Source organism: Microbacterium resistens (genome assembly GCF_031456305.1).
GTDB classification, from domain to species: Bacteria; Actinomycetota; Actinomycetes; order Actinomycetales; family Microbacteriaceae; genus Microbacterium; species Microbacterium resistens_A.
Genome location: NZ_JAVDUM010000004.1, coordinates 223,956 through 271,325, shown reverse-complemented (window position 1 = coordinate 271,325; position 47,370 = coordinate 223,956). Strand labels below are relative to the sequence as shown.

The 47,370-nt window shown below is 68.8% G+C and carries 60 protein-coding genes (1 of these 60 cut by a window edge); 6 read left to right on the top strand and 54 right to left on the bottom strand.

Translation table 11 applies throughout. The features are described 5' to 3' along the window. A partial coding sequence (locus J2Y69_RS06715) for a helix-turn-helix domain-containing protein (protein ID WP_310018836.1) occupies positions 1-642 on the bottom strand: 642 nt, incomplete at its 3' end. Between the two features lie 324 nt (positions 643-966). Between J2Y69_RS06715 and J2Y69_RS06710 the strand changes: the two genes are divergently transcribed. Continuing rightward, positions 967-1,329 carry an HNH endonuclease gene (locus tag J2Y69_RS06710; protein WP_310018834.1) on the top strand — a complete coding sequence of 121 codons (363 nt, stop codon included), beginning with the start codon at positions 967-969 and terminating at the stop codon, positions 1,327-1,329. 149 nt (positions 1,330-1,478) lie between these two features. Here the strand turns inward: J2Y69_RS06710 and J2Y69_RS06705 are convergent, their stop codons facing one another. The 6 genes from J2Y69_RS06705 to J2Y69_RS06680 form a co-directional block, all read right to left on the bottom strand. Beyond that, complete coding sequence (locus J2Y69_RS06705; RefSeq protein WP_310018833.1) at positions 1,479-2,087, bottom strand: GNAT family N-acetyltransferase; 609 nt, start codon at positions 2,085-2,087, stop codon at positions 1,479-1,481. Between the two features lie 67 nt (positions 2,088-2,154). Next, positions 2,155-2,793, bottom strand: a complete 639-nt coding sequence (locus J2Y69_RS06700) for a phosphatase PAP2 family protein (RefSeq protein WP_310018831.1) — start codon at positions 2,791-2,793, stop codon at positions 2,155-2,157. A gap of 111 nt (positions 2,794-2,904) precedes the next feature. Then, positions 2,905-4,134: a multidrug effflux MFS transporter gene (locus tag J2Y69_RS06695; RefSeq protein ID WP_310018852.1), complete on the bottom strand. Its 1,230-nt coding sequence runs from the start codon at positions 4,132-4,134 to the stop codon at positions 2,905-2,907. A 525-nt stretch (positions 4,135-4,659) separates the two neighbouring features. Beyond that, positions 4,660-5,628: a carbohydrate ABC transporter permease gene (locus J2Y69_RS06690; RefSeq protein WP_310018829.1), complete on the bottom strand. Its 969-nt coding sequence runs from the start codon at positions 5,626-5,628 to the stop codon at positions 4,660-4,662. After that, a complete protein-coding gene (locus tag J2Y69_RS06685) occupies positions 5,628-6,965 on the bottom strand; it encodes a carbohydrate ABC transporter permease (protein WP_310018826.1) in 1,338 nt (445 codons plus the stop codon). The genes J2Y69_RS06690 and J2Y69_RS06685 overlap by 1 nt, the downstream gene beginning before the upstream one ends. Positions 6,966-7,088: 123 nt before the next feature. Further along, entirely contained in the window at positions 7,089-8,432 is a 1,344-nt protein-coding gene (locus tag J2Y69_RS06680) for an ABC transporter substrate-binding protein (RefSeq protein ID WP_310018824.1), read from the bottom strand. Positions 8,433-8,735: 303 nt separating this feature from the next. Between J2Y69_RS06680 and J2Y69_RS06675 the strand changes: the two genes are divergently transcribed. Further along, positions 8,736-9,746, top strand: a complete 1,011-nt coding sequence (locus J2Y69_RS06675) for a LacI family DNA-binding transcriptional regulator (RefSeq protein ID WP_310018822.1) — start codon at positions 8,736-8,738, stop codon at positions 9,744-9,746. 93 nt (positions 9,747-9,839) lie between these two features. Here the strand turns inward: J2Y69_RS06675 and rplL are convergent, their stop codons facing one another. The 38 genes from rplL to J2Y69_RS06485 form a co-directional block, all read right to left on the bottom strand. Beyond that, on the bottom strand, positions 9,840-10,229 hold the full coding sequence (gene rplL / locus J2Y69_RS06670) for a 50S ribosomal protein L7/L12 (protein WP_310018820.1): 390 nt from the start codon (positions 10,227-10,229) through the stop codon (positions 9,840-9,842). Positions 10,230-10,270: 41 nt separating this feature from the next. Continuing rightward, the gene (gene rplJ / locus J2Y69_RS06665) at positions 10,271-10,786 is read right to left on the bottom strand and encodes a 50S ribosomal protein L10 (protein ID WP_310018818.1); all 516 of its coding nucleotides are present in this window, start codon (positions 10,784-10,786) and stop codon (positions 10,271-10,273) included. A 327-nt stretch (positions 10,787-11,113) separates the two neighbouring features. Next, the gene (gene rplQ / locus J2Y69_RS06660) at positions 11,114-11,674 is read right to left on the bottom strand and encodes a 50S ribosomal protein L17 (RefSeq protein WP_310018815.1); all 561 of its coding nucleotides are present in this window, start codon (positions 11,672-11,674) and stop codon (positions 11,114-11,116) included. Positions 11,675-11,709: 35 nt separating this feature from the next. Next, complete coding sequence (locus tag J2Y69_RS06655; protein ID WP_310018813.1) at positions 11,710-12,699, bottom strand: DNA-directed RNA polymerase subunit alpha; 990 nt, start codon at positions 12,697-12,699, stop codon at positions 11,710-11,712. Positions 12,700-12,821: 122 nt separating this feature from the next. Continuing rightward, positions 12,822-13,220: a 30S ribosomal protein S11 gene (rpsK, locus tag J2Y69_RS06650; RefSeq protein WP_310018811.1), complete on the bottom strand. Its 399-nt coding sequence runs from the start codon at positions 13,218-13,220 to the stop codon at positions 12,822-12,824. Positions 13,221-13,248: 28 nt separating this feature from the next. Next, positions 13,249-13,623 (bottom strand): 30S ribosomal protein S13, encoded by a 375-nt coding sequence (gene rpsM, locus J2Y69_RS06645; protein ID WP_310018809.1) that lies wholly within the window; start codon positions 13,621-13,623, stop codon positions 13,249-13,251. Between the two features lie 173 nt (positions 13,624-13,796). Further along, positions 13,797-13,913: a 50S ribosomal protein L36 gene (rpmJ, locus tag J2Y69_RS06640; RefSeq protein WP_005050492.1), complete on the bottom strand. Its 117-nt coding sequence runs from the start codon at positions 13,911-13,913 to the stop codon at positions 13,797-13,799. A gap of 67 nt (positions 13,914-13,980) precedes the next feature. Beyond that, positions 13,981-14,202 (bottom strand): translation initiation factor IF-1, encoded by a 222-nt coding sequence (gene infA / locus J2Y69_RS06635; protein ID WP_018171468.1) that lies wholly within the window; start codon positions 14,200-14,202, stop codon positions 13,981-13,983. Between the two features lie 172 nt (positions 14,203-14,374). Beyond that, positions 14,375-15,037, bottom strand: coding sequence for a DsbA family protein (locus J2Y69_RS06630; RefSeq protein WP_310018807.1), 663 nt, complete (start codon positions 15,035-15,037; stop codon positions 14,375-14,377). Positions 15,038-15,039: 2 nt separating this feature from the next. Next, positions 15,040-15,888, bottom strand: a complete 849-nt coding sequence (map, locus tag J2Y69_RS06625; RefSeq protein ID WP_310018805.1) for a type I methionyl aminopeptidase — start codon at positions 15,886-15,888, stop codon at positions 15,040-15,042. Between the two features lies 1 nt (position 15,889). After that, positions 15,890-16,504, bottom strand: a complete 615-nt coding sequence (locus tag J2Y69_RS06620) for an adenylate kinase (protein ID WP_310018804.1) — start codon at positions 16,502-16,504, stop codon at positions 15,890-15,892. Then, positions 16,501-17,823, bottom strand: a complete 1,323-nt coding sequence (gene secY, locus J2Y69_RS06615) for a preprotein translocase subunit SecY (protein WP_310018802.1) — start codon at positions 17,821-17,823, stop codon at positions 16,501-16,503. Before secY ends, J2Y69_RS06620 begins: the two co-directional genes overlap by 4 nt. Positions 17,824-17,925: 102 nt before the next feature. After that, entirely contained in the window at positions 17,926-18,477 is a 552-nt protein-coding gene (gene rplO / locus J2Y69_RS06610) for a 50S ribosomal protein L15 (protein ID WP_310018800.1), read from the bottom strand. Next, entirely contained in the window at positions 18,477-18,662 is a 186-nt protein-coding gene (rpmD, locus tag J2Y69_RS06605; RefSeq protein ID WP_023954062.1) for a 50S ribosomal protein L30, read from the bottom strand. The genes rplO and rpmD overlap by 1 nt, the downstream gene beginning before the upstream one ends. Beyond that, on the bottom strand, positions 18,662-19,357 hold the full coding sequence (gene rpsE / locus J2Y69_RS06600; RefSeq protein ID WP_396653050.1) for a 30S ribosomal protein S5: 696 nt from the start codon (positions 19,355-19,357) through the stop codon (positions 18,662-18,664). The genes rpmD and rpsE overlap by 1 nt, the downstream gene beginning before the upstream one ends. Continuing rightward, on the bottom strand, positions 19,354-19,713 hold the full coding sequence (gene rplR, locus J2Y69_RS06595) for a 50S ribosomal protein L18 (RefSeq protein WP_310018795.1): 360 nt from the start codon (positions 19,711-19,713) through the stop codon (positions 19,354-19,356). The genes rpsE and rplR overlap by 4 nt, the downstream gene beginning before the upstream one ends. Before the next feature lie 2 nt (positions 19,714-19,715). Next, positions 19,716-20,252, bottom strand: coding sequence for a 50S ribosomal protein L6 (gene rplF / locus J2Y69_RS06590; protein WP_310018793.1), 537 nt, complete (start codon positions 20,250-20,252; stop codon positions 19,716-19,718). A gap of 6 nt (positions 20,253-20,258) precedes the next feature. Beyond that, positions 20,259-20,657, bottom strand: a complete 399-nt coding sequence (rpsH, locus tag J2Y69_RS06585) for a 30S ribosomal protein S8 (RefSeq protein ID WP_310018791.1) — start codon at positions 20,655-20,657, stop codon at positions 20,259-20,261. A 131-nt stretch (positions 20,658-20,788) separates the two neighbouring features. Continuing rightward, positions 20,789-21,379, bottom strand: coding sequence for a 50S ribosomal protein L5 (gene rplE, locus J2Y69_RS06580; RefSeq protein WP_310018788.1), 591 nt, complete (start codon positions 21,377-21,379; stop codon positions 20,789-20,791). After that, positions 21,379-21,738 (bottom strand): 50S ribosomal protein L24, encoded by a 360-nt coding sequence (gene rplX / locus J2Y69_RS06575; RefSeq protein ID WP_310018786.1) that lies wholly within the window; start codon positions 21,736-21,738, stop codon positions 21,379-21,381. The genes rplE and rplX overlap by 1 nt, the downstream gene beginning before the upstream one ends. 2 nt (positions 21,739-21,740) lie before the next feature. Next, a complete protein-coding gene (gene rplN / locus J2Y69_RS06570; RefSeq protein ID WP_025102399.1) occupies positions 21,741-22,109 on the bottom strand; it encodes a 50S ribosomal protein L14 in 369 nt (122 codons plus the stop codon). After that, entirely contained in the window at positions 22,106-22,405 is a 300-nt protein-coding gene (gene rpsQ, locus J2Y69_RS06565; protein WP_310018783.1) for a 30S ribosomal protein S17, read from the bottom strand. Before rpsQ ends, rplN begins: the two co-directional genes overlap by 4 nt. Beyond that, positions 22,405-22,719 (bottom strand): 50S ribosomal protein L29, encoded by a 315-nt coding sequence (gene rpmC / locus J2Y69_RS06560; protein ID WP_310018782.1) that lies wholly within the window; start codon positions 22,717-22,719, stop codon positions 22,405-22,407. The genes rpsQ and rpmC overlap by 1 nt, the downstream gene beginning before the upstream one ends. Beyond that, positions 22,719-23,138 (bottom strand): 50S ribosomal protein L16, encoded by a 420-nt coding sequence (gene rplP, locus J2Y69_RS06555; RefSeq protein ID WP_310018780.1) that lies wholly within the window; start codon positions 23,136-23,138, stop codon positions 22,719-22,721. Before rplP ends, rpmC begins: the two co-directional genes overlap by 1 nt. After that, on the bottom strand, positions 23,138-23,887 hold the full coding sequence (rpsC, locus tag J2Y69_RS06550; protein WP_310018778.1) for a 30S ribosomal protein S3: 750 nt from the start codon (positions 23,885-23,887) through the stop codon (positions 23,138-23,140). Before rpsC ends, rplP begins: the two co-directional genes overlap by 1 nt. Continuing rightward, entirely contained in the window at positions 23,887-24,267 is a 381-nt protein-coding gene (gene rplV / locus J2Y69_RS06545) for a 50S ribosomal protein L22 (RefSeq protein ID WP_310018776.1), read from the bottom strand. Before rplV ends, rpsC begins: the two co-directional genes overlap by 1 nt. A 25-nt stretch (positions 24,268-24,292) precedes the next feature. Next, positions 24,293-24,574 (bottom strand): 30S ribosomal protein S19, encoded by a 282-nt coding sequence (gene rpsS / locus J2Y69_RS06540; protein ID WP_033106056.1) that lies wholly within the window; start codon positions 24,572-24,574, stop codon positions 24,293-24,295. A gap of 12 nt (positions 24,575-24,586) precedes the next feature. Next, positions 24,587-25,426, bottom strand: a complete 840-nt coding sequence (rplB, locus tag J2Y69_RS06535; protein ID WP_310018773.1) for a 50S ribosomal protein L2 — start codon at positions 25,424-25,426, stop codon at positions 24,587-24,589. Positions 25,427-25,445: 19 nt separating this feature from the next. Then, positions 25,446-25,769 (bottom strand): 50S ribosomal protein L23, encoded by a 324-nt coding sequence (gene rplW, locus J2Y69_RS06530; protein ID WP_310018771.1) that lies wholly within the window; start codon positions 25,767-25,769, stop codon positions 25,446-25,448. Then, on the bottom strand, positions 25,766-26,422 hold the full coding sequence (gene rplD, locus J2Y69_RS06525; protein ID WP_310018769.1) for a 50S ribosomal protein L4: 657 nt from the start codon (positions 26,420-26,422) through the stop codon (positions 25,766-25,768). Before rplD ends, rplW begins: the two co-directional genes overlap by 4 nt. Positions 26,423-26,427: 5 nt before the next feature. After that, a complete protein-coding gene (gene rplC, locus J2Y69_RS06520; RefSeq protein WP_310018767.1) occupies positions 26,428-27,087 on the bottom strand; it encodes a 50S ribosomal protein L3 in 660 nt (219 codons plus the stop codon). A gap of 8 nt (positions 27,088-27,095) precedes the next feature. After that, positions 27,096-27,404 (bottom strand): 30S ribosomal protein S10, encoded by a 309-nt coding sequence (gene rpsJ, locus J2Y69_RS06515; protein WP_017201594.1) that lies wholly within the window; start codon positions 27,402-27,404, stop codon positions 27,096-27,098. Positions 27,405-27,892: 488 nt separating this feature from the next. Beyond that, the gene (locus J2Y69_RS06510; protein WP_310018765.1) at positions 27,893-28,117 is read right to left on the bottom strand and encodes a hypothetical protein; all 225 of its coding nucleotides are present in this window, start codon (positions 28,115-28,117) and stop codon (positions 27,893-27,895) included. A gap of 198 nt (positions 28,118-28,315) precedes the next feature. Then, positions 28,316-29,509, bottom strand: coding sequence for an elongation factor Tu (gene tuf, locus J2Y69_RS06505; RefSeq protein ID WP_310018763.1), 1,194 nt, complete (start codon positions 29,507-29,509; stop codon positions 28,316-28,318). 171 nt (positions 29,510-29,680) lie between these two features. After that, positions 29,681-31,795 carry an elongation factor G gene (fusA, locus tag J2Y69_RS06500; protein WP_310018760.1) on the bottom strand — a complete coding sequence of 705 codons (2,115 nt, stop codon included), beginning with the start codon at positions 31,793-31,795 and terminating at the stop codon, positions 29,681-29,683. A gap of 94 nt (positions 31,796-31,889) precedes the next feature. Beyond that, on the bottom strand, positions 31,890-32,360 hold the full coding sequence (gene rpsG, locus J2Y69_RS06495; protein ID WP_045271034.1) for a 30S ribosomal protein S7: 471 nt from the start codon (positions 32,358-32,360) through the stop codon (positions 31,890-31,892). Between the two features lie 5 nt (positions 32,361-32,365). Further along, positions 32,366-32,734, bottom strand: a complete 369-nt coding sequence (gene rpsL / locus J2Y69_RS06490; RefSeq protein WP_013584051.1) for a 30S ribosomal protein S12 — start codon at positions 32,732-32,734, stop codon at positions 32,366-32,368. Positions 32,735-33,030: 296 nt separating this feature from the next. Beyond that, a complete protein-coding gene (locus J2Y69_RS06485) occupies positions 33,031-35,040 on the bottom strand; it encodes a S1 family peptidase (RefSeq protein WP_310018755.1) in 2,010 nt (669 codons plus the stop codon). A gap of 232 nt (positions 35,041-35,272) precedes the next feature. On the opposite strand from J2Y69_RS06485, the gene J2Y69_RS06480 reads away from it, so the two are divergent. Beyond that, a complete protein-coding gene (locus tag J2Y69_RS06480) occupies positions 35,273-35,731 on the top strand; it encodes an META domain-containing protein (protein ID WP_310018753.1) in 459 nt (152 codons plus the stop codon). 38 nt (positions 35,732-35,769) lie between these two features. Here J2Y69_RS06480 and J2Y69_RS06475 read toward each other — a convergent pair whose 3' ends face one another. The 4 genes from J2Y69_RS06475 to J2Y69_RS06460 form a co-directional block, all read right to left on the bottom strand. Further along, a complete protein-coding gene (locus J2Y69_RS06475) occupies positions 35,770-36,417 on the bottom strand; it encodes a spermidine/putrescine ABC transporter substrate-binding protein (RefSeq protein ID WP_310018751.1) in 648 nt (215 codons plus the stop codon). A gap of 52 nt (positions 36,418-36,469) precedes the next feature. Continuing rightward, the gene (locus J2Y69_RS06470) at positions 36,470-36,865 is read right to left on the bottom strand and encodes a hypothetical protein (protein WP_310018749.1); all 396 of its coding nucleotides are present in this window, start codon (positions 36,863-36,865) and stop codon (positions 36,470-36,472) included. Between the two features lie 128 nt (positions 36,866-36,993). After that, complete coding sequence (locus tag J2Y69_RS06465) at positions 36,994-38,151, bottom strand: ABC transporter (RefSeq protein ID WP_310018747.1); 1,158 nt, start codon at positions 38,149-38,151, stop codon at positions 36,994-36,996. 144 nt (positions 38,152-38,295) lie between these two features. Beyond that, a complete protein-coding gene (locus J2Y69_RS06460; protein WP_310018745.1) occupies positions 38,296-38,448 on the bottom strand; it encodes a hypothetical protein in 153 nt (50 codons plus the stop codon). A 122-nt stretch (positions 38,449-38,570) separates the two neighbouring features. Here J2Y69_RS06460 and J2Y69_RS06455 point away from each other — a divergent pair, with 122 nt between their 5' ends. The 3 genes from J2Y69_RS06455 (at position 38,571) to J2Y69_RS06445 (ending at position 42,725) form a co-directional block, all read left to right on the top strand. After that, positions 38,571-39,878, top strand: a complete 1,308-nt coding sequence (locus tag J2Y69_RS06455) for a sensor histidine kinase (RefSeq protein WP_310018743.1) — start codon at positions 38,571-38,573, stop codon at positions 39,876-39,878. After that, positions 39,875-40,567 (top strand): response regulator transcription factor, encoded by a 693-nt coding sequence (locus J2Y69_RS06450; protein WP_310018741.1) that lies wholly within the window; start codon positions 39,875-39,877, stop codon positions 40,565-40,567. Before J2Y69_RS06455 ends, J2Y69_RS06450 begins: the two co-directional genes overlap by 4 nt. Positions 40,568-41,000: 433 nt before the next feature. Next, entirely contained in the window at positions 41,001-42,725 is a 1,725-nt protein-coding gene (locus J2Y69_RS06445) for an acyltransferase family protein (RefSeq protein WP_310018739.1), read from the top strand. 98 nt (positions 42,726-42,823) lie between these two features. Here J2Y69_RS06445 and J2Y69_RS06440 read toward each other — a convergent pair whose 3' ends face one another. From J2Y69_RS06440 to J2Y69_RS06420, 5 genes are all read right to left on the bottom strand, one after another. Then, a complete protein-coding gene (locus J2Y69_RS06440) occupies positions 42,824-43,312 on the bottom strand; it encodes a YajQ family cyclic di-GMP-binding protein (RefSeq protein ID WP_310018737.1) in 489 nt (162 codons plus the stop codon). A 63-nt stretch (positions 43,313-43,375) separates the two neighbouring features. Continuing rightward, entirely contained in the window at positions 43,376-44,488 is a 1,113-nt protein-coding gene (locus J2Y69_RS06435) for an alpha/beta hydrolase (RefSeq protein ID WP_310018736.1), read from the bottom strand. Positions 44,489-44,594: 106 nt separating this feature from the next. Next, the gene (locus J2Y69_RS06430; protein WP_310018733.1) at positions 44,595-45,809 is read right to left on the bottom strand and encodes a Dyp-type peroxidase; all 1,215 of its coding nucleotides are present in this window, start codon (positions 45,807-45,809) and stop codon (positions 44,595-44,597) included. Continuing rightward, positions 45,806-46,459, bottom strand: a complete 654-nt coding sequence (locus J2Y69_RS06425) for a copper chaperone PCu(A)C (protein WP_310018731.1) — start codon at positions 46,457-46,459, stop codon at positions 45,806-45,808. Before J2Y69_RS06425 ends, J2Y69_RS06430 begins: the two co-directional genes overlap by 4 nt. Before the next feature lie 138 nt (positions 46,460-46,597). Further along, positions 46,598-47,370: the 3' portion of a copper resistance CopC family protein gene (locus J2Y69_RS06420; protein ID WP_310018729.1), read on the bottom strand. Its footprint extends 1 nt past the window's final position; 773 of the gene's 774 nt are visible here — the last part of the coding sequence; its start codon straddles the right edge of the window (only 2 of its three bases are visible, at positions 47,369-47,370); the stop codon is at positions 46,598-46,600.

The following is a 47,370-nucleotide window of genomic DNA, read 5'->3' as shown; positions in this document are numbered from 1 at the left end:
GCGGCCGCCGCCGTGGCGGGCGGTGTAGACGCGTCCGTTGTCGGTGAGCGTGGATGCGGGTGTGCCGTGCTTGTCGATGCAGGCGAGGAACGTGGTGACGACGTCGTCTCCGGTGACCGGGGTGTGGACGGTGCAGGACAGCAGTGCGCGGGAGTGGTCGTCGAGCCAGTTCAGGATCTCGACGTCGGTGCCGTCGGCGAGGCGCCAGTGGGTGAAGTCGGATTGCCAGGTCTCGTTCGGCTGGGCCGCCTCGAAGCGAGCGTAGGACGAGCGGGGGCGTTTGCGGGGCTCGGGGGTGACCAGCCCGGCCTGGTGCAGGATCCGGCGGATCGTAGACGTGGACGGGGGCTTTAGGCCTTCCTCGCGCAGGTGCCAGGAGATCGTGACGGGCCCGGCGTCGAGGCCGTCCGCGGTCAGCTGCTGTCGGAGGGCGATGATCCGTTCCCGGACCCGTTCCGTGGTCGTCTGCGGGCTCGACAGCGGGGCGCGTGAGTGTGGTTCAAGGCCGTCGAGTCCCTCGGCTCGGTAGCGGGCGAGGAGGACATGGAGGTATTGGCGGGAGAGTCCGTACTCGGCCGCGGCGGCGGTCACAGTGAGTTGCCCGGCGATGATCTTCAACACGACGACCCGATGCTTCGACATGCCCGAGTCTGTCGCCTATGACCCGACTCACGTGTCGCCGATCACCTGTCGCCTATGTCCCGAACCCAGACACCCCATCCTCCGCCAGACAGCCTGGAGAGTATCGCGAATGCGGCACTCTCCAGGCGTTCTCGTTTCATCCTCAGGCATGCTCGCGTTCAGCGCCCCGCGGACGAACAACCCCATGGACGAACACCCCATGGACAAACGCCCCGTGGCCGGACGCCCCAGAGCGGACAACGGGAGCGGACAACGGCCCGGAGCGGACGGACGACGCGGGCGCGGCGTGGCCGTCGATCGGAGTCCGGACGATAGCGTCGTCCCGTGGCTCTCCGTCAGACCCGGCGCGCACGCGCGTCCCGCCGCCGCGCCCGTCGCGTCGCAGCCTCCGGGAGCGACCTCACCGACGTCCAGTGGCACCGGATCCTCGACGCCTGGGCGCGATGCGCCTACTGCGGCGCGGACGGCGCCGCCCTTCAGAAGGACTGCGTCCTGCCCATCTCCCGCGGCGGGCGGTACACGCTCGAGAACGTCGTCCCCGCCTGCCGGTCCTGCAACGCCAGCAAGAGCAACGACGAGGTGACCTCGTGGATGCGCCGTCGCCGATTCGATGAGCCGCGGTTCCTGCGGCGATGGACGGAGATCCTCACCGACTTCCGCGCGGCGGATCAGGCCGACCCCGCCTGAGCAGAATCGGCCTGAGCAGTTTCCGCCTGAGCGGTCCCCGTCTGAGCAGTTCCGCCTGAGCTGTTCGACCCGAGCAATTTCGACCCGAGCAATTTCGGCCCGAGTCACTTCGGCCCGAGCAGGATCGGCTGAGCAGAGTCGGCGAGATGTCAGCCCTCGCGGACGGAGATGCCGAGGATCGCCGTCCCCTCCGGCGACGGGAGCGGCGTGAACCCGAGCCGGTCGTAGAACGCGGCGGCACCGGTGTTCTCGGGGCTCATGCCGAGATGGAGTCGACGGACGCCGCGACGGCCGAGCTCGGCGAACAGGTGCTGCACGAGCTGGCGCCCCAGCCCCTGGCCCTGCGTCTCCGGAAGGAGGTCGATGTGGAGGTGTGCCGGATACTCGGCGGTGTTCGGCTCCTTGCCGGGGCCGCGGCCGTCGGCGTAGTCGAGGAGGGCGTCCTGACGGGTCGGCTCCGCCTCCCCCGAGCGCGCATAGCGACCGGCTCGCGTCGGCCACCACTCGTCACGGAACCACTGCTCGAACGCATCGGTGTCGTCGGTCGAGACGATGTATCCGATCGTCCGGCCGTCCTCGGACTCCACCACCCACGACAGCCCGGGATCGCGCTCCACGTACGGCACGGCGAACAGATCGCCCCACAGCAGGTCGTCGGCGAGCACCCCTGTCGCGTCCCCACCGGAGGCCGCCGTCTTCAGGCACACCTCGTACAGGGCATCACGGTCTGCGGGACGGTACGGACGGATGTGCGACACAGCGATCTCCTCGGACGACGGACGGCTCCGATCAGCCTATCGATCGGTCGACGCGGCCCCGTCGCGCCTATCGGGACACGCGGGCGAGGAGGCCTCGCCCGTTCCGTCCTCGGACGATCCACGGCCAGACCACGGCGGCGACGAGCAGGGCAGCCCCCGCCCCGGCGAGCGCGCCGCCGACCGTGTCGCTGAACCAGTGCACGCTGAGCACGGTCCGCGAGAACGCCATGGCGATCACCCAGAGCGCGCCGCCGATCAGGGTGAGCGCGTGCGGGAAGAGCAGGCTCAGGACGATCGCGATCGTCGCCGCGTTGGACGTGTGCCCGGACGGGAAGGAGCCGAAGTCGGAGGCGATCAGCAGATCCTGCGGTCGTGGTCGCCCGAGCGCGTGCTTGATCGCCTGCACCACGAGCGCGCTGCCGAGGAAGGCGACGAGCGCGAACGCTGCGGACCGCCATCCGCGGACGAGGAGGAGCAGGACGGCGAGTCCGAGCGGGATCACGAGGGTCGCGATCCATCCGCCCCCGATGCTGTTCATCACGAGCGCGAAGCCGATCAGCGCCGGCGAGCGCCACTCGCCCATCTCGATGTTCCATGCGTCATCGAGCCCCTGGATGATCCCGGGGCGCACGATCACGAGAACACCGAGCACGACGGCCACCCCCAGGCATACGGCTCCGACGATGAGGGCGCTGCGGCGGGTCATCCGCCCATTCTGTCCGGACGCCCTGTGAACGCCCTGCGCCGCGCACGCCCCCACAGCGCAGGATCAAGGGTCAGGGGCTGGGTTCAGGGGCTGAGAGCCAGGAGCTGAGTCTCAGGGGCTGAGCATCGCCACGGTCCGCGGCCGCACGATGAGCCAGAGCGACAGGACGCCGACCACCGCGCAGCCGACCATGACCGAGGCCATCGTGGTCGCGGTGATCCCCGCGTCCCGGGCGATCCATCCGACGACGGGCGAGATGAGGGCCGCGATGCCGTTGTTGCTGGCGCCGAGGATCGACGCCGCGGTGCCGGCGGCCTTACCGTGACGGTCGAGCGCGAGCACCTGCACGCAGGGGAAGCTGAACCCGCAGGCGGTCATGAAGACCCAGAGCGGCACCACGGTGCCCCACAGCCCGAGGCCCAGCTGATCGGTCACGATGATCGCCGCCCCGGAGACCAGGAGCACCGCGGTGGACACCGCGAGCACCCACTGCGGCCCGAACCGCGCCGCCAGGCGGGAGGAGACCTGCACGCCCACGACCACGCCCACCGAGTTCATCGCGAACAGCAGGCCGTACTGCTGCGCGTCCAGCCCGTGGGTCTGCTGGAAGAGGAACGGCGAGGCGGAGAGGTAGGAGAACAGCCCGGAGAAGGTCATCCCGCCGATGATGAGGACGCCCACGAACACCCGGTCCGAGAGCACGCTGCGATACCGCTGCCACACGGTCGTGGATCCCCGCTCTTGACGCCGCTCCTTCGGCAGCGTCTCCGGGATGAGCACGATCGCCGAGACCAGCATCACCGCGCCGTATCCGGCGAGCACGATGAAGATGCCCTGCCAGGGCATCACGCCCAGCAGCCAGGACCCGATCAGCGGCGCCACCACAGGCGCGACGCCGGACACCAGCGCCAGCCGGGACAGCATCACGACCAGCCTCCGCCCGCCGAAGAGGTCGCGCACGATCGCCATCGCCACGACCCCGCCGGCCGCGGCGCCGACGCCCATCAGCACCCTCGCCGCGCCGAGGAGCAGCAGGTCCGCGGAGAGCGCGGCCGCGACGCTCGCCACCACGTGCAGCGCGGTGACGGTGATCAGGGGGACGCGCCGCCCCACCTTGTCGCTCAACGGACCGACGACGAGCTGCCCGAGGGCGAACCCGATCATCGTGCCCGTGAGGGTGAGCTGGATCGCGGCGGCCGTGGTGTGGAAGTCGGCCTCCAGCACCGGGAACGCCGGGAGGTACAGGTCGATCGTGAAAGGCCCGAGGGCCGTGAGCGCCCCGAGCAGGATGATGTAGACCACCCGGCGGGCGGACGGGATCGCATCGCCCGGGTGGAGCATGACCGGCGCCGTCGCCGGATTCGCGCCCAGCGTGCGGATCGCGCCGGTCGCGGTCGAGGTGCGGATGGACCCGGTGACCGTTCTGATGCTGCCGGTCGCCGTGCGCTCCGGAGCACCGGGGGCGGCCTTCCCGAGGCCGTCGGGAGCGGGCGTCGCGTCGTCGGCGCGGTCGGCGGGAGGAGTGGGTTCGGTCACGAGGCTTCCGGAGGAGAGGGGCGGGGATGGAGCGGTCCAGGAATGGAACAGCGCGGGATAGAACAGTGCGGGGATAGGACAGTGCGGGGATAGGACAGTGCGGAGAACGAGTCGGATGGGGCGCGGCGGAGGGAATGGCGCGCCCTGAGACGGGAACAGCGGAGTCGAACCGATTCGACTCCGCGAGAATCCTCCCAGCCTACTCCCGTGCCCCACGCCACGCCGACCCCGGAACGCAGATCGGCGGGAGTGCGATGACCGCACTCCCGCCGACCCTGCACCTCCGGTGCGAATGTCGCCCTGCGCGCCTGGCGCAGATGTCTCCGAGGGCTACCCCTTGGTGGCTCCCGCCAGGAGTCCCCGCACGAAGAACCTCTGCAGCGCGAAGAACACGATCAACGGAACGATGATCGAGATGAAGGTTCCCGCGGACTGCAGGAACCACTTGTTGCCCCACGTCCCGGACAGGGAGTTCAACGCCTGGGTGATCGGCAAGGCGCCGGGCGAGGCGAAGATCGTCGCGACGAGCAGATCGTTCCAGACCCAGAGGAACTGGAAGATGCCGAACGAGGCGATCGCCGGCATCGCCAGCGGGAGGATGATCCGGAAGAACACCTGCCCGTGCCCCGCACCGTCCACGCGTGCCGCCTCCACGATCTCCCCCGGGATCTCCGAGATGAAGTTGTGGAGCATGAACGTGGCCAGCGGCAGCGCGAAGATCGCATGGGCGATCCACACGCGGGCGAAGCTGTAGCTGACGTCGTTGAGGCCGAACCCGGGGAAGATCGGCACGCCGTTGACGACGAGCCCCTCCGAGAACAGGCTCAGCAGCGGGACGAGCGCCATCTGCAGCGGCACGATCTGGAGCGCGAAGACGAAGATGAAGAGCAGGCTCCGCCCCTTGAAGTCGATCCACGCGAACGCGTACGCAGCGAGCGCCGCGATCACGATCGGGAAGACCGTCGCCGGGATCGTGATCGCCAGGGAGTTCACGAACGCCGAGGCGAGGGTCGTGGACGTCCCGCCCGCAGTGAACGCCTCGACGTAGTTGTCGAACGTGAAATCGGGGTTGGTGAACACCGTCCACCATCCGGTCGACTGCGTGTCGGAGCCGGGGCGGAAGGAGGTGACGAACAGCCCGAACGTCGGGATCGTCCAGAAGATGGCGATGATCACGGCCGCGATGGTCGCGCCCTTGGACGTCAGCTTCTTGTGGGCGATCGCCTCGTTGCGACGGGTGTCTCGTTCCACCTGGCGCTTCGTGCGGTTGTCGACGGTGACCGCTTCGGTGGTGGTCATCAGCGGATCTCCCTCTGCTTGCGCATCGAACGGGCGTTGTAGATGATCAGCGGCAGCACGAAGACGAACAGCACCACGGCGAGAGCCGAGGAGTGGCCGTAGCTCTGGAAGCGCTGCTGCTGGTTGACCATCTCGAAGCCGAGGACGGTGGTGTCGTCTCGACCTCCGGTCATCACCGCGACGATGTCATAGACCTTCAGCGAGGCGATCGTGATCGTCGTCAGCACGACGATCAGCGACGACCGGATGCCGGGGACGGTGACGTTGGTGAAGCGCTGCCAGGCGTTGGTGCCGTCCAGGGACGCCGCCTCCAGCTGCTCGGCCGGGACCGCTTTGATCGCGGCCGACAGGATCACCATCGCGAAACCGGTCTGCGTCCAGATGAACACGACCAGCAGCATCACGGTGTTGATGATCGGCTTGACCGCGAGCCAGTTCACGGGGTCGCCGCCGAACAGCGTCACGATCGCGTTCAGGAGGCCGAGCTGGTCTCCCTGCCGGTAGTCGTACATGAACTTCCAGATGATGCCCGCGCCGACGAACGAGATCGCCACCGGCATGAACACCAGGACCTTCAGGATCTTCTCACCGCGCGCCCGGTCGATGAAGACGGCGTAGGCGAGCCCGACCACGACCGAGATGATCGGGGCGAAGACCGCCCAGATCAACGTGTTCACGACCGAGGCGGTGCCGGTGGGGTTGGTGAACACCCAGACGTAGTTCTCGAGCCCGACGAAGTTCGCCCCCGTCTTGTCGAAGAACGACTTGAAGAAGGTCGAGATCGCGGGATAGATGAGCCCCAGCAGCAGCATGATCGCGGCCGGAGCCATGAACAGGATGAGCTGGAACAGGTAGCCGGCACCCTGCCGCGACCGGTAGTCCGCGAAGAACAGCAGCGCACCGACGAGCAGCGCGATCGCGACGACGTACAGGACGGCGTTCGAGTACGGGCGCAGCAGCATGAAGGCCAGCACCGGGATGACCAGGCAGGCCACCAGGCGCATGATGAAGTAGCCCCGGCCCGGGCGCGGTGCGTACTCGATGAGCACCAGGACGATGCCCACCACCGCGGCGAACGCGACGAGGACGACCGGGATCTGGAGCAGCGGGTTCATCCCGCCCAGCCAGAGGAAGAAGCTGTTCAGCGAGAAGCCGATGGTGACCCGCGCGGACTCCTCGGCGGGTGTGGTGAAGACGAGCAGGAACAGCAGTGCGGCGACGAGCACGAAGCCGATGACCACGACGGTGCGCGTGATCCTGCGCCCCTTCGCGTCCACTCCGTGCGTCGTCACGGGCGTGTCTGTCTGAACGACGTTGTCGACGGACACTTGTGACATGGAAACCCCCTTCTGAAGAACGACCGAACGCGCCCCGCCACGGATGATGGTGCGGGGCCGGACGTTGTCGCCCGGCCCCGCACCGCTCAGCGGAATGCGTTCAGTACGCCTCTGCTGCGCCTGTTAGTTGGCGTAGCCGGCCTGGATGTCGGACAGCACGGTCGGCGTCTCCTTGCCGTCGATCCAGTCGACCATTCCCTTCCAGAACGATCCGGAGCCGACGGTGGACGGCATGAGGTCCGAGGCGTCGAAACGGAAGGTCGTCTTCTCATCCTGGAGGGTCTTCATGGCCTCCTGGAGGAACTCGCTCGACGCGAGGGTCGGGTCGGCCTTCTTGTTGGCCGAGATGACGCCGCCCAGCTTGACACGGGCATCGGCGAACTCCGGCGAGGCCATGAACTCGAGCACCTTGACGGTGGCCGCGCTGTCGGAGAAGCCGGTGACGAACTCGCCGCCGCCCTCGACCTGGAGCTCGCCCGCCTTCATGCCGGGAAGGAGGAAGGCGTAGACGTCACCGTCGGGGGCGACCGTCGGGGTCGCGCCCGCGGCGTTCTTCACGTCGAGGAAGTTCGCCGAGAGGAACGACGCCTGGTGGGTGAGCGCGCAGCTGCCGTCGGCCACCTTCGCGGCGACATCGCCGAACGCGGTCGAGTTGATGCTCTTCACGTCGCCGAAGCCCGCGTTGGTGTAGGCCGGGTCCTTCAGGATGGAGCCCACGGCGTCGAACGCCTTGGCGATCTCCGGGTCCGTGAACTTCACGTCGCCGGCGGCCCACTTGTCGTAGACCTCGGGACCGGCCTGGCGCAGGACGAGGTCCTCGACCCAGTCGGTTCCGGGCCAGCCCGATGCCTCGCCCGAGGCGAACCCGGCACACCAGGGCGTCGTGCTCGTCTTCTCCTGGATCGTCTTGGTGAGGGTGAGCAGCTCGTCCCAGGTCTTGGGGACTTCCACACCCCACTCCTTGAACTTCGCGGGCTGGTACCAGATGTAGCCCTTGAGGTTCGCGAGCATCGGCGCCGCGTAGAACTTGCCGTCGAACGTGCCGTAGGTCTTCCAGTCCTTGGACCAGTTCTCGTCGACCGCCTTCGAGACGGCCTCCGGCGCGGTCTTGACCTTGCCGGTCTCGACCAGCGTCTTCAGCAGACCCGGCTGCGGGACGATCGCGATGTCCGGGGCGTCGCCGCCGTTCACCTTCGTGACGATGTTGCCCTCGAAGCTCTTGTCACCGGTGTACTCGACCTTGATGCCGGTGTCCTTCGTGAACTTCTCGAACGACGCGTTGAGGTCTTCGGCCTCGGTGCCGGTGATGCCACCGGAGATCCTGACGGTCTCGCCCTTGCCGGCATCGCTGCCCGAGCCGCTGCCGCCCGATCCGCTGCCGCCTTCGGCGCAGCCCGCGAGCGCGAGGCCCATCACGCCGAGGACGGCGAGGGGGGCGACGAGACGGCGTCGCTGAGACATTCCCATACGTTTCTCCTTTGAACCGCGAAGAGAGCTTTTCTCCACGCTGAGGCTCCTCCCAGGAACCGCTTCCAGGTGACCCTATGGGACGCCGCCACCGGAGCACAACTCCTTGCGGATCACAACCTGGCAACCATTCAGGCGGATGGAGAGAGCGGGACCTCGCACAACCCCCGCGAGAGATGGGAGCGCTCCCATTCGCCGCGGTGTGGAACCGGTTCCCTTATCCCTGTCCACCCAGTACGATGAACAGGCGCCGCAACGATGCCGGGCTGGGGATCCCGCACCGAACGAGAGGATCTCGGATCGATGACCACGATCGCCGACGTCGCCGCACGAGCCGGCGTCTCGAAGGCCACGGCCAGTCGCGCCCTGAGCGGCAGCGGCTACGTCTCCGCCGAGACCCGCGCCCGTGTGGAACGCGCGGCTCAGGACCTCGCCTACGTGGCGCACTCCAGTGCGACCAATCTCGCGACGGGACGCACGCAGACCGTCGGGGTGATCATGCCGTCCGTCGATCGCTGGTACTTCGCCGAGCTGCTCTCCGGGCTCCAGCGGGCGCTCGTGGAGGCCCGCCTCGACCTCGTGCTCTACAACGCCGCCGAGGGCAGCGCCGACCGGGAGCGGATGCTGGACCATGCACTCGCCCGGCGCCGCGTCGACGGGATCATCGCCGTCTGCGTCCAGCCGGGTGCGCACGAGCTGGAGCGCCTGGAGGCCGCACGACTCCCCCTCGTCACGGTCGGCCCCTTCTATGAGCGCTCCAGCGCCATCTCGATCGACGACGTCGCCGCGGCCCGCGTCGCGACCGAGCATCTGATCGACCTCGGCCACGAGGACATCGCCTTCCTCGGCGGCATCCCCGACCCCGATCGCTTCGGCATCGGGGACAAACGGCGCTCGGAGGGCTATCGCGTCTCGATGACCGCGGCGGGCCTCGTGGAGCGCATCCGCACGATCCCCGCCTCCTCGACGATCCCGGACGCCTTCGCCGCCGCCGTCGACCTGCTGGCCGATCGGCGGCACCGCCCCACCGCGATCGTCGCGGTCTGCGACGAGGCGGCGATCGGCGCGATCATCGCCGCACGTCGGCTGGGGATCGGCATGCCCGCGGAGCTCAGCGTCGTCGGCATCGACGATCACCGCTACGCCGAGATGTTCGCCCTCACCACGATCCGGCAGAGCCCGGTCTCGCAGGGCCAGGAGGCCGTGCGCCTGCTGCGGTCCCGCATGGCGGATCCGGGCGGCGCCGCCGAGCACGTGATCGCCCCGTCGTCGCTGGTCGTGCGCTCGTCCACCGCCGCGCCCCGGCAGGTGTGATCCGGAGCGGGATCGCAGGGGCGGGAACGCAAAGCCCGGGACGCACGAAGGCCCCGGGCGGACCCGGGGCCTTCGCACGCGTGGAACGCGAGATTACTTGAGGGTGACCGACGCGCCGGCCTCTTCAAGAGCGGCCTTCGCCTTGTCGGCGGCCTCCTTGTTGACGCCCTCCAGGACGGCCTTCGGGGCACCGTCGACGACGGCCTTGGCCTCGCCGAGGCCGAGCGAGGTGAGCTCGCGGACGACCTTGATGACCTGGATCTTCTTGTCGCCGGCAGCCTCGAGCACGACGTCGAAGGAGTCCTTCTCCTCCGCGGCGGCCTCGTCGCCAGCGCCACCGGCAACGCCGGCAGCGGCAACAGCGACCGGAGCCGCAGCGGTGACGTCGAAGGTCTCCTCGAAGGCCTTCACGAACTCGGAGAGCTCGATGAGGGTGAGCTCCTTGAACGCGTCGAGAAGCTCCTCAGTGCTGAGCTTTGCCATGATGTATCTCCTTGATTGTGGTTTTTGTCGCCGTGCCCTGATCAGGCAGCGGATTCCTGCTTCTCACGCAGCGCGTCGACCGTGCGAACGGCCTTCGACAGCGGAGCGTTGAAGAGGTACGCCGCCTTGGTGAGCGAGGCCTTCATCGCGCCGGCGAGCTTCGCCAGCAGGACTTCACGGCTCTCGAGGTCGGCGAGCTTGTTGACCTCGTCTGCGGTCAGAGGGTTGCCATCGAAATAGCCGCCCTTGATCACGAGAAGAGGGTGTGCCTTGGCGAAGGCACGCAGGCCCTTCGCGACGGCGACCGGGTCGCCGTGCACGAACGCGATGGCCGACGGACCCTTGAGGTCGTCGTCCATCGACGAGATCCCCGCGTTATTCGCGGCGATCTTGGTCAGCGTGTTCTTCACCACGGCGTACTCCGCGTCCTGACGGATGCTGTTGCGGAGCTCCTTGAGCTCTGCAACCGTCAGACCGCGGTACTCGGTGAGCAGAACGGCAGTCGAGTCCTCGAAGTTCTTCGTGAGCTCGGCGACCGATGCTTCCTTCTGCGCCATGGCCACTCCTTGTGTGTACGAGATGCTTCACGGCAGTGAGGCATCGGCCTGGACCTCGGTCGTTCTCGGGCAAAGAAAAACGCTCCGGCGCAAGCGCACGGAGCGGGATTCCCGAGAGGGATTCGATCGTGACACCTGCGCGGGCCCTCTGCGAGCGGGATCCGGGGATCATGCTCTGCAGTGCTTCGATCGGGATCCGCTTGCGCGCACCCCGATGACCTGCGGTCTTCGGTTACGTCAAGGATAACGGCACCGGCGCCGTCCGGCAAATCGACGAGACCCGCCGCCCAGAGGGGCGACGGGTCTCGATCGAACCGGAGCGGATGCCTACTCGGCAGCCTTCGCGTCAGCAGCCTTCTCGTCAGCGGCCTTCTCGTCAGCGGCGGAGACCTCCTCGACGGGGGCCTCCTCCACGACCTCGGCGGCCTCCTCGACGGGAGCCTCCTCGACGGGAGCCTCCTCGACGGGCTTCTCCTCGGCCTTGGGGGCCTCGGCCTTCGTCGTCTTCGCGGCCTTCTTCTTCGGCGAGACGGGCTCGAGGACGAGCTCGATCACGGCCATCGGGGCGTTGTCGCCCTTGCGGTTGCCGACCTTGGTGATGCGGGTGTAGCCGCCCTCACGCTCGGCGACCAGCGGTGCGATCTCCGCGAACAGCACGTGGGTCGCGTCCTTGTCGCGCAGGATCGACAGGACCCGGCGACGGGCGTGCAGGTCGCCGCGCTTGGAGAACGTGACGAGGCGCTCGGCGAGCGGACGAAGGCGCTTGGCCTTGGTCTCGGTCGTCTTGATCGACTTGTGCGTGAACAGGGCCGCGGCGAGGTTCGCAAGCAGCAGACGCTCGTGGGCGGGGCCGCCGCCGAGGCGGGGACCCTTCGTGGGCTTGGGCATTGTTGTCTAACTCCTGGAATCGGAAGGGTCGGGTATCAGTAGGACTCGTCTTCGGAGCCGCCGTAGAAGTGGGCGCCGTCGAAACCGGGCACCGAGTCCTTCAACGACAGGCCGAGCGAGACGAGCTTGTCGCGCACCTCGTCCACCGACTTCTGTCCGAAATTGCGGATGTTCATGAGCTGCGTCTCCGAGAGGGCGACGAGCTCGGACACCGTGTTGATGCCTTCGCGCTTGAGGCAGTTGTACGAGCGGACCGACAGGTCCAGGTCCTCGATCGGCATGGACAGCTCGTTGGAGAGCACGGCCTCCACCGGCGCCGGGCCGATCTCGATACCCTCGGCCTCGACGTTCAGCTCGCGGGCGAGGCCGAACAGCTCGGTCAGGGTGCGGCCGGCCGAGGCGACGGCGTCGCGCGGGACGATGGACGCCTTGGTCTCGACGTCGAGCACGAGCTTGTCGAAGTCGGTGCGCTCGCCGGCGCGGGTGGCGTCGACGCGGTAGCTGACCTTGAGGACCGGGGAGTAGATCGAGTCGATCGGGACCTGACCGGCCTCGGCGTACTCGCTGCGGTTCTGCGACGCCGACACGTAGCCGCGGCCGCGCTCGATGGTGAGCTCGAGCTCGAACTTCGCGGTGTCGTTGAGCGTCGCGATGACGAGCTCCGGGTTGTGCACCTCGACACCGGCAGGCGCCGAGATGTCCGCAGCGGTGACCTCGCCCGCACCCGTCTTGCGCAGGTAGGCGGTGATCGGCTCATCGCGCTCCGACGAGACGACGAGCTGCTTGATGTTGAGGATGATCTCGGTGACATCCTCCTTCACACCCGGGATGGTGCTGAACTCGTGGAGGACTCCGTCGAGGCGGATGCTGGTGACAGCTGCACCGGGGATCGACGAGAGCAGGCTGCGACGCAGCGCGTTGCCGATCGTGTAGCCGAAGCCGGGCTCGAGCGGCTCGATGACGAACCGGCTGCGGTTCTCGGAGATCTTTTCCTCGGTGAGAGTGGGACGCTGTGCGATGAGCACTTGGTGTTCCTTTCGATCACGTGCCCGCTATATGACACGTGTTGGGTGAGGTGTTGAGTTGTGAGAGTCGGTGGGATCACCGCGGTGAGGGACGCCTCTCGGCGCCCCTCACCGGAGCGGGATCAGACGCGGCGACGCTTCGGCGGGCGGCAGCCGTTGTGCGCCTGCGGCGTGACGTCCTGGATCGAGCCCACCTCGAGGCCGGCGGCCTGCAGCGAGCGGATCGCGGTCTCGCGGCCCGAGCCCGGACCCTTCACGAACACGTCGACCTTCTTGACACCGTGCTCCTGCGCCTGGCGGGCAGCGGACTCCGCGGCCATGCCTGCGGCGTACGGCGTCGACTTGCGCGAGCCCTTGAAGCCCACGCCACCGGAGGACGCCCAGCTGATGACAGCGCCGGACGGGTCGGTGATGGACACGATCGTGTTGTTGAACGTCGACTTGATGTGGGCGTGGCCCAGCGCGATGTTCTTCTTTTCCTTGCGGCGCGGCTTGCGCGCGGCGGCCTTGGGTGCAGCCATGAAAGTCTTCTCCTCTTACCCGGGCCGCTTAGCGGGCCTTCTTCTTGCCCGCAACGGTACGCTTCGGACCCTTGCGGGTACGGGCGTTGGTCTTGGTGCGCTGACCGCGGACCGGCAGGCCACGGCGGTGACGGAGGCCCTCGTAGGAGCCGATCTCGACCTTGCGACGGATGTCGGCCGCCACCTCGCGGCGGAGGTCACCCTCCACCTTGTAGTTGGCCTCGATGTGATCGCGGAGTGCGATGAGCTGGTCGTCGCTCAGGTCCTTCACGCGGATCGACTCGTCGATCTCGGTGGACTTGAGGATCTCCACGGAACGGGTACGGCCGACGCCGTAGATGTAGGTGAGGGCGATCACCACGCGCTTGTCGCGCGGGATGTCAACGCCGGCAAGACGTGCCATGCGAATCTCCTGGGTGTTGATGGAGGTGTGGAGCAGGATCGGTGCCCGGGCCTCCGCCCCGAGGTGTCCCCCTTGCGGGTTCTGATCCTGCCTGTTTCAGATATTGAGTTGTGCGATTGCGCGAGTCCCGCAGCGCAGCGTGGCCGGCCGGCGGAGCCGGCGGCCTCAGGGCATCAGCCCTGGCGCTGCTTGTGACGCGGGTTGCTCTTGCAGATCACCATGACGCGGCCGTGGCGGCGGATCACCTTGCAGTGATCGCAGATCGGCTTGACGCTGGGGTTGACCTTCATTGTGTGCTTCCTGTTCGCTGTCTTCACCGGGCAGGCGATGACGCCTGGGGTGTTACTTCTCGACCGGTCAGCGGTAGCGGTAGACGATACGGCCGCGCGTGAGGTCGTAGGGCGAGAGCTCCACGACGACGCGATCCTCCGGGATGATGCGGATGTAGTTCTGCCGCATCTTGCCGGAGATCGTGGCGAGGACCTTGTGCCCGTTGCTGAGCTCAACGCGGAACATCGCGTTGGGCAGCGCCTCGGACACGACGCCCTCGATCTCGATGACTCCGTCTTTCTTAGCCATAGCCTCGCTGACGCTTGTGCAGACCGGTCGATCTGCGGTGGATGGGGTGGGTTGGTGCCTGGCCCTCGGACACGCCGAGCAAAGGCGCAAGGCACCAAAGATCTATGTTAGACGCGTTCCCCTCATCCGGCAAGCCGGCGCGGGGAGCGAGCGGGCACGGACCCGACGGCGCTCAGTTGATGAGCTCCTCGAGCTGCGCCACGCCGTTCTTCTGGAGGTCGAGGCGCTTACCGTTGATGTCGATCGACGGCGTGCCCTTGATCTCGTGCTTGAGCGCCTGGGCCGCGGGGTACTTGACGTACTTCTCGTCGGTGATGCAGGACGCCGCCTTGTCCGCGCCGACCTCCTTGGCGAACTCGATCAGCTGGTCGTTGTCCAGCCCCGGGCTGTTCTCTTTGGGCTGGTTCGCGAAGAGCGTCTTGGCGTAGTCGAGGTACTTGTCCGGGTTGGATTCGGCCACGCAGAACGCGGCAGCCGCAGAGCGGGAGGAGTAGAGGGTGCCCTGCGAGTAGCGGTCGAGGATCGCGATGGGGTGGTACTCGAGGGTGATCTTGCCGTCCTCCGCCGCCTTCTCCAGCTTCTCGCCGTACTGCTGCTCGAAGGTGTTGCAGATCGGGCACTGGAAGTCGAGATACACCGCGACGACGTCCTTGCCGCCCCCGTAGGTGAGCGCCCCAGTGTCGGTGTTGAGGATCTCGCTCTTCGGAGCGGGCCCCGCGTCGGTGGCTTTGTTGTTCAGCCAGATCACCACGCCGCCGAGTGCTACCAGCACCACGACGACGGCGATGGAGATACCGATGGCGAACCCGTTGGTCCTGCCCTTCGCAGCGGCCATTGTCATCCGATCTGTTGCGGCTCGACGCCGAACGGCGCGAGTCCTGACTTTCCTCCGTCGGGCGCAGTCAGCACCCACACTCCTCCATCATGCACGGCCACACTATGTTCCCAGTGGGAGCCGTCCGAGCCGTCGACCGTCGTCACCGTCCAGTCGTCGTCCTCGACGAAGGTGGCCTCTCCCCCGGCAGTCACCATCGGCTCGATCGCGAGCACCAGACCGGAACGGACCTCGGGGCCGGGATCCGGGGTGCGGTAGTTGAAGAGGCTCGGCGGCTCATGCATCTTCCGGCCGATGCCGTGGCCCACGTACTCACGCAGGATGCCGTAGGTCTCGCCGCCGGCCGAGGGCCCTGCGGCATGGATCCGATCCTCGATCGCCGCGCTCACGTCGCCGAGCGTGCGGGCGGTCGCCATCGCGGCGATCCCCGCCCACATCGCGCCCTCCGTGACGTCGGAGAGCGCCTGGCGCCGCGCGACCAGCTCGGGGCGCTCCGGGTCCGGGACGACGATCGTGAACGCGGAGTCGCCGTTCCAGCCGTGGAACTGCGCCCCTCCGTCGATCGAGACGATGTCTCCCGGCTGCAGCACCCGGTCGCCCGGGATGCCGTGCACCACCTGATCGTTGACCGAGATGCAGGTCGCGTGGCGATAGCCGCGCACGAGCTTGAAGTTCGACTCGGCGCCACGGCTCGTGATCAGCCGGTCTGCGACCGCGTCCAGCTCGCGCGTGGTGATGCCCGGCCGGATGAGCGCCCTGGCCTCCGCCAGCGCGCCCGCGGTGATGAGCCCAGGCTCCACCATCGCCCGGAGCTGGGCGGGGGTCTTGTAGATCGAGCGGCGGAACACCACGTCAGGCGGCGACCGCGCGCTCGAGCCCGCGCGCCTCGAGCGCGGCGAAGACGCGGTCCGTGATCTGATCGAAGTCGCCGACGCCGTCGATGCGATCCACGATCCCCCGCTCGCCGTAGGCGGCGAGGATCGGCGCGGTCTCGTTCTCGTAGATGTCCAGGCGGTGCGCGATCGCCTGGGCGGTGTCGTCGGAGCGGCCCTGCTCGATCGCGCGCAGCGTCAGGCGGGCGAGGCTCTCCTCCCGCGGCACGTCCAGCAGCACGACCGCGTCGAGCGCCGTGCCGTGCGCGGCGAGGAACGCGTCCAGGTGCGTCACCTGCGCGGCGTTGCGGGGATAGCCGTCCAGCAGGAAGCCCTGCGCGGCGTCGGGCTGGGACAGCCGGTCGCGCACGATCTCGCCGGTCAGCTCGTCCGGGACGAGGTCGCCGCGGTCCAGGATCGCGGTGACCTGCGCGCCGAGGGCGGTGCCCTCCTTGATGTTCGCGCGGAACATGTCCCCGGTCGAGACGACGGGGATCCCGAAGGCCTCGGCGATCCGCACCCCCTGGGTGCCCTTGCCCGATCCCTGCGGACCGACGATCAGAAGGCGAGCGGAGGAGTGCGCGGATGCCGTCATCGGAGAAGCCCTTCGTAGTGTCGCTGCTGGAGCTGCGCGTCGATCTGCTTCACCGTCTCCAGACCCACGCCGACGATGATCAGGATCGAGGCGCCGCCGAACGGGAAGTTCTGGTTGGCGCCGACCGTCGCGAGGGCGATGAGCGGGATGAGGGCCACGAGCCCCAGATACAGCGAGCCGGGGAAGGTGATGCGCGTCAGGACGTAGTCGAGGTACTCCGCGGTCGGGCGACCGGCGCGGATGCCGGGGATGAACCCGCCGTACCTCTTCATGTTGTCGGCGACCTCGACGGGGTTGAACGTGATCGCGACGTAGAAGTAGGTGAAGCCGATGATCAGCAGGAAGTACACCGCCATGTAGAGCGGGTGGTCGCCCCGGGTGAAGTACTGGATGATCCAGGTCGCCCATTCCGGGGGCGTCGAGCCGTCCTGCGGGATGTTGAACTGCGCGACCAGCATCGGGATTGCCAGCAGCGAGGAGGCGAAGATCACGGGGATCACGCCCGCCATGTTCACCTTGATCGGGATGTAGGTGTTGGTGCCGCCGTACGTGCGCCGGCCGACCATGCGCTTCGCGTACTGCACCGGGATGCGCCGCTGCGACTGCTCAATGAACACCACCAGCGTCATCACCACGATGCCCATCGCGAGCACCAGGAGGAAGACCTCGAAGCCGCGGGTCTCCCAGATGGCCCACATCGCGCCGGGGAAGGTGGCGGCGATCGAGGTGAAGATGAGGAGCGACATGCCGTTGCCGATGCCGCGCTCGGTGACCAGCTCGGCGAACCACATGATCAGGCCCGTGCCGGCGGTCAGCGTGATGATCATCAGCACCTGCGCCCACCAGGCGTCGTTGGTCAGCAGCTGCTGGCAGGCGCCGCCTGCGCCCTGTCCGAAGAGCTGCCCGGATCGAGCGACCGTGACGAGGGTCGTGGACTGCAGGAGCGCCAGCGCGATGGTGAGGTAGCGCGTGTACTGCGTGAGCCGCGCCTGGCCCGCCTGACCCTCCTTGTGCAGGGTCTCGAAGTGCGGGATGACCACGCGGAGCAGCTGGGTGATGATGGTCGCCGTGATGTACGGCATCACGCCCAGCGCGAAGATGGAGAGCTTCAGCAGCGCGCCGCCGGAGAAGAGGTTCACGAGTCCGAGGAGACCCTCGGCGCCGCTGTTGAGCGCGATGCACTCCGCCACGTTCGGGAAGTTCACGAACGGGGCAGGCACCGTCGATCCGAGCCGGTACACGGCGATGATCGCCAGCGTGAAGATGATCTTCCGACGCAGGTCCGGCGTGCGGAAGATCCGCGCGATAGCGCTAAACAAGGGCGTGCCTCCTGAAAAGGGATGCCGATCCCGTGAAGGACGGCCGAAAAACCAGGGTAACGCAAGAGGGGCCGGAGATATCCCCGGCCCCTCTCATCGCGGTTACTTGACGGATCCGCCCGCCGCGACGATCTTCTGCTCGGCTGAGCCCGAGACCTTGTCGACCGACACGGTGAGCTTCACGGCGATGTCGCCGTTGCCCAGAACCTTGACCTTCTCGTTCTTGCGAACGGCACCCTTCGCGACCAGGTCGCTCACGGTGACCTCGCCACCCTTCGGGTACAGCTCCGCGAGCTTCTCCAGGTTCACGACCTGGTACTCCACGCGGAACGGGTTCTTGAAGCCGCGGAGCTTCGGGGTGCGCATGTGCAGCGGCATCTGCCCACCCTCGAATCCGACGCGGACGGTGTTGCGGGCCTTGGTGCCCTTCGTGCCACGACCGGCGGTCTTGCCCTTCGAGCCCTCACCGCGACCCACACGGGTCTTCGCGGTGTTGGCGCCGGGGACCGGACGCAGGTGGTGCACCTTCAGCACGCCGGGACGGGAGGCCGGGGCCTCCTTCTTCGCGGCCGGCTTCTTGGCGGCAGCCTTGCGGGTCGCGGGCTTCGCGGCCGTCTTGGTCGCCGCGGCCTCGACCGTTTCGTTCTCTGCCATTAGTCGATCTCCTCAACCTTCACGAGGTGAGCGACGGTCTTGACGTAACCGCGCGTCTGCGCGTCGTCCGGACGGACGACCGAGTCGCCGATCCGCTTGAGACCGAGGCTGCGCAGCGTGTCTCGCTGGTTCTGCTTCTCGCTCACCTTGGACTTGACCTGCGTGACCTTGAGCCGGGCGGCCATCAGGCACCTACCTTCTGCGCAGCAGCGGCCTCGGCCTCTGCGCGGACCAGACGCGCCGGAGCGACCTGGTCGAACTCGAGGCCACGGCGTGCGGCGACCGCACGGGGCTCCTCGAGCTGCTTCAGGGCCGCGACCGTCGCGTGCACGATGTTGATCGTGTTCGACGAACCGAGGGACTTCGACAGCACGTCGTGGATCCCGGCGCACTCGAGCACGGCGCGGACCGGACCACCGGCGATGACACCGGTACCGCCGGCCGCGGGACGCAGCAGCACGACACCGGCCGCAGCCTCGCCCTGCACCGGGTGCGGGATGGTGGTCCCGACGCGCGGCACGCGGAAGAAGTTGCGCTTGGCCTCCTCGACGCCCTTCGAGATCGCCAGCGGGACCTCGCGGGCCTTGCCGTAGCCGACCCCGACGAGACCGTTGCCGTCGCCCACCACGACGAGCGCGGTGAAGCTGAAGCGGCGACCGCCCTTGACGACCTTGGAGACGCGGTTGATGGTCACCACGCGCTCGAGGAACTGGTTGTCCCCACGATCGCGCGAGTTGCGGTCACGGCCGCCCTGGCCGCGGTCGCGGCCTCCACGGCGGCCCTGGCGCTCGTCGCGCTGGGGCTCGGCCGAGGCCTCGGCGGGAGCCGTCTCGGCGGCGGGAGCCGTCTCGGTCACTTCGTTCTCCTTGATGTCACTCACAGTGCCAGACCCCCTTCGCGGGCGCCCTCGGCGATGGCGGCGACGCGACCGGCGTAGCGGTTGCCACCGCGGTCGAACACCGCCTCAGAGATGCCGGCGGCCTTCGCGCGCTCGGCGACGAGCTCGCCGACCTTGCGGGCCTTGGCCGTCTTGTCGCCGTCGAGCGTGCGCAGGTCGGTCTCCAGCGTCGAGGCCGACGCCAGGGTGTGGCCCTTGCTGTCGTCGACGAGCTGCACGAAGACGTGGCGAGCGGAACGGTTGACGACCAGGCGCGGACGCACCTCGGTGCCGACGACCTTCTTGCGGAGGCGAGCGTGACGACGCGAACGGGCGTCAGACTTTGACTTGAGAGCCATGGTTACTTACCACTCTTTCCGGCCTTGCGACGCACGACCTCGTCGGCGTAGCGCACGCCCTTGCCCTTGTACGGCTCGGGCTTGCGGATCTTGCGGATGTTCGCGGCTGCCTCTCCGACAGCCTGCTTGCTGATGCCGCTGACGGTGAGCTTGTTGGTGCCCTCCACCGTCAGGGTGATCCCGGCGGGCGGGTCGACCAGGACCGGGTGCGAGAAGCCGAGGGCGAACTCGACGGAGCCGCCCTTCTGCTGCACGCGGTAACCGGTGCCGACGACCTCGAGGCCCTTGGTGTAGCCCTGGGTCACGCCGATGATGTCGTTGTTGATGAGGGTGCGGGTGAGGCCGTGCAGCGAGCGCGAGGCGCGCTCGTCGTCCGGGCGGGTGACCAGGACCTGGCCCTCCTCGACCGAGACCTCGATGGGAGCGGCCACCGTCAGGGACAGATCGCCCTTGGGGCCGGACACCTTGACCTCACGGCCGTCGACCGAAACGGTCACGCCCGCGGGGATGTCGATGGGAAGTCGTCCGATACGCGACATGTTCGATCACCACACGTAGGCGAGAACTTCTCCGCCCACGCCCTTCTGCTCGGCCTGACGGTCGGTGAGGAGACCGGAGGAGGTGGACAGGATGGCGACGCCGAGGCCGCCGAGCACCTTGGGGAGCTCCGTCGACTTCGCGTACACGCGGAGGCCGGGCTTCGAGACGCGCTTGATGCCCGCGATCGAACGCTCCCGGTTCGGGCCGTACTTCAGCGCGATGGTGAGGTTCTTGCCGACGCGGGCGTCGTTGACCTCCCAGCCGGAGATGTAGCCCTCCTGCCGGAGGATCTCGGCGATGTGGGTCTTCAGCTTGCTCGACGGCAGGGTCACGGAGTCGTGATGCGCCGAGTTCGCGTTGCGCAGACGGGTCAGCAAGTCTGCGACCGGGTCTGTCATTGTCATGGTGTTCTTCTTTCAGTCATGAGGTTTCGACTGTCGTTACACGGCAGGCGACCTACGATGAGCACGCAATTTTCAATTGTACGACACGCCCGACGGGCCCGGAGAACGAAGTCCCGGGCCCGTCGGTGGTATCACGCCTGCGTGTCGGTCGTGCGGAACGGGAAGCCGAGGTGACGCAGCAGCGCGCGCCCCTCGTCGTCCGTGTTCGCGGTGGTGACGATCGTGATGTCGAAGCCGCGGACGCGGTCGATCCGGTCCTGGTCGATCTCGTGGAACACGCTCTGCTCGGTGAGACCGAACGTGTAGTTGCCGTGACCGTCGAACTGGGTGCCGGAGAGGCCGCGGAAGTCGCGGATGCGCGGCAGCGCCAGGTTCACGAGGCGGTCCAGGAACTCCCAGGCGCGGTCGCCCCGGAGGGTGACGTGCGCACCGATGGCCTGGCCCTCGCGCAGCTTGAACTGCGCGATGGACTTGCGGGCCTTGGTGACGATCGGCTTCTGGCCGGTGATCTTGGTGAGGTCATCGACCGCCCCATCGATCACCTTGCTGTCGCGAGCCGCCTCACCGACACCGGTGTTGACGACGACCTTGACCAGACCAGGGATCTGCATGACGTTCGCGTAGCCGAACTCTTCCTGCATCTTCTGCTGGATCTCGGCCTTGTACTTCTGCTTCAGGCGCGGCTGGATCTTGCCAGCCGGCGCGGCAGTGTCGGTGCTCATCAGAGGTCCTTACCGCTCTTCTTCGCGTAGCGCACGCGAACCGTGCGCTTGACGCCGTCCTTGACCTGCTCCTCGACGCGGTGGCCGACGCGGGTCGGCTTCTTCGTCTCGGGGTCGACCAGGGCGACGTTCGAGATGTGGATGGGCGCCTCGATGGTCTCGACGCCGCCCGTCTTCGTGCCGCGCTGCGTCTGACCAACGCGCGTGTGCTTGGTGGCGTAGTTGACGCCCTCGACGATGACGCGGTTCTGCTCGGTAAGGACCTCGAGGACCTTGCCCTGCTTGCCGCGGTCTCCGCCGCGCTCGGGCTTGGCGCCCGAGACGACCTGGACCAGGTCGCCCTTCTTGATCTTCGCCATGATCAAATGACCTCCGGGGCGAGCGAGACGATCTTCATGAACTTCTTGTCGCGAAGCTCACGACCGACCGGCCCGAAGATACGGGTGCCGCGGGGCTCCCCGTCGTTCTTCAGGATCACGGCGGCGTTCTCGTCGAACTTGATGTACGAGCCGTCGGGACGGCGCGTCTCCTTCTTGGTGCGGACGATGACGGCCTTGACCACATCGCCCTTCTTGACGTTGCCGCCCGGGATCGCGTCCTTGACGGTCGCGACGATGGTGTCGCCCAGCCCCGCGTAACGACGGCGCGAGCCGCCGAGGACACGGATGGTGAGCAGTTCCTTCGCGCCGGTGTTGTCGGCGACCTTGAGGCGGGACTCCTGCTGGATCACTTGGCCTTCTCCAGAATCTCCACCAGACGCCAGCGCTTGGTGGCGCTCAGCGGGCGGGTCTCGTTGATGAGGACGAGGTCGCCGATGCCGGCGGCGTTCTCCTCGTCGTGCGCCTTGACCTTCGAGGTACGGCGGATGACCTTGCCGTACAGCGGGTGCTTCACCCGGTCCTCGACCTCGACGACGATGGTCTTGTCCATCTTGTCGCTGACCACGTAGCCGCGACGCGACTTGCGGTAGCCACGGGCGACGGTCTCGACCTCGGCCTCGACGGCTGCAGCCTTCTTCTCAGCCATTACTCGGCCTCCTCCTTCGGCGCCTCGGCCTCATCGGCCTTCTTCGCCTTGCTCTTGGACGCCTTCTTGGCCGGAGCCTCGACGGGAGCCGGCGTCGCACGGATGCCGAGCTCGCGCTCACGGATCACGGTGTAGAGGCGCGCGATGTCGCGCTTGACGGCGCGGATGCGGCCGTGGCTCTCCAGCTGGCCGGTGGCCGACTGGAAACGGAGGTTGAACAGCTCCTCCTTGGCCTTGCGCAGCTCCTCGACGAGGCGCTGGTCTTCGAACGTGTCGAGCTCGGTCACGCCGAGCTCCTTGGTGCCGATCGCCATTACGCGTCGCCCTCCTCGCGCTTGATGATGCGTGCCTTGAGCGGCAGCTTGTGAATGGCACGGGTCAGGGCCTCGCGAGCGAGCTGCTCGTTGACGCCGGCGACCTCGAAGAGGACGCGACCCGGCTTGACGTTGGCGACCCACCACTCCGGCGAGCCCTTACCGGAACCCATGCGGGTCTCGGCGGGCTTCTTGGTGAGCGGACGGTCCGGGTAGATGTTGATCCACACCTTGCCGCCACGCTTGATGTGACGGGTCATGGCGATACGAGCGGACTCGATCTGACGGTTCGTCACGTAGGCGGACGTCAGTGCCTGGATGCCGAACTCGCCGAAGGAGACCTTCGTGCCACCGGTCGCCTGACCATCCCGCTTGGGGTGGTGCTGCTTGCGATACTTGACCTTACGAGGGATGAGCATTACGCCGACGCTCCTTCCGCGACCGGTGCCTCGTTGCGCGGTGCGCGACGACGGTCGCCACCACGGTCACGCGAGGGCTTCTGGTTGGCCTGCTCGCGAGCGAGCTCCTTGTTGGTGAGGTCGCCCTTGTAGATCCAGACCTTCACGCCGATGCGGCCGAAGGTGGTCTTGGCCTCGTAGAAGCCGTAGTCGATGTTCGCGCGGAGCGTGTGCAGCGGCACCCGACCCTCGCGGTAGAACTCCGACCGGCTCATCTCGGCGCCGCCGAGACGACCCGAGACCTGGATCCGGACGCCCTTGGCGCCGGCGCGCTGGGCGCCCTGGAGGCCCTTGCGCATGGCACGACGGAACGCGACACGAGCAGAGAGCTGCTCGGCGACGCCCTGGGCGACCAGCTGAGCGTCGGCCTCGGGGTTCTTCACCTCGAGGATGTTCAGCTGGATCTGCTTGCCCGAGAGCTTCTCGAGGTCTCCGCGGATGCGCTCGGCCTCGGCGCCGCGGCGGCCGATCACGATGCCGGGACGCGCGGTGTGGATGTCCACCCGCACGCGGTCCCGGGTGCGCTCGATCTCGATGTTGCTGACACCGGCACGGTCGAGCTGCGTCTGCAGCAGCTTACGGATCTTGATGTCCTCGGCGACGTAGTCGGCGTAACGCTGACCCGGCTTCGTCGAGTCCGAGAACCAACGCGACACGTGGTCGGTCGTGATACCGAGGCGGAAGCCGTAGGGGTTTACCTTCTGGCCCATTACTTGCTCGCCTTCTTCGTCTCGGCCACCTCAGGAGTGGCCAGCACGACCGTGATGTGGCTCGTGCGCTTCTTGATCTGGAACGCGCGTCCCTGGGCGCGGGGCTGGAAACGCTTGAGCGTCGTCCCCTCGTCCACGAAGGCGTTCTTCACGTACAGGTCCTGCTCGTCGAGGTATTCACCGTCGCGATCGGCCTTGACCTGTGCGTTCGCCATTGCGGAGTGCACGAGCTTGTAGATCGGCTCGCTGGCGCTCTGCTGCGCGAACTTCAGGATGGCAAGGGCCTCTTCGGCCTGCTTGCCCTTGATGAGAGCGACGACACGACGAGCCTTCTGAGGGGTCACGCGGATGTGTCGCACGCGGGCGATGGACTCCACCATTTCTCTCTCCTCTTGCGCCACCGCGTCAGCGGCGACGGCCCTTCTTGTCGTCCTTCTCGTGGCCGCGGAAGGTGCGGGTGGGCGCGAACTCGCCCAGTTTGTGGCCGACCATGGTCTCGGTCACGAACACGGGGATGTGCTTGCGACCGTCGTGCACGGCGATGGTGTGTCCCAGCATGGCCGGGATGATCATCGAACGACGCGACCAGGTCTTGATGACGTTCTTGCTGCCGGCTTCGTTCTGCACGACCACCTTGCGAAGCAGGTGCTCGTCGACGAAGGGGCCCTTCTTAAGACTGCGAGGCATCTTCTCTTACTCCTACTTGCGCTTCTTGCCGGCGTTACGGCGACGCACGATGTACTTGTCGCTTTCCTTGTTGGCGTGACGGGTGCGACCCTCAGCCTGGCCCCAGGGGGTGACGGGGTGACGGCCACCGGACGTCTTGCCCTCACCACCACCGTGCGGGTGGTCGACCGGGTTCATCGCGACACCGCGGACGGTCGGGCGGACGCCCTTCCAGCGCTTGCGGCCGGCCTTGCCCCAGTTGATGTTGGACTGCTCGGCGTTGCCGACCTCGCCGATCGTCGCACGGCAGCGCGCGTCGACGTTGCGGATCTCGCCCGAGGGGAGACGCAGCTGCGCGTAGGGGCCGTCCTTCGCGACGAGGCGGACGCCCGCGCCGGCCGAACGGGCCATCTTCGCGCCGCCACCGGGACGGAGCTCGATCGCGTGGATCACGGTACCGGTCGGGATGTTCTTCAGCGGCAGGTTGTTGCCCGGCTTGATGTCGGCCGAGGGACCCGACTCGACGACGTCGCCCTGCTTCAGCTTGTTCGGCGCGAGGATGTAGCGCTTCTCGCCGTCGAAGTAGTGCAGGAGCGCGATGCGCGCGGTGCGGTTGGGGTCGTACTCGATGTGAGCGACCTTCGCGTCGATGCCGTCCTTGTCGTTGCGACGGAAGTCGATGACGCGGTACTGGCGCTTGTGCCCGCCGCCGATGTGGCGGGTGGTGATGCGGCCCTGGTTGTTACGACCACCGGTCTTCGACAGCGGGCGCAGCAGCGACTTCTCCGGCGTCGATCGAGTGATCTCGGCGAAGTCTGCCACCGACGAGCCGCGACGACCCGGGGTCGTGGGCTTGTACTTGCGAATAGCCATGTTTGTCCTTATCCCCCGGTCAGTTCACTGCCGTGAAGATGTCGATGGTGCCCGACTTCAGGCTGACGATCGCGCGCTTGGTGTCCTTGCGCTTGCCGACGCCGAAGCGGGTGCGACGGGCCTTGCCGACGCGGTTGATCGTGTTGACGCCCGCCACCTTGACGTCGAAGATCTTCTCGATCGCGAGCTTGATCTCGGTCTTGGACGCGCGCGGGTCCACCAGGAAGGTGTACTTGCCCTCGTCGATGAGCCCGTAGCTCTTCTCGGAGACGACCGGCTTCAGGATGATGTCGCGCGGGTCCTTGTTTCCAGCCGTGGCGAGGATGTTCTCCTGTGCGCTCATGCCGAGACCTCCTCGGTTGCGCCGGACTTCGTCGCGACGAACGCGTCGAAGGCGGCCTTGGTGAAGACGATGTCGTCGGAGACGATCACGTCGTAGGCGTTGAGCTGGTCGAAGTACAGCACGTGCACGCCGGCCAGGTTGCGAAGGCTCAGGGCGTTGACGTCGTCGCCGCGGTCGAGGACCACGAGGACCGTCTTGCCCGGGAGCGCCTTCAGGTACGCGGCGGCCGTCTTGGTGGAGGGCTTGCCGTCGATGCCGAAGGACTCGACGACGTGCAGGCGCTCACCGCGGTAACGGTCGCTGAGCGCGCCGGCGAGGGCGGCCGCGATCATCTTCTTGGGCGTGCGCTGCGAGTAGTCGCGCGGCTTCGGGCCGTGGACGATGCCACCACCGGTCATGTGCGGCGCACGGATCGAGCCCTGACGGGCGTTACCGGTGCCCTTCTGCTTGAAGGGCTTGCGGCCGGCACCGGAGACCTCACCGCGACGCTTGGTCGAGTGGGTGCCCTGACGTGCCGCGGCGAGCTGCGCGACGACGACCTGGTGGATCAGCGGGACGTTGGTCTTGGCGTCGAAGATGCCGGCGGGGGCGTCGACCGTACCGGTCTTCTTGCCGCCTGCGAAGACGTCGAGAGTGAGTGACGTGTCAGCCATGAGCCTTAGGCACCCTTCACTGCGTTGCGGACGTAGACGATGCGGCCACGCGCGCCGGGGACGGCGCCCTTGACGAGCATGAGTCCCTTCTCGACGTCGATGGCGTGCACCGTGAGGTTGAGGACGGTCACGCGCTCGCCACCCATACGGCCGGCCATGCGCATGCCCTTGAAGACGCGGCTCGGGGTCGACGATGCGCCGATCGAGCCGGGCTTGCGGTGGTTGCGGTGCGCACCGTGCGAGGCGGAGACACCCTTGAAGTTGTGGCGCTTCATGACACCGGCGGTGCCCTTGCCCTTGCTGGTGCCGACGACGTCGACCAGCTGGCCGGCCTCGAACACGCCGTCCACGGTCAGCTCCTGGCCGAGCGAGTAGTCGCCGGCGTCCGCGGTGCGGACCTCGGTGACGTGACGACGCGGCGTGACGCCTGCGGCCTCGAAGTGCTTCGTCAGCGGCTGCGTGACCTTGCGCGGGTCGATCTGGCCGTAGGCGATCTGGACGGCGTTGTAGCCGTCCTTCTCGGGCGTGCGGACCTGGGTGACCACGTTCGGCGCGAGCTCGATGACGGTGACGGGAACGAGCTTGCCGTTCTCGTTCCACACCTGGGTCATGCCGAGCTTCGTGCCCAGCATTCCCTTGGAAATCTTGGAGTTGATGTCAACCATGTCCGACCTCAGAGCTTGATCTCGATGTTGACGTCGGCCGGGAGGTCGAGACGCATCAGCGAGTCGACGGCCTTGGGCGTCGGGTCGACGATGTCGATCAGGCGCTTGTGGGTGCGCATCTCGAAGTGCTCGCGGCTGTCCTTGTACTTGTGGGGCGACCGGATGACGCACACGACGTTCTTCTCGGTCGGAAGCGGCACGGGGCCGACGACGGTCGCGCCCGCACGGGTCACGGTGTCGACGATCTTGCGTGCCGACGTGTCGATGACCTCGTGGTCATACGACTTCAGGCGAATGCGGATCTTCTGTCCCGCCATTTGTCTGCTCACTCTCTTCAGGCGTCTTACCGGCCCTGGTCAGGTGGACCCGGGGGCATTGGACGCACGTCGGCGTTCTTCACGCCTTGCACGGGATCCGCTCTTGCGAGCCGAACCGCGCACCACTGTTCTGCTGTCAGCCCGGCCGCCCGAGGGCATCCGGATGCCGACCCCCGCACATGACGGGGCCTCGGTGAGGAGGTGTCGGTTGTGTGTTCTGCTGCCCGCGGCCTAGAACCCTGCGCAGACCTCTCGGGAGAGCGCGCCGCCTATGCACTGCCTGGCAGTGATCCGGCCACGCTGAGCGATGCCGGAATGTGGAACCTGTCTATTCTGCCATGCCGGATTCCCGTCCTGCAAACCCGGGCGTGTCGCGCTCCTCCGACCCGCCTCCGGGCCGCCTCCCACCCGCCATCGCGGGCAAAGAGAAGGGCGGCGCATCCCGGTGGATGCGCCGCCCGATCCGAGACAGACGGATCAGTCGAGGATCACTCGTTGCCGACGGCCTTGTCGACGTTGTCGCGGACGCCGTCGATCTGCTCTGCGGCGCCCGGAGCGACCTTCTTGGCGAAGTCGGCGACCCCGTCGAGGATCTTGTCGCTGATGCCCTCGGCCTGCTCGCTGTGAACGGCCTCGTTGATCTTGTCGGCGTTCTGCTCGACGAACTCCTTGCCCTTGTTGACCGCGTCGCCGATCGTCTCTTCGATGCCCATGGGGTTCCCCTTTTGGTTGGCTGATGCTGGCGGTAGCCAGCACTTCTATTTCTACGTCACCGCCCGGCCTGACGGAAGTCCCATCTCACCGTGTTTCGCGCCTCAGCGTGTCCGTGCGCTTCCCCGTCCGTCAGGGCCCGGGGACGACGAAGGGGCCGGATCCGAAGACCCGGCCCCTCCGCTCAGCAAGCGGGAAGCTTACTTGATGACCTTGGTCACCGTGCCGGCGCCGACGGTGCGGCCACCCTCACGGATCGCGAAGCCGAGGCCCTCTTCCATGGCGATCGGCTGGATCAGCTCGACCGTCATGTCCGTGGTGTCGCCGGGCATGACCATCTCGGTGCCCTCGGGCAGCGCGATGACGCCGGTGACGTCCGTGGTACGGAAGTAGAACTGCGGGCGGTAGTTCGTGTAGAAGGGGTTGTGACGGCCACCCTCGTCCTTCGAGAGGATGTACGCCGTGCCCTCGAAGTCGGTGTGCGGGGTGATCGAACCCGGCTTCACGACGACCTGGCCGCGCTCGACGTCCTCACGCTTGGTGCCACGGAGGAGAAGACCGCAGTTCTCGCCGGCCCATGCCTCGTCGAGCTGCTTGTGGAACATCTCGATACCCGTGACGATCGTCTTCTGCGTCGCGCGCAGGCCGACGATCTCGACCTCGGAGTTGATGGCGAGGGTGCCGCGCTCGGCGCGACCGGTGACGACGGTGCCACGACCGGTGATCGTGAAGACGTCCTCGATCGGCATCAGGAACGGCTTGTCCTTGTCGCGCACCGGGTCCGGGATCGACTCGTCGACCGCGTCCATGAGGTCGAGGATGGACTGGGTCCACTTCTCGTCGCCCTCGAGGGCCTTCAGGCCCGAGACGCGGATGACGGGAGCGTTGTCGCCGTCGAAGTTCTGGCTCGACAGGAGCTCACGGACCTCGAGCTCGACGAGCTCCAGGATCTCCTCGTCGTCGACCATGTCGGACTTGTTCAGCGCGACGAGCAGGTACGGCACGCCGACCTGCTTGGCGAGCAGGACGTGCTCACGCGTCTGAGCCATCGGGCCGTCGGTGGCGGCGACCACGAGGATCGCGCCGTCCATCTGGGCAGCACCCGTGATCATGTTCTTGATGTAGTCGGCGTGCCCCGGGGCGTCGACGTGCGCGTAGTGACGCTTCGGGGTCTCGTACTCGACGTGCGAGATGTTGATCGTGATGCCGCGCTGACGCTCTTCCGGCGCCGAGTCGATCGACGAGAAGTCGCGCTGCACGTTGGTGGCCGACGGGAACTTGTCGGCGAGCACCTTCGAGATCGCCGCGGTGAGCGTGGTCTTGCCGTGGTCGACGTGACCGATCGTTCCGATGTTCACGTGCGGCTTGGTCCGCTCGAACTTGGCCTTAGCCACTAGGTCCTCCTCAGGACGGTCGTGTAGAGCCTCCGGGCACTGGATTGCGACCGGATCCCTACGGGTTGGTTACTCAGTTTAGTAGAGAGACAATATGAAATTGTGCGACCGCCCGGCCGGACCGTCCGCGCTCCGCGAACGGGGAGCGGAGGACCGGCCGAGCGGAAGGGCTCACTCGCCCTTGGTCTTCTGGATGATCTCGTCGGCGACGGCCTTCGGGACCTCGGCGTAGCTGTCGAACTCCATCGAGTAGACCGCACGGCCCGAGGTCTTCGAGCGCAGGTCACCGATGTAGCCGAACATCTCCGACAGCGGGACCGACGCGCGGACGACCTTGACGCCTGCGGCGTCCTCCATCGACTGGATCTGGCCACGACGCGAGTTCAGGTCGCCGACGACGTCGCCCATGTACTCCTCGGGAGTACGCACCTCGACGGCCATGAGCGGCTCGAGGAGGATGGGGTTCGCGCGGCGAGCCGCCTCCTTGAAGCCCATGGAGCCGGCGATCTTGAACGCCATCTCCGAGGAGTCGACGTCGTGGGCAGCACCATCGACGATGATCGCCTTGACGCCGACCATCGGGTAGCCGGCGAGGACGCCGACGTTCATCGCGTCCTGGAAGCCGGCGTCGATCGAGCCGATGTACTCGCGCGGGATGCGACCGCCGGTGACGGCGTTCTCGAACTCGTACGACTTCTCGGCCGTGACCTCGAGGGGCTCGATCGTGAACTGGATCTTCGCGAACTGCCCCGATCCACCGGTCTGCTTCTTGTGCGTGTAGTCGTGCTTCTCGACGGCCTTCTTGATCGTCTCGCGGTACGCGACCTGCGGCTTTCCGACGTTGGCCTCGACCTTGAACTCGCGCTTCATGCGGTCCACGAGGATGTCGAGGTGCAGCTCGCCCATGCCCTTGATGATCGTCTGACCGGTCTCGGGGTTGAGCTCGGTGCGGAAGGTCGGGTCCTCTTCGGCGAGCTTCTGGATCGCGGTGCCCAGCTTCTCCTGGTCGGCCTTCGTCTTCGGCTCGATCGCGACCTCGATCACGGGCTCCGGGAACGTCATCGACTCCAGCACGACGGGCTGCGCCGGGTCGGCCAGGGTGTCACCGGTGGTGGTGTCCTTGAGGCCGATGACGGCGTAGATGTTGCCCGCGGTGAGCGAGTCGACCGGGTTCTCCTTGTTGGCGTGCATCTGGAAGATCTTCCCGATGCGCTCCTTCTTGCCCTTGGTCGAGTTGACGACCTGCGCACCCGAGTCGAGGTGACCCGAGTAGACGCGCACGTAGGTGAGGCGACCGAAGAACGGGTGCACCGCGACCTTGAACGCGAGCGCCGCGAAGGGGTCGTTGGCGTCGGGGTGACGCTCGATGATCCGCTCCTCGTCCTTGGGGTCGTGCGCCTCGATGGCGGGCACGTCCAGGGGCGAGGGGAGGAAGTCGACGACCGCGTCGAGCATCGGCTGCACGCCGCGGTTCTTGAACGCCGAGCCGCAGAGGACCGGGTAGATCTCCGAGGCGATGACCATCTTGCGGATGGCGCCCTTGATCTCCGCGACCGTGAGCTCCTCGCCGCCGAAGAACTTCTCCAGCAGCGCGTCGTCGGTCTCGGCGACGGTCTCCAGGAGCTGCTGACGGTACTCCGCCGCCTTCTCCTTGAGGTCGGCGGGGATCTCCTGCACCTCGTAGGAGGCGCCCATCGTCACGTCGCCCTTGCTGTCGCCGGGCCAGACCAGGGCGCGCATCTCGATGAGGTCGACGACGCCGACGAAGTCGTTCTCGGCGCCGATCGGCAGCTGCAGCACGAGGGGCTTCGCGCCCAGGCGGCTGATGATGGTGTCGACGGTGAAGTAGAAGTCGGCGCCCAGCTTGTCCATCTTGTTGACGAAGCAGATGCGGGGCACGTTGTACTTGTCCGCCTGGCGCCACACGGTCTCGGACTGGGGCTCGACGCCCTCCTTGCCGTCGAACACCGCGACGGCGCCGTCGAGCACGCGGAGCGAGCGCTCCACCTCGACCGTGAAGTCCACGTGGCCGGGGGTGTCGATGATGTTGACCTGGTTGCCGTTCCAGAAGCAGGTCACCGCGGCGGAGGTGATGGTGATGCCGCGCTCCTTCTCCTGCTCCATCCAGTCGGTGGTCGATGCACCGTCGTGGGTCTCGCCGAGCTTGTGGTTCACACCCGTGTAGAACAGGATGCGCTCGGTCGTCGTGGTCTTACCGGCATCGATGTGCGCCATGATGCCGATGTTGCGGACCTTGCTCAGGTCGGTGAGCACTTCTTGTGCCACGGGCGTTTTCCTTGTCTTCTTGCTTTCGTCGTTCGACGAGGTGAAGTGTGGGTGCCCGTCCCCGTCGCGCTGGGCGACGGGGACGGGCGGGCTGTTACCAGCGGTAGTGCGCGAAGGCGCGGTTCGACTCGGCCATCTTGTGAGTGTCCTCACGACGCTTGACCGCGGCGCCGAGACCGTTCGAGGCGTCCAGGATCTCGTTCTGGAGACGCTCGGTCATGGTCTTCTCGCGACGGCTCTTCGCGTAGCTGACGAGCCAGCGCAGGGCGAGGGTGTTCGCGCGGTGCGGCTTCACCTCGACCGGGACCTGGTAGGTCGAGCCGCCGACGCGACGGCTGCGGACCTCAAGGGTGGGGCGCACGTTGTCGAGCGCCTTCTTGAGGGTGGCGACGGCGTCCTGGCCGTTCTTCGCCTCGACGCCCGAGAGGGCGCCGTAGACGATCGACTCGGCGAGCGACTTCTTGCCGTCGACGAGGATCTTGTTCACCAGCGAGGTGACGATCGGAGCGCCGTAGACCGGGTCGTTGACGACGGGACGCTTGGGGGCGGGACCCTTACGAGGCATCTATCTCAACCCTTCTTCGCGCCGTAGCGGGAACGAGCCTGCTTACGGTTCTTGACGGCCTGGGTGTCCAGGGCACCGCGGACGATCTTGTAACGCACACCGGGGAGGTCCTTGACACGACCGCCACGGACCAGCACGAGCGAGTGCTCCTGCAGGTTGTGACCCTCGCCCGGGATGTAGGCGGTGACCTCGGTGCCGTTGCGGAGCTTCACACGGGCGACCTTGCGCATCGCCGAGTTCGGCTTCTTCGGGGTGGTGGTGTACACGCGAGTGCACACGCCTGCCTGCTGCGGGTTCGACTTCAGGGCGGGCGCCTTGGTCTTCGAGACCTTCGGCGAACGACCCTTGCGAACCAACTGCTGAATGGTTGGCACGTTCTCTCCTCATAGTGCTGCACGGTGACAGCGTGATGGATTTCACATCATGACCCACCACACGCCGGGACCGACGTGCTGAGGTGGTGGGTATGCCGTGGAGGCGAACCGGCGAGTGCCGGCGCCCTGGACGCGCGCGCCGAGGCACACGCATTCCCGATCAATGGTAATGCGGCGTAACCCTCGGGTCAAATACAGTCCGACGACACGCCCTCTCGCGCGCCCGATCAGCCCCCAGGACGCGAGGAAGGCGCGCCCCGGGCGGGGACGCGCCTTCCTCTTTTCCGGGGGGCGGATTACTCGGCGACGCTCTTCGCGCGCATCCGGGCGATCAGCAGGACGGAGCCGGCGATGACCACGAGGGCCCCACCGACGATGCCCGTCCCGAGCAGCGCGCCACCGTCAGCACCGGTCGCGGGGAGGCCGCCACCGGGGTTGGACGGGCTGGACGGGCCGGCCGGGGTCGACGGCTGCGGCGTCGGCACGGTCGCCTCGATCAGCGCGAAGGCCGAGGTGGACGCGGCCGAGGCCACGTCGTCGACGCTCTGCACGGCCGAGATCGCGTGACCGCCGAGTGCGAGGCCGGCGGGGACGGCGACCGCCCAGGTGCCGTCCTGCCCGACGGTGACCGCGGGGGTCAGCGCCGTGCCGTCCAGGGTGACGGTCACCGTGGCGCCGGGGATGCCGGTGCCTGCGATCGCGGACGGCGCGACGGTGAGCTGTGCCCCGTCGGCCGGGGACGTGATCGCCGGGGCGGCCGGCGCGACCGAGAACGACGTGTTCCCGGTCTTGACGTCATCGCCGACGGTCTGGGTGACGATGACCTCGACAGAGCCGTACGGCGCGGGTCCGGTGACCGACCAGGTTCCGTCGGAGCCGACCGTCGTGGTGCCGGTCACGCCGCCCAGGAGCTGGATCGTCGCACCCGGTGCGCCCGTCCCGCTGATGGTCACGTCGGGGCCGACGACCGTGGATCCGGCAGCCGGGGAGGTGATGACGAGCGGCGCGATCGGCGCCTTCTTCACGATCACCGAGAACGGAACCGTCTCGGAGCGGTTGAAGCCGGGGGCGTCGGTCACGGTGAAGGCGAAGTTCGCGGTGCCCTCAGCGGCCGGGGCCGGGATCGACCAGGTGCCGTCGGCGAGGATCGTCACCGTCTGCGGCGCGCCGCCGTTGACCGTGTACTCCAGCGTCAGGCCTGCGGGGCCGGTGCCGGTGATCGCGGAGCCGGGCGCCACCTCGGTGCCGGCAGCCGGGGAGGTGACGACGGGCTCGGCGAGGTCGAGCATGACAGTGTAGCCCGGCGTCTGCGCCAGCGCGTTGACGAGGTTCGTCGAGAACAGGAGCGAGCCGTCGGTGTTCCCACCGGACACGACGCCGAGGGCCGTGCCGCCGGCGAAGACCGAGCCGCCCGAGTCGCCGCCGAAGACCGTGCCGGGTGCGCCGTCGCTCGCGAAGCCGAAGACGTAGTTGCCGGACACCTGGGCCCAGACGTTGATCTGCGACACGGTGCTGTCGGTCAGGCCCGTGGTGCGCCCGCTCTTCTGGATCTGCTGGCCGACGACCGGCTCGCCGACAGCGGTGACCGGCGTCGCGGAAGCCGCGAGGTCGTTGCTGGCGAACGTGGTCCAGTCCGTCACGGCCGGGAGGTTGTGCAGGGCCGCGTTGGTGAGGGTGATGCCGGCGATGTCGGTCGCTGCGGGGTCGTTGTTCGGCCCGCCGTAGATCGAGAAGTCGAACGATCCGGCAGCGGCCGCGTCGAGCACGCTCGGGGTGTACTGCGCGTCGCCCGGCACGGTCGGCTTGTTCGGGGCGTCGTCGTCGACCGGCGCGCTGCGCCATGCGGTCTGACCCGCGGTGCCGCAGTGGCCGGCGGTGAGGAGGGCCGGCGCTCCGGCGGAGGTCCAGGCGGGGAACCCGACCGAGCAGACCGCGCTCTCCTCCTGGTTGATGTAGCCCGCGCCACCGACGACCTGGTCCTGCGAGAGCGCGATGATCTCATCGCCCTGCTCGAGGTGGACGTTGGCGTAGGACGCGATGGTGGCCGCGGTCGCCGCGGACACCTCCTTGTCCTTGTCCCGGGTGACGACGACGTCGCCCTGCTCGTTCTGCCCCACCGAGACGATCGCGGAATCGGCCTTGAGCAGCCCCAGTGCGAACTCGTCGTAACCGGTCCCGTCCACCGGCGCGTTCGCCGTCTCGACGGTCGTCGCCATGGCCGGGACCGCGAGGATCCCTCCCATCGCGAGCGCTGCGCTTGCTCCGACTGCCGACAGCGTCAGCAGTCTCCTACTTGTTCTCTTCACGTGTCAGATTCCTCGTTCGTCCTCTTCGGCGCTCATCACGAGCCCCCCGGAAAGTGCTGAGCCCGAACCTCACAGCTAAGGCACAGCTTGTTCACGGTAACCCACGAGCGTCGGATTCGGTAGTCAAGATGACGTAAATGGAACAATTTTCATCATGGGCCTACCAGGCCGCTCGGGTACTCTGTGGCTCGATGAGGGGCTTCCGCTCCTCGACGGGACAGGTGCCATGCGTATGAAGACCTCCGCTCTCGTGCTCCTCGGAGCGCTTGCGGCAACCGCTCTGACGGCCTGCGCGGCCGCCCGGCCGGCCGGGCCCTCCGAGGCTCCGGAGCCGTCCGCCACCGGATCCGCCGCCAGCTCGCCCGCCCCCGGCTCCACCCCCGGATCCACCTCGTCCGGCTCCGGTGGCCTCGGGCTTGACGCCACGTGGCAGAGCACGCAGCCGGGGACTCCCTTCCTGTCCTTCCGCGCCGACGGATCGTTCAACGGCAGCGACGGGTGCAACGACCTCGTCGGCACCTACACGCGCGAGGGCGACCTGCTCACGCTCGCGCCCGGCCTCACGACGTTGAAGGGCTGCGTCGGCGTCGACAGCTGGCTCCGCGCGGCCGACACCGCGACCATCACCGACGGCGGGCTCCAGGTCTTCAACGCCGAGGGGGCAGCCATCGGCGTCCTCGCCCCGAGGTAGGAACGCCCCGAAGCGGGAGGGAGACGGGGCGGCGCCGGTCAGAGCGCGTCGGGGTCGAACGGGGAGTCCAGCGCCTCGGTCAGCTCGGCGAGCATCGCCTCGATCTGCGGCTCGACATACTCCGAGATCGCGGCCTGGACGCGCAGCCGGTGGCGGAGCAGCAGGCCGCAGATCTCCCGGCCGACCATGTTCGCGTACTCGTCGGCCAGCGCGACCTCGCGACGGAGCGCGGCCTTCGCCTCATCGCTCAGCGGCGGGAGGGGCGGCAGCTCCGCCGCCTCCTGGTCCGCGAGGCCCGCGAGCGTGAAGAGGAACGGGGCCCCGGGAACCGGATCGGGGTCCAGCGGCATGCCCTCGTACTCCGGGTCCAGGTCCTCGGCGGGACGGTAGCCGCGCGAGCGGTTGCGGGCGGACTGCTGATCGAGCTCGCTCTGCAGCATCGGCAGGTTGCGGGCGGTGTACTCCGCCACGGCGTGGTCGACGATCGTCTTGATGCGCGTGGACAGGCCGTGCTGCACGCCGTGCGGCACATTGCCGCCGATCCCGGCCGCGGACAGCACCGGCGACCCCAGGCAGCGACGGCACAGGGCGACCCTCCCCCGGTGCGTGGACGGCTCCCAGCGCGGCACCCAGCGGAGCCAGGCCCCGACGGCCTGGTCCACCTGCGTCTCCAATGAGCGCTCCACGCACCCAGCGTACGTCCCACATGGCCGGGACGCGTGGATTCGCGGCGGGTGATCAGTCCTCGTCCGGACTCTCCCACGGCCAGTGCGGCTGCCGGGCGCGCGTGCGGCGGAGGGCGATCCCCGCCCACGCCGCGACGAGCGCCGCGAACGCGATCACCGCGCTGCCGCCGCCGAGGACGAGATGCCCGACGGGGGCGGTGGCCCTGGCGACGCCCACGCCCTCCGCGAGCGCCGTCGCCCAGATCCCGCCGAGGTGGGCGAGCGTGGTGCCGAGCGCCAGGAAGACGGTGGAGACGTAGGACGGCCGCGGGGCGGCGAGGACCATCCACAGCGTGAGCGCGAAGACGGCGACCGCGAGCACCATGCCGACGATGCCGGGCAGCTGGCCGAGACCGGGCACCATGATGATGTCGGACTCCGTGAGCAGGCTGAGGAACCCGAGCCCCATGATCGACAGGGCGAAGAACGACGCGGTCGACAGGACCCAGGCCAGGGCGGCAGAGACCCCCGTAGGGCCGGAATGGGGGTCCGGCCCTCGGGGGTCTTCTCGGCGATCGTCCGTGATGTCTCCGCCGATCAGCCTGGCAGCTGCGGCCCGGCCTCGAGGACGCGCTCGTACTCGCGCTGGGCCTCGGCGTTGCGCACGTTCTTGCGCGCTCCGCTGCGGGCGGCCCACGCGCCGAACCAGACGGTGAGCTCGCGGCCGATCACCAGCGCCACGATCGCGAGCGGGGCGAGGAGCTGCGCGTCGACGATGTCCAGGTTCTTCGCTGCGGCCTGCGACCAGAAGGGCGCGGCGAACAGCTCGCCCAGGATGTGGCCGCCGTACGCGACGGCCCCGACGAGGATGCCGAAGATCACCCAGAAGCCCCAGCGTCCGCGGTTGATGATCGCGCCCAGGAGCCAGAAGCCGATGAAGAACACCGCGGTCGGGATCCAGAGGGTCCAGCTGCGGAGGTGGTCGAGCACCACGGTGCCGATGTTCTCGCCGGTCACCCGGCCCTCGAGGGCTCCGAGGCCGAGGGCGGCGCCCAGGTACAGGATCGCGAACGAGAGCGCGGCGAGCAGGCCGATGCCGGCGATGGTCCCGCGGTTGCCACGAGGGCGCGGCGCCTCGGGCGCCTGCACGAAGATCGGCAGCTGCGCCTGGGCGGTGTCGGCCGGGAGGACCGGCTCGGACGGGAGGACACGGGTCTCGGCGAGCTCCGCAGCGGACGGCGGGGCGTAGGCGGTCGTCGCGACCTCGGGCTCGGCGACGGCATGTGCGGCCGCGGGCGGCGCCGAGGCGAGCACGGCGGTCTCCTCCTCCGGCTTCTGGTCCGGCTTCTGGTCAGCGGTCTTCGCGGGATCGGCCGGCGGTGGGGTGAACGTGCCGCCGAAGGTCCCGGGGAACGCGGCCTCGGCCTCGGCGAAGGCGGCGAGATCGGCGTCGTGGTCCGACACGGGCGCGTCGGACGCCTTCCCGTCCCCCGCAGCGGACGCGGACGTCCCCGGCGAGGTGGTTTCAGGTGCGACCTCGGACGCGGTCGTTTCGGGGGTGGTCGTTTCCGAGGCGGTCGCGTCGGCCGCGACGGCGGATGCGCCGTCCGTCGCGCTCTCGGCGGCGGCCTGCGACGCGTCATCGATCGTGCCGGCGCGCGCGGCCTCGGCGTCGGCCAGCCCCGCCTTCGCGCTGTCCACCACGTCGTCGACGTCGTGCCCCTGCACCGGCTTCGAGCCCTCGTGGTCACTCATGGCATGCTCCTCGCGCATCGTATACGTGTGCATGCCGAGGGTATCTCCGCGGCCCCCGCCGCCCGCGGAGGCGTGCCGATGTGTCGACGGATGGGTGCGACGGACGGCGGTCAGCGGGTCACGGCAGTCAGCAGGTCCAGGCGGTCAGCGGGTCCAGGAGGCCAGCAGGTCGCCGAGGTACTGGCCGATGGCCGGGAGCATGGGCGCGGCCAGATATCCGAGCCCGACGACCACGCCGAGGCAGACGATGCCGGCGATCCACGCGAGCGCCGTGTTGCGTCCGCCGATTCGTGCCATGGGACCGAGGATACGACCGGGGTCCGGGCGCACCGCCCCGGCGCGCGGATGCTACGCCGGTAGCGGCGGGATGCGACGGCGGGGGGACGCGCCGATGCCCTCCGGGGCAATAGCGTCGGAGCATGCCTGAGAACACGAGCGGGAAGCCGTCCTCTCCGACCGGGGATCCGGCGAGCGCGAGCCCGCTCCCGGTGAGCCTCTACACGGAGGAACGGATCCGCGAGGGATGGCAGCTGATCCGCACCTCGGCCGCCCGTCGTCCGCCGACCGTCCCCGCCCTCGGCTGGATCTCCCTCGCGGTCGCCCTCGTCCTCACCGCGGTGAGCACCGCCGTGAACGCGAGCATCTCCGGCGTCCCGGTCGTCGCCGCCCTCGCGGGGGCCGTGCTGCAGTGCGGGAGCATCGCGCTGGCCGTGGTGATGCCGAGGCTCGCGATCGTCGCGCACGCCGCCGGGATCATGATCGTCGCGCTCACCGCCGCGACCGGCACCGGGGCGCCGTGGCCGCTGCCGGTGCCGGGGATGATCGCGATGTCGGCCTTCCTGCTCGTACTCGCCCTGCGCGAGCCCTGGCCGCTGCCCGCCACCGGGTTCCTCGCCGCGTTCGGAGCCGCCCTGTTCTCGGTGGCGCTGCGCCCGGACGCCGACCCGGCGTGGAGCATCGACATCGCCGTCGCCTCGCAGGCGTTGGTGGTGATGGTGCTCGGGATCGGGATCGCGCAGTGGCGGATCGTCCGAGGAGAGCTGCGCGATGCCCAGGCGGCGACGGAGGTCGAGGTCGGTCGCGTCCGCTGGGCGACCGAGCGGCGCCGGATCGCGCGGGAGATGCACGACGTCGTCGCCCACTCCATGTCGATCGTGCACATGCAGGCCAGCTCCGCCGTCTACCGCCACCCCGGCCTCCCGATCGAGGTCGCCGAGGAGTTCGACGGGATCGCCGTGCGCGCCCGCAGCGCCCTGACGGAGATGCGTCAGCTGCTGGGGGTCCTCCGCGACGAGGGCGAGCAGCTCACCGCGCCGCAGCCGACCCTCGCCGACCTCGACGAGCTCGTGGAGCGCTCCCGGACGGCCGGCGTGCGGGTGACCGCGCAGATCGCCCTGCCCGATCCGCTCCCCGACGACGCCGTCCAGCTCGCCGTCTACCGCGCGGCCCAGGAGGGGCTGAGCAACACCGTCCGGCACGCGCCGGGATCGAACGTCCGGGTGATCCTCGAGGAGGAGCGCTCCCCCGGCGGTGAGCGCCGGCTCCTGCTGGAGGTGATCGACGACGGCACCGGCGCGCGATCCATCGAGCAGTCCGGTCGCTCCGGCCTCGGGATCGCCGGGATGCAGGAGCGCGTCGGCCTCGTGGGCGGTAGCGTCGTGGCGGGGCCGCGCGGCCGCGGATGGGCCGTGGTCGTGCAGGTGCCGCTGACCGAGGAGAGCGCATGACCGGACCGATCCGGGTGCTGGTGGTCGATGACCAGGAGATGTTCCGCGTCGGCCTCGCCGCCATCCTGGACGCCCAGCCCGACATCACGGTCGCGGGCCAGGCCGCCGACGGCGCCGAGGCCCGCCAGCGCACCCGCGCGCTGCAGCCGGACGTCGTGCTCATGGACGTCCGCATGCCCGTCCTCAACGGGATCGACGCGACCCGCGAGATCCTCAGCGACCCGGTCTCCGGGCACCGTCCGCGGATCGTGATCCTCACGACCTTCGACGTGGACGACTACGTGTTCGACGCGCTGCGCGCCGGGGCCAGCGGATTCCTGCTGAAGGACGCGAGCCCGGCGCAGCTGATCGAGGCGGTGCGGACCGTGCACGCCGGCGACGCGCTGCTGGCGCCGAAGGTGACCACCATGCTCGTCCGCGAGCTCACGCAGTCGACCCCGCGCCCCCGCGAGCACGGGGCCGTGTTCGCGGACCTCACCGACCGCGAGCGCGAGGTGTTCGCCCTGATCGCCGAGGGCCTGTCGAACACCGAGATCGCGGCGCGGCTCTTCATCGCCGAGCAGACCGCCAAGACCCATGTGAGCCGCGTGCTCGGCAAGCTCGGCCTCCGCGACCGCGTCCACGCCGTCGTGCTCGCCTATGAGACCGGGCTGATCGCCCCCGGCGAGCGCGGTCTCCCCGGCGCCTGACCCCCGGCCCTGCCCTGCTGACTGACTGGCCGGCTGGCCCTGTCCTGGCTGGCTGGCTGGCTGGCTGGCTGGCTGGCTGGCTGGCTGGCTGGCTGGCTGGCTGGGCCATGTCCCCCTTTCGGCGCCCCCTGTCCCCATTTCGGCGGGGCGTGTCCCAGAAACTGTTCCTGGATCGGTGAGGAACAACAGAAAGTGGGACATGGGCGCCACCACCGGACCGCCCCAAGACCAAGACCAAGACCAAGACCAAGACCAGGGCCAGGGCCAGGGCCAGGGCCAGGACCAGGGCCAGGGCCAGGGCCAGGGCCAGGGCCAGGAAACGGTACGGCGGTAGGGGGTCGCGGGTACCGGCGGGGGATGAACCCACGGAGGCTTCGTCCGTACGGTCAGGGCAGCGCCCGCCACCCGGCCGGCCCGAACCGATCGGAGCATCGTGTCCGCCCTCGCCCCGGCACCCTCCCTTCCCTCCCTCCCCTCCCGCGCACCCTCTGAGGCGCGCTCCCCGCTCCCCTCCCAGGCGCCCTCCGTCGCCGGCTCCCGTCGGGATCCCGTGATCGACCTGCTCCGCGCGGGCAGCGTGCTCCTGGTCGTCGTCCTACATCTGCTCGTCGCGAGCATCACCCTGTCGGACGGTCGGGTCGAGATCGGGACGCCCATCCAGGACCAGGCGTGGTTCGGCCCGATCACCTGGATCGTCCAGGTCATGCCGCTGTTCTTCATCGTCGGCGGCTTCGCGTCGGCACGACTGTGGGAACGGATGCGCTCCCGCGGCGCCACCGGCCGTGACTTCGCCGCCGAGCGGATCGGACGCCTGCTGATCCCCGGGCTGATCATGTTCGCGATCGTCGGCGCGCTGCTGGGGATCGCCGCCCTCGCCGGCACCCCCGCCACGCTCATCGCCGACGGCTCCTACTGGATCGGCCGACCGCTGTGGTTCCTCGGCGTCTACCTCCTCGTCACCGCGCTCGTGCCGATCATGCACGCGGCCCACCGGCGCAGCCCCCGGCTGACCCTCGCGCTGCTCGTCGTGGCCGTGATCGGCGTGGACCTCGCCCGCGTGCCCCTCGGCGACGGCGTGGCGCTGTGGAACTACGCGTTCGTCTGGCTCGCGATGCAGCAGCTCGGCTTCTTCGTCGCCGACGGCTCGGCGTTCCGCCTCCGCCGCCGCACCGCGGTCCTGATGATCGTCGGCGCCGTCGCCGGCCTCATGATCCTCACCACGGCGTTCGGCTACCCGGCCGATCTGCTCCTGGCGGGAAACAACCCGGCCAGCATCGCACTGGTCGTGCTCGGGGCAGGACAGTTCGCCGCCCTCCTTCTCGCCCACTCCGCCCTCACGCGCCTTGCTTCCGGCGCCCGCATGAGCGCCGTCGTCGACTGGGTGAACGTACGGAGCACGGTCATCTACCTCTGGCACATGACGGCGCTCGCCACCGTGGTCGCCGTCATGCTCCTGGCCGCCGTGCCCCTGCCGGACACGTTCTCCGCGGCCTGGTGGATCACCCGGCCCGTCGTGCTCGCGGTGATCGGGCTGACCCTGCTGCCGTTCCTCGCACTCGCCCGGACGGTGGAGCGCCGCATCCGGCTCGAACGGAGCCCGATCACCAGCACGACCCGGATCGCGGCGGCGGTCGTCCTCGGCATCGGCTCGGTGATCGTGATCCTCCAGCTCGGCTTCGTGCCCCTGTGGTCGGCGCTGCTCGCCGTCGCTCTGGGGGTCGCCGCGCTCCGGTGCGCGGGCTACCGCCTGACCGGATCCGACAGGGCGCTCAGGACTCGCCTCGCGGGCATGACCATCGGCGCTCGCACTGCGGGCAGGACGATCCGCGCTCACGCCATGAGCATGGCGACCCGCGCTCGCATCGCGGGCACGACGATCAAAGCTCGCGTCGCGGGGAAGACCGTCGGCGCTCGCGCCGTGACCATGTCGATCAAGGCACGCATCGCGGGCATGACCATCGGTGCTCGCAGCGCGGGCAGGATTATCAAGGCTCGCATCGCGGGCATGGCTATCAGAGCTCGCATCGCGGGCATTGCGACTCGCGTCGCTGATGTCGTCGTCACGGTCGTCGATGCCGGCAGCGCAGCGGTCACGGCCAGGATCACCGCCCTCGGCGCGGCGAGGCTGCCGGGCCGAGGGCGCTCAGCCCTCTCCTGATCTCGAGCGCCCGACCGTTCTCGGCCGTCCGCTGGCTCGCACGAGACAGCACCGTGAGCCACGCAGGGCCAGGGCCGGGGTCGCGCCGGGCGCGGCGACTAGCGGAAGTTGATGAACTGCAGGTCGATGTCCAGGTCGGAGCCCTTCAGCAGGGCGATCACGGCCTGGAGGTCGTCCCGGCTCTTGGACTGCACGCGCAGCTCGTCGCCCTGGATCTGCGACTTCACCGACTTCGGCCCCTCGTCGCGGATGATCTTCCCGATCTTCTTCGCGTTCTCGGAGGAGATCCCGTCCTTGAGCGTGGAGACGAGGCGGAACTCCTTGCCGCTGGCGACCGGGTCGCCCGACTCCAGGCTCTTCAGCGAGATGCCGCGCTTGATGAGCTTGGTCTGGAAGACGTCCAGCACCGCCTTCACCCGCTCCTCGCCGTTCGCGGTGATGACGATCTGCTCGCCGCTCCACGCGATCGACGCTCCGGTGCCCTTGAAGTCGTAGCGCTGCTCGATCTCCTTGCGGGCCTGGTTGAGGGCGTTGTCCGCCTCCTGGTGATCCACCTTGGACACGATGTCGAATGAGCTGTCGGCCATGGCCCAATCCTACCCAGCCGTCCCCGACACCCATCGCGGGCACGGCGACGGAGGCCCCGACGCTCAGCGGGGGTGCGCGGCGGCCCAGCCGGCGACCCACCGGCCGAGACGCTCGTACGCCTCGTCCCGGGACTCGTGCCGGGAGAGGAAGACGTCGTGCAGCGCGCCGTCGATCCGCTCGATCGTGACGGACGGGCCGAGCTTCAGGGCCGCGCGCGCGATGTCGTCGACCACGAGCACGCTGTCGACACGCGTGAGCTCCTCCGACCACGCGGTCGGCAGAGCGCTGCGCGCCGAGAGCAGCACGCACACCGGGGCATCGATCCGGATCCCGCCCGCCACCGCCGCGTGACCTGCGAGAATCGCATGGAGCCAGCCGGCGTGGACGGCCATCGTCTGCTCGGGACGCCATCCGAGCTCGATGTCCATCGGGTCATCCGGATCGGCGACCTCGTTCTGCGCCCTCGTGTAGAAGCCGAGGTCCAGCTGCGGGGCCCGCTCGAGCGGGCGGTACCGCGCCTGCAGGCCGACGAGCGGCGCGATGGTCTCCCGGGTGAGGCGCGGCAGCTGGAACTCCAGCCACGGGCTGTTCAGGATCACGGCGTCCGCGACCCCGGGGTGCCGCGCCGCCCACAGGCTCAGGATGAGCCCGCCGGTGGAGTGGCCGAGCACCACCAGCCGCCGCGTCCGGGCCGGGGGCACGGTGTCGGGGGCGGCGGCGGGAGCGACCTCTCCCTCGTCGGTCTCCGCCTGCGCGTGCGCCTCTGGCTTCCCGCCGTCCGGGAAGACGATCCCGACTGCGGCGAGCGCGGCGGCGATGTCGGCGTCGTACTCGTCCAGGCCCGAGATGTACCCGGGGGTCTGACCGGGGCGCAGGCTCCGTCCGTACTTGCGGAGGTCGAGGGCGAAGAAGCGTGCGCCGCGCGCCGTCCAGAACCGGGCGAGCCGCTTCTGGAAGAAGTAGTCCGACCAGCCGTGCACGTAGAGCACATCGACGTCGGCGAGGGGCCGCCGATCCCCGAAGACCCGCTGCCGGAGCGTGCGGCGCGGGAGCGCGCGGACCAGGGTCGCGACGACCTCGCCCTCGTCATCGGCCCCGAGCGGGAGGGTGAGCCGTTCGAACTCGTCCCCGAGGACGTCCGGCACCCACCCCTCGCCGCTCGCAGACCCGTCCATGACGCCAGCGTATCCCGCACCGCCGCCCGACCGAACGGGCGCCGGGCACGCCCAGCCGAGCCAAGTCAGCCGAGCGCGCCCAGCCGAACGGGCCAGCAGAGCGGGCTCAGCCGAGCAGGGTCTCGCCGATCCATCCCCCCTTCTCGCACCCGGGCGGGATCGCGAACACCGCGGAGCCGATCGGCGTCGTCCAGGTGTTGAGCAGGTCCAGCTCGTCCAGCCGGCGCTGGAGGGGCACGAACTGCGCGTCGACATCGGCCTGGAAGGAGACGAACACGAGCGCCGACTCGGAGATCTCCTCCCCGCTCGGCGCAATGTCGTCGTTGTAGGCGCGGCGGAAGATCCGCTCCCGCGGATCGTCGCTGCGCGCGCGGCGCATGTGCGAGAAGGCGGGGATCACGGGGAACCCGACCGGGGTGAGCGCGTCGAAATCGGGCTCGTCGTGCTCGGCCTTCCCGGTGAGGGGCGCCCCGTCGGACAGCCGGCGCCCGACGGACTGCTCCCGGCCGGCGCGATCGATCCGGTCCCAGCCTTCGACGTCCATCCGGATCCGCCGGACGACCATGCCGGTGCCGCCTGCCAGCCAGCCCTCGCGGATCCAGACCACCCGGTCGAAGTCGTCCGTCCCCGGACGCGGGTTCACCGTGCCGTCCACCTGGCCGAAGAGGTTCCGCATGGTGGTCCCGGGGGCCTCCGTGCCATACGCCCGGCGGAACCCCTGCTGCCGCCAGCGGACACGGGCAGCGCCCTTGGCGTCCTTCAGCAGCATCCGCGCGGCGTGGGCGACGGTGAGCGGATCGTCCGCAGCGATCTGCAGCAGCAGGTCCCCGTCGCCGTACTCGGGCTGCAGCCGGTCGATCCCGAAGGCCGGAAGCGGCCTCAGCCAACCCGGGGACTCCCCTCCGGCGCGGGCGACGAGTCCCGGCCCGAACCCGAACGTGACGGTGAGCCGCGCCGGGGCGGCGGCCAGCTCCGGTTCGGTGTCGGCCAGCGCCCCCGCCCCGCGCATGAGGCGCGCGGCGTCGTCGCTGAGCGTGCGCATGAGCCGGCGGAGGCCGTCCCGATCGACGCCTTCGCGCAGGTCCAGCGCGAGGAACACCGCGTGCGCCTGGGCCGGCGTCGCGATCCCGGCCTGGTGCGCGCCGTGGAAGTCGACCGTCTCCCCGCCGTGCGGGGGCTGCGGATCGGCTGCGGCCGCCGCCGGGTCGGCAGGGCGCAGGGAGGTCCCGATCGCCGCGGCGGCGCCGGCCCCGGCGACGGCCCCTCCGAGGAGGAACTGCCGCCGGGTCGCGCCGCTCCGCGCCGCGGAGCCGCCGGTCATCGGTCGGACCCGGTGGATCCGCCCGAGCCGCCGTGGCCGGAGTGCTCGTCGGAGTAGGTCTCGTTCGCGCCGGCGTAGTCCTTGATCGGCGCGGTGACGGTGCTCGATGACCCGTCGGAGAAGATCAGGGTGAGCGTCACCTCGTCACCGGCCTTCAGTGGTGCGGCCAGACCCATCAGCATGATGTGGTCCCCGCCGGGCTGGAGGGTCAGCGTCCCGCCGGCCGTGATCGCGAATCCGCCGTCCTTCTCGCGCATCTCCATCTGGCCGGACTCGTTCGCGGTCGTCTCGTGGAGCTGGACCATCGGCGAGACGGCGGTCTCCGCGGAGACGAGCGTGACGTCCGCGGAGCCGGTGTTCTCGATCTCGCCGAAGGCCGCCGACATCCCGGAGTCCGCCGCCTTCACCCAGGCGTCGGTGACCGTGATCCCCGCCGCGGCCGTGGCGGACGAGGCGGAGGGCGTTGGGGCGGCGCCGGCCGTGCCCGCGCATCCGGAGAGCGCGAGCAGGAGGACGGCGGCGACCCCGCCGGCACGCGCGACCCGACCGGTGCGGGCGGTGCGGGCGGTGCGGACGTGGGGGGCGGTGGGGGTGAGGGGGAGGGAGCCGATAGGGGCGGAGATGGTCTGGGTGCGGTCGTTGGCGTTCATGGTTCGTTCTTTCGGGGTCGATGAGGCGGGCGGGCGCACGGACGTGCGCACCCGCGAAAGGGGATCCGGGGCTGCCGCGATCACGGCGCGCCCGGTAGGGCCCGGCCGATGCGGCGGAGCCCTGAAGGGAAGGCCGGATCAGCTCCGGCCGGTGGAGTCCTGCCCTGTGGCATCAGGACCAGAAGCATCAGAGCCGGCGCCATCAGCGCCTGCGGCTCCGGTGGCATGGCCGCGACGGCGCAGCAGGATCACGACGATGACCGCGACGAGGGCGAGGACCGCGACGCCGGAGAGCACGAGCGCGAGCATCGGTCCCGTCGACGAGCCCTCCTGCGGCGCCGAGGTCGGAGCCGTCGTCGGGGTCTTCGCCCCGGCATCGGAGGGCGCCGCGGTGGCGGGGTCCGCGGACGGAGCGCCGGTCGCAGGCGAGGTCGGTGCGGGTGTGGGGGCCGCGGAGGGCCCTGCTGCCGCAGCGCCCGCGATCGAGAAAGGCGTAATCCTTGAGATCGGATGACCGTCCTCCGAGGTCACCGCCCAGCGGATCTCATAGGCCCCGTTCGCGAGGCCCGCCTTCACGCCCACGGTGACCGTGGTCTCGGAGACCACGGCATCACCCTGGTGATAATCGACGCCGGCGGCATCGGTAACCGTAACGATCGCGGTCCCTGGCAGGATGTTGCCCGAGAAAGTGAGGACGATCTCTGTCGGCGCGGTGTCGAGCACCGCGCCTTCTGCCGGCGTACTCGACAGGAGCGTGTCGTGCGCGGACGCGGGCACCGCCGTGCCGAGCACGACGAGGACACCGGCGGCGATGCCGGCGAGGGCCGCGCGGAGGCGTCCTCGTCGCCGCGCGCGGGGTGCGGTCGCGCGATCGGCGGCGGTCGGATGGAGGGGGGAAACGGTGTGGTCCA

What these genes read in the sequence shown, in the direction of transcription:
- rplL (WP_310018820.1), bottom strand. Translation starts at nt 10,229, where the DNA reads ATGGCAAAGCTCAGCACTGAGGAGCTTCTCGACGCGTTCAAGGAGCTC.
- J2Y69_RS06455 (WP_310018743.1), top strand. Translation starts at nt 38,571, where the DNA reads ATGCCTGAGAACACGAGCGGGAAGCCGTCCTCTCCGACCGGGGATCCG.
- rpsQ (WP_310018783.1), bottom strand. Translation starts at nt 22,405, where the DNA reads ATGGCTGAGAAGAAGGCTGCAGCCGTCGAGGCCGAGGTCGAGACCGTC.
- J2Y69_RS06460 (WP_310018745.1), bottom strand. Translation starts at nt 38,448, where the DNA reads ATGGCACGAATCGGCGGACGCAACACGGCGCTCGCGTGGATCGCCGGC.
- infA (WP_018171468.1), bottom strand. Translation starts at nt 14,202, where the DNA reads ATGGCTAAGAAAGACGGAGTCATCGAGATCGAGGGCGTCGTGTCCGAG.
- rplQ (WP_310018815.1), bottom strand. Translation starts at nt 11,674, where the DNA reads ATGCCCAAGCCCACGAAGGGTCCCCGCCTCGGCGGCGGCCCCGCCCAC.
- rplD (WP_310018769.1), bottom strand. Translation starts at nt 26,422, where the DNA reads ATGGCTGACACGTCACTCACTCTCGACGTCTTCGCAGGCGGCAAGAAG.
- rpsH (WP_310018791.1), bottom strand. Translation starts at nt 20,657, where the DNA reads ATGACAATGACAGACCCGGTCGCAGACTTGCTGACCCGTCTGCGCAAC.
- rpsC (WP_310018778.1), bottom strand. Translation starts at nt 23,887, where the DNA reads ATGGGCCAGAAGGTAAACCCCTACGGCTTCCGCCTCGGTATCACGACC.
- rplJ (WP_310018818.1), bottom strand. Translation starts at nt 10,786, where the DNA reads ATGGCGCAGAAGGAAGCATCGGTCGCCGAGCTCACGAAGAACTTCGAG.
- J2Y69_RS06620 (WP_310018804.1), bottom strand. Translation starts at nt 16,504, where the DNA reads ATGACGGCATCCGCGCACTCCTCCGCTCGCCTTCTGATCGTCGGTCCG.
- J2Y69_RS06630 (WP_310018807.1), bottom strand. Translation starts at nt 15,037, where the DNA reads ATGGCCGCTGCGAAGGGCAGGACCAACGGGTTCGCCATCGGTATCTCC.
- J2Y69_RS06700 (WP_310018831.1), bottom strand. Translation starts at nt 2,793, where the DNA reads ATGACCCGCCGCAGCGCCCTCATCGTCGGAGCCGTATGCCTGGGGGTG.
- J2Y69_RS06465 (WP_310018747.1), bottom strand. Translation starts at nt 38,151, where the DNA reads ATGAGTGACCACGAGGGCTCGAAGCCGGTGCAGGGGCACGACGTCGAC.
- J2Y69_RS06435 (WP_310018736.1), bottom strand. Translation starts at nt 44,488, where the DNA reads ATGGACGGGTCTGCGAGCGGCGAGGGGTGGGTGCCGGACGTCCTCGGG.
- rplO (WP_310018800.1), bottom strand. Translation starts at nt 18,477, where the DNA reads ATGGCAGAGAACGAAACGGTCGAGGCCGCGGCGACCAAGACGGCCGCG.
- J2Y69_RS06450 (WP_310018741.1), top strand. Translation starts at nt 39,875, where the DNA reads ATGACCGGACCGATCCGGGTGCTGGTGGTCGATGACCAGGAGATGTTC.
- rpsS (WP_033106056.1), bottom strand. Translation starts at nt 24,574, where the DNA reads ATGCCTCGCAGTCTTAAGAAGGGCCCCTTCGTCGACGAGCACCTGCTT.
- J2Y69_RS06470 (WP_310018749.1), bottom strand. Translation starts at nt 36,865, where the DNA reads ATGGGGCTCGGGTTCCTCAGCCTGCTCACGGAGTCCGACATCATCATG.
- rplW (WP_310018771.1), bottom strand. Translation starts at nt 25,769, where the DNA reads ATGAGCGCACAGGAGAACATCCTCGCCACGGCTGGAAACAAGGACCCG.
- J2Y69_RS06425 (WP_310018731.1), bottom strand. Translation starts at nt 46,459, where the DNA reads ATGAACGCCAACGACCGCACCCAGACCATCTCCGCCCCTATCGGCTCC.
- rpmD (WP_023954062.1), bottom strand. Translation starts at nt 18,662, where the DNA reads ATGGCCGCCCGGCTCAAGGTCACGCAGGTCAAGTCCAAGGTGAGCGAG.
- rpmJ (WP_005050492.1), bottom strand. Translation starts at nt 13,913, where the DNA reads ATGAAGGTCAACCCCAGCGTCAAGCCGATCTGCGATCACTGCAAGGTG.
- rplF (WP_310018793.1), bottom strand. Translation starts at nt 20,252, where the DNA reads ATGTCGCGTATCGGACGACTTCCCATCGACATCCCCGCGGGCGTGACC.
- J2Y69_RS06675 (WP_310018822.1), top strand. Translation starts at nt 8,736, where the DNA reads ATGACCACGATCGCCGACGTCGCCGCACGAGCCGGCGTCTCGAAGGCC.
- rplP (WP_310018780.1), bottom strand. Translation starts at nt 23,138, where the DNA reads ATGCTCATCCCTCGTAAGGTCAAGTATCGCAAGCAGCACCACCCCAAG.
- rplE (WP_310018788.1), bottom strand. Translation starts at nt 21,379, where the DNA reads ATGAGCACCGACACTGCCGCGCCGGCTGGCAAGATCCAGCCGCGCCTG.
- rplX (WP_310018786.1), bottom strand. Translation starts at nt 21,738, where the DNA reads ATGGCGAAGATCAAGAAGGGCGACCTGGTCCAGGTCGTCTCGGGCGCC.
- rplR (WP_310018795.1), bottom strand. Translation starts at nt 19,713, where the DNA reads ATGGCTCTCAAGTCAAAGTCTGACGCCCGTTCGCGTCGTCACGCTCGC.
- rplV (WP_310018776.1), bottom strand. Translation starts at nt 24,267, where the DNA reads ATGGTGGAGTCCATCGCCCGCGTGCGACACATCCGCGTGACCCCTCAG.
- J2Y69_RS06430 (WP_310018733.1), bottom strand. Translation starts at nt 45,809, where the DNA reads ATGACCGGCGGCTCCGCGGCGCGGAGCGGCGCGACCCGGCGGCAGTTC.
- rplC (WP_310018767.1), bottom strand. Translation starts at nt 27,087, where the DNA reads ATGGTTGACATCAACTCCAAGATTTCCAAGGGAATGCTGGGCACGAAG.
- rpsM (WP_310018809.1), bottom strand. Translation starts at nt 13,623, where the DNA reads ATGGCACGTCTTGCCGGCGTTGACATCCCGCGCGACAAGCGCGTGGTG.
- J2Y69_RS06680 (WP_310018824.1), bottom strand. Translation starts at nt 8,432, where the DNA reads ATGGGAATGTCTCAGCGACGCCGTCTCGTCGCCCCCCTCGCCGTCCTC.
- rpsJ (WP_017201594.1), bottom strand. Translation starts at nt 27,404, where the DNA reads ATGGCGGGACAGAAGATCCGCATTCGCCTGAAGTCGTATGACCACGAG.
- rplB (WP_310018773.1), bottom strand. Translation starts at nt 25,426, where the DNA reads ATGGCTATTCGCAAGTACAAGCCCACGACCCCGGGTCGTCGCGGCTCG.
- J2Y69_RS06695 (WP_310018852.1), bottom strand. Translation starts at nt 4,134, where the DNA reads ATGCTCCACCCGGGCGATGCGATCCCGTCCGCCCGCCGGGTGGTCTAC.
- rpmC (WP_310018782.1), bottom strand. Translation starts at nt 22,719, where the DNA reads ATGGCGATCGGCACCAAGGAGCTCGGCGTGACCGAGCTCGACACGTTC.
- J2Y69_RS06690 (WP_310018829.1), bottom strand. Translation starts at nt 5,628, where the DNA reads ATGACCACCACCGAAGCGGTCACCGTCGACAACCGCACGAAGCGCCAG.
- J2Y69_RS06685 (WP_310018826.1), bottom strand. Translation starts at nt 6,965, where the DNA reads ATGTCACAAGTGTCCGTCGACAACGTCGTTCAGACAGACACGCCCGTG.
- J2Y69_RS06480 (WP_310018753.1), top strand. Translation starts at nt 35,273, where the DNA reads ATGAAGACCTCCGCTCTCGTGCTCCTCGGAGCGCTTGCGGCAACCGCT.
- J2Y69_RS06510 (WP_310018765.1), bottom strand. Translation starts at nt 28,117, where the DNA reads ATGGGCATCGAAGAGACGATCGGCGACGCGGTCAACAAGGGCAAGGAG.
- rpsK (WP_310018811.1), bottom strand. Translation starts at nt 13,220, where the DNA reads ATGGCTGCACCCAAGGCCGCCGCGCGCAAGCCGCGCCGCAAGGAAAAG.
- rpsG (WP_045271034.1), bottom strand. Translation starts at nt 32,360, where the DNA reads ATGCCTCGTAAGGGTCCCGCCCCCAAGCGTCCCGTCGTCAACGACCCG.
- J2Y69_RS06440 (WP_310018737.1), bottom strand. Translation starts at nt 43,312, where the DNA reads ATGGCCGACAGCTCATTCGACATCGTGTCCAAGGTGGATCACCAGGAG.